This window comes from Thalassotalea sp. SU-HH00458 (assembly GCF_040362795.1).
Lineage (GTDB): Bacteria > Pseudomonadota > Gammaproteobacteria > Enterobacterales > Alteromonadaceae > Thalassotalea_H > Thalassotalea_H castellviae.
On record NZ_BAABWW010000004.1, the window covers coordinates 1 to 57,671 of the forward strand.

Annotated in this window: 53 protein-coding genes (1 of these 53 running past the window's edge); 26 read left to right on the forward strand and 27 right to left on the reverse strand. The window is 36.9% G+C overall.

The genetic code is table 11. The features are described 5' to 3' along the window. Positions 1-361: 361 nt before the first annotated feature. Entirely contained in the window at positions 362-808 is a 447-nt protein-coding gene (locus ABXH06_RS07010; protein WP_311583855.1) for an RNA recognition motif domain-containing protein, read from the forward strand. 96 nt (positions 809-904) lie between these two features. Here ABXH06_RS07010 and ABXH06_RS07015 read toward each other — a convergent pair whose 3' ends face one another. Further along, positions 905-2,152 (reverse strand): DUF5610 domain-containing protein, encoded by a 1,248-nt coding sequence (locus tag ABXH06_RS07015; RefSeq protein ID WP_353517765.1) that lies wholly within the window; start codon positions 2,150-2,152, stop codon positions 905-907. 158 nt (positions 2,153-2,310) lie between these two features. On the opposite strand from ABXH06_RS07015, the gene trmA reads away from it, so the two are divergent. Then, positions 2,311-3,405, forward strand: a complete 1,095-nt coding sequence (gene trmA / locus ABXH06_RS07020; RefSeq protein WP_311583859.1) for a tRNA (uridine(54)-C5)-methyltransferase TrmA — start codon at positions 2,311-2,313, stop codon at positions 3,403-3,405. A gap of 39 nt (positions 3,406-3,444) precedes the next feature. Here the strand turns inward: trmA and fabR are convergent, their stop codons facing one another. After that, a complete protein-coding gene (gene fabR / locus ABXH06_RS07025) occupies positions 3,445-4,068 on the reverse strand; it encodes an HTH-type transcriptional repressor FabR (RefSeq protein ID WP_303449966.1) in 624 nt (207 codons plus the stop codon). Positions 4,069-4,269: 201 nt separating this feature from the next. Here fabR and ABXH06_RS07030 point away from each other — a divergent pair, with 201 nt between their 5' ends. The 3 genes from ABXH06_RS07030 to ABXH06_RS07040 all read left to right on the forward strand — a co-directional run bounded on the left by ABXH06_RS07030 (position 4,270) and on the right by ABXH06_RS07040 (position 7,465). Further along, positions 4,270-5,388 carry a fatty acid desaturase gene (locus ABXH06_RS07030; RefSeq protein ID WP_311583863.1) on the forward strand — a complete coding sequence of 373 codons (1,119 nt, stop codon included), beginning with the start codon at positions 4,270-4,272 and terminating at the stop codon, positions 5,386-5,388. A 74-nt stretch (positions 5,389-5,462) separates the two neighbouring features. Then, positions 5,463-6,899, forward strand: coding sequence for a Si-specific NAD(P)(+) transhydrogenase (gene sthA / locus ABXH06_RS07035; protein WP_353517766.1), 1,437 nt, complete (start codon positions 5,463-5,465; stop codon positions 6,897-6,899). A gap of 44 nt (positions 6,900-6,943) precedes the next feature. Next, positions 6,944-7,465 (forward strand): SixA phosphatase family protein, encoded by a 522-nt coding sequence (locus ABXH06_RS07040; protein WP_311583867.1) that lies wholly within the window; start codon positions 6,944-6,946, stop codon positions 7,463-7,465. 58 nt (positions 7,466-7,523) lie between these two features. On the opposite strand, the gene ABXH06_RS07045 is transcribed toward ABXH06_RS07040, so the two are convergent. The 3 genes from ABXH06_RS07045 to fic all read right to left on the reverse strand — a co-directional run bounded on the left by ABXH06_RS07045 (position 7,524) and on the right by fic (position 10,699). Continuing rightward, positions 7,524-7,946, reverse strand: coding sequence for a hypothetical protein (locus ABXH06_RS07045; protein ID WP_353517767.1), 423 nt, complete (start codon positions 7,944-7,946; stop codon positions 7,524-7,526). A gap of 145 nt (positions 7,947-8,091) precedes the next feature. Beyond that, positions 8,092-9,159 (reverse strand): uroporphyrinogen decarboxylase, encoded by a 1,068-nt coding sequence (gene hemE / locus ABXH06_RS07050; protein ID WP_353517768.1) that lies wholly within the window; start codon positions 9,157-9,159, stop codon positions 8,092-8,094. 433 nt (positions 9,160-9,592) lie between these two features. Then, positions 9,593-10,699 (reverse strand): protein adenylyltransferase Fic, encoded by a 1,107-nt coding sequence (gene fic / locus ABXH06_RS07055; RefSeq protein ID WP_353517769.1) that lies wholly within the window; start codon positions 10,697-10,699, stop codon positions 9,593-9,595. Positions 10,700-11,271: 572 nt separating this feature from the next. On the opposite strand from fic, the gene ABXH06_RS07060 reads away from it, so the two are divergent. Then, on the forward strand, positions 11,272-13,329 hold the full coding sequence (locus tag ABXH06_RS07060) for a PKD domain-containing protein (RefSeq protein ID WP_311583875.1): 2,058 nt from the start codon (positions 11,272-11,274) through the stop codon (positions 13,327-13,329). A 611-nt stretch (positions 13,330-13,940) separates the two neighbouring features. Here the strand turns inward: ABXH06_RS07060 and ABXH06_RS07065 are convergent. The 3 genes from ABXH06_RS07065 to mpl all read right to left on the reverse strand — a co-directional run bounded on the left by ABXH06_RS07065 (position 13,941) and on the right by mpl (position 19,438). Then, positions 13,941-17,174 carry an amidohydrolase family protein gene (locus tag ABXH06_RS07065; RefSeq protein ID WP_353517770.1) on the reverse strand — a complete coding sequence of 1,078 codons (3,234 nt, stop codon included), beginning with the start codon at positions 17,172-17,174 and terminating at the stop codon, positions 13,941-13,943. Positions 17,175-17,401: 227 nt separating this feature from the next. Continuing rightward, positions 17,402-18,019, reverse strand: a complete 618-nt coding sequence (locus tag ABXH06_RS07070) for a flavin prenyltransferase UbiX (RefSeq protein ID WP_353517771.1) — start codon at positions 18,017-18,019, stop codon at positions 17,402-17,404. A 9-nt stretch (positions 18,020-18,028) separates the two neighbouring features. Continuing rightward, positions 18,029-19,438 carry a UDP-N-acetylmuramate:L-alanyl-gamma-D-glutamyl-meso-diaminopimelate ligase gene (gene mpl, locus ABXH06_RS07075; RefSeq protein ID WP_353517772.1) on the reverse strand — a complete coding sequence of 470 codons (1,410 nt, stop codon included), beginning with the start codon at positions 19,436-19,438 and terminating at the stop codon, positions 18,029-18,031. Positions 19,439-19,658: 220 nt separating this feature from the next. On the opposite strand from mpl, the gene ABXH06_RS07080 reads away from it, so the two are divergent. The 10 genes from ABXH06_RS07080 (at position 19,659) to ABXH06_RS07125 (ending at position 30,488) form a co-directional block, all read left to right on the forward strand. Next, positions 19,659-20,846, forward strand: coding sequence for a YcbX family protein (locus ABXH06_RS07080; RefSeq protein ID WP_353517773.1), 1,188 nt, complete (start codon positions 19,659-19,661; stop codon positions 20,844-20,846). Positions 20,847-20,883: 37 nt separating this feature from the next. Further along, positions 20,884-21,618, forward strand: a complete 735-nt coding sequence (locus ABXH06_RS07085) for a 5-oxoprolinase subunit PxpA (protein ID WP_311583890.1) — start codon at positions 20,884-20,886, stop codon at positions 21,616-21,618. After that, on the forward strand, positions 21,605-22,336 hold the full coding sequence (gene pxpB, locus ABXH06_RS07090) for a 5-oxoprolinase subunit PxpB (protein ID WP_353517774.1): 732 nt from the start codon (positions 21,605-21,607) through the stop codon (positions 22,334-22,336). Before ABXH06_RS07085 ends, pxpB begins: the two co-directional genes overlap by 14 nt. Then, positions 22,336-23,319: a 5-oxoprolinase subunit C family protein gene (locus ABXH06_RS07095; RefSeq protein WP_353517987.1), complete on the forward strand. Its 984-nt coding sequence runs from the start codon at positions 22,336-22,338 to the stop codon at positions 23,317-23,319. Before pxpB ends, ABXH06_RS07095 begins: the two co-directional genes overlap by 1 nt. A 129-nt stretch (positions 23,320-23,448) precedes the next feature. Next, positions 23,449-24,048 carry an anthranilate synthase component II gene (locus ABXH06_RS07100; protein WP_353517775.1) on the forward strand — a complete coding sequence of 200 codons (600 nt, stop codon included), beginning with the start codon at positions 23,449-23,451 and terminating at the stop codon, positions 24,046-24,048. A 69-nt stretch (positions 24,049-24,117) separates the two neighbouring features. Further along, a complete protein-coding gene (locus ABXH06_RS07105) occupies positions 24,118-25,263 on the forward strand; it encodes an HDOD domain-containing protein (protein ID WP_311583898.1) in 1,146 nt (381 codons plus the stop codon). 377 nt (positions 25,264-25,640) lie between these two features. Beyond that, positions 25,641-26,858: an aspartate aminotransferase family protein gene (locus ABXH06_RS07110; protein WP_353517776.1), complete on the forward strand. Its 1,218-nt coding sequence runs from the start codon at positions 25,641-25,643 to the stop codon at positions 26,856-26,858. A gap of 77 nt (positions 26,859-26,935) precedes the next feature. Then, positions 26,936-27,952 (forward strand): arginine N-succinyltransferase, encoded by a 1,017-nt coding sequence (gene astA / locus ABXH06_RS07115; protein WP_353517777.1) that lies wholly within the window; start codon positions 26,936-26,938, stop codon positions 27,950-27,952. Positions 27,953-28,024: 72 nt separating this feature from the next. Beyond that, on the forward strand, positions 28,025-29,497 hold the full coding sequence (gene astD, locus ABXH06_RS07120; protein ID WP_353517778.1) for a succinylglutamate-semialdehyde dehydrogenase: 1,473 nt from the start codon (positions 28,025-28,027) through the stop codon (positions 29,495-29,497). Positions 29,498-29,687: 190 nt separating this feature from the next. Then, a complete protein-coding gene (locus ABXH06_RS07125) occupies positions 29,688-30,488 on the forward strand; it encodes a DUF1338 domain-containing protein (RefSeq protein WP_353517779.1) in 801 nt (266 codons plus the stop codon). 139 nt (positions 30,489-30,627) lie between these two features. Here the strand turns inward: ABXH06_RS07125 and ABXH06_RS07130 are convergent, their stop codons facing one another. The 6 genes from ABXH06_RS07130 to ABXH06_RS07155 form a co-directional block, all read right to left on the reverse strand. Next, the gene (locus ABXH06_RS07130; protein WP_311583911.1) at positions 30,628-30,960 is read right to left on the reverse strand and encodes a DUF3718 domain-containing protein; all 333 of its coding nucleotides are present in this window, start codon (positions 30,958-30,960) and stop codon (positions 30,628-30,630) included. 300 nt (positions 30,961-31,260) lie between these two features. Continuing rightward, on the reverse strand, positions 31,261-31,815 hold the full coding sequence (locus ABXH06_RS07135; protein WP_353517780.1) for a hypothetical protein: 555 nt from the start codon (positions 31,813-31,815) through the stop codon (positions 31,261-31,263). Positions 31,816-31,879: 64 nt separating this feature from the next. After that, a complete protein-coding gene (locus ABXH06_RS07140; RefSeq protein ID WP_353517781.1) occupies positions 31,880-35,848 on the reverse strand; it encodes a rhombosortase-dependent M36 family metallopeptidase in 3,969 nt (1,322 codons plus the stop codon). Positions 35,849-36,133: 285 nt separating this feature from the next. Then, positions 36,134-36,919, reverse strand: coding sequence for a TIGR04219 family outer membrane beta-barrel protein (locus ABXH06_RS07145; protein WP_353517782.1), 786 nt, complete (start codon positions 36,917-36,919; stop codon positions 36,134-36,136). 5 nt (positions 36,920-36,924) lie between these two features. Further along, a complete protein-coding gene (locus tag ABXH06_RS07150; protein WP_311583915.1) occupies positions 36,925-37,917 on the reverse strand; it encodes a DUF2333 family protein in 993 nt (330 codons plus the stop codon). A 9-nt stretch (positions 37,918-37,926) separates the two neighbouring features. Beyond that, complete coding sequence (locus ABXH06_RS07155) at positions 37,927-38,418, reverse strand: copper chaperone PCu(A)C (RefSeq protein WP_353517783.1); 492 nt, start codon at positions 38,416-38,418, stop codon at positions 37,927-37,929. A gap of 67 nt (positions 38,419-38,485) precedes the next feature. Between ABXH06_RS07155 and ABXH06_RS07160 the strand changes: the two genes are divergently transcribed. Continuing rightward, positions 38,486-39,226, forward strand: coding sequence for an enoyl-CoA hydratase-related protein (locus ABXH06_RS07160; protein ID WP_353517784.1), 741 nt, complete (start codon positions 38,486-38,488; stop codon positions 39,224-39,226). Positions 39,227-39,304: 78 nt separating this feature from the next. Here the strand turns inward: ABXH06_RS07160 and ABXH06_RS07165 are convergent, their stop codons facing one another. The 8 genes from ABXH06_RS07165 to ABXH06_RS07200 form a co-directional block, all read right to left on the reverse strand. Continuing rightward, positions 39,305-40,282 carry a tetratricopeptide repeat protein gene (locus ABXH06_RS07165; protein ID WP_353517785.1) on the reverse strand — a complete coding sequence of 326 codons (978 nt, stop codon included), beginning with the start codon at positions 40,280-40,282 and terminating at the stop codon, positions 39,305-39,307. 37 nt (positions 40,283-40,319) lie between these two features. Then, positions 40,320-40,661 (reverse strand): hypothetical protein, encoded by a 342-nt coding sequence (locus ABXH06_RS07170; RefSeq protein ID WP_311583925.1) that lies wholly within the window; start codon positions 40,659-40,661, stop codon positions 40,320-40,322. Between the two features lie 48 nt (positions 40,662-40,709). Continuing rightward, entirely contained in the window at positions 40,710-40,922 is a 213-nt protein-coding gene (locus ABXH06_RS07175; protein ID WP_311583927.1) for a PspC domain-containing protein, read from the reverse strand. Continuing rightward, complete coding sequence (locus ABXH06_RS07180; protein ID WP_353517786.1) at positions 40,912-41,058, reverse strand: hypothetical protein; 147 nt, start codon at positions 41,056-41,058, stop codon at positions 40,912-40,914. The genes ABXH06_RS07175 and ABXH06_RS07180 overlap by 11 nt, the downstream gene beginning before the upstream one ends. A gap of 18 nt (positions 41,059-41,076) precedes the next feature. Next, positions 41,077-41,739 carry a phage shock protein PspA gene (gene pspA / locus ABXH06_RS07185; RefSeq protein WP_311583930.1) on the reverse strand — a complete coding sequence of 221 codons (663 nt, stop codon included), beginning with the start codon at positions 41,737-41,739 and terminating at the stop codon, positions 41,077-41,079. Between the two features lie 10 nt (positions 41,740-41,749). Next, positions 41,750-42,070, reverse strand: coding sequence for a hypothetical protein (locus ABXH06_RS07190; protein WP_353517787.1), 321 nt, complete (start codon positions 42,068-42,070; stop codon positions 41,750-41,752). Positions 42,071-42,941: 871 nt separating this feature from the next. After that, a complete protein-coding gene (dusA, locus tag ABXH06_RS07195) occupies positions 42,942-43,913 on the reverse strand; it encodes a tRNA dihydrouridine(20/20a) synthase DusA (protein WP_311583934.1) in 972 nt (323 codons plus the stop codon). A gap of 126 nt (positions 43,914-44,039) precedes the next feature. After that, positions 44,040-44,510 (reverse strand): MarR family winged helix-turn-helix transcriptional regulator, encoded by a 471-nt coding sequence (locus tag ABXH06_RS07200; protein ID WP_311583936.1) that lies wholly within the window; start codon positions 44,508-44,510, stop codon positions 44,040-44,042. 180 nt (positions 44,511-44,690) lie between these two features. Between ABXH06_RS07200 and ABXH06_RS07205 the strand changes: the two genes are divergently transcribed. The 3 genes from ABXH06_RS07205 to ABXH06_RS07215 are packed head-to-tail and all read left to right on the forward strand — an operon-like array spanning position 44,691 to position 46,369. Then, complete coding sequence (locus ABXH06_RS07205) at positions 44,691-45,335, forward strand: class I SAM-dependent methyltransferase (protein WP_353517788.1); 645 nt, start codon at positions 44,691-44,693, stop codon at positions 45,333-45,335. Between the two features lie 15 nt (positions 45,336-45,350). After that, entirely contained in the window at positions 45,351-45,755 is a 405-nt protein-coding gene (locus ABXH06_RS07210) for a hypothetical protein (protein WP_311583940.1), read from the forward strand. Between the two features lie 59 nt (positions 45,756-45,814). Beyond that, entirely contained in the window at positions 45,815-46,369 is a 555-nt protein-coding gene (locus ABXH06_RS07215) for a GNAT family N-acetyltransferase (protein WP_353517789.1), read from the forward strand. Positions 46,370-46,406: 37 nt separating this feature from the next. On the opposite strand, the gene ABXH06_RS07220 is transcribed toward ABXH06_RS07215, so the two are convergent. Continuing rightward, entirely contained in the window at positions 46,407-47,288 is an 882-nt protein-coding gene (locus ABXH06_RS07220) for an alpha/beta fold hydrolase (RefSeq protein ID WP_353517790.1), read from the reverse strand. A 220-nt stretch (positions 47,289-47,508) separates the two neighbouring features. Between ABXH06_RS07220 and ABXH06_RS07225 the strand changes: the two genes are divergently transcribed. From ABXH06_RS07225 to ABXH06_RS07250, 6 genes are all read left to right on the forward strand, one after another. Next, positions 47,509-48,999 carry a hypothetical protein gene (locus ABXH06_RS07225; protein WP_353517791.1) on the forward strand — a complete coding sequence of 497 codons (1,491 nt, stop codon included), beginning with the start codon at positions 47,509-47,511 and terminating at the stop codon, positions 48,997-48,999. A 78-nt stretch (positions 49,000-49,077) separates the two neighbouring features. Next, positions 49,078-49,512: a zinc uptake transcriptional repressor Zur gene (zur, locus tag ABXH06_RS07230; protein WP_311583948.1), complete on the forward strand. Its 435-nt coding sequence runs from the start codon at positions 49,078-49,080 to the stop codon at positions 49,510-49,512. 128 nt (positions 49,513-49,640) lie between these two features. Beyond that, complete coding sequence (locus tag ABXH06_RS07235) at positions 49,641-51,989, forward strand: M1 family metallopeptidase (protein WP_353517792.1); 2,349 nt, start codon at positions 49,641-49,643, stop codon at positions 51,987-51,989. Between the two features lie 2 nt (positions 51,990-51,991). Then, positions 51,992-52,489: a DUF6702 family protein gene (locus ABXH06_RS07240; protein ID WP_353517793.1), complete on the forward strand. Its 498-nt coding sequence runs from the start codon at positions 51,992-51,994 to the stop codon at positions 52,487-52,489. Between the two features lie 80 nt (positions 52,490-52,569). Next, positions 52,570-53,034 (forward strand): chemotaxis protein CheX, encoded by a 465-nt coding sequence (locus ABXH06_RS07245; RefSeq protein WP_311583955.1) that lies wholly within the window; start codon positions 52,570-52,572, stop codon positions 53,032-53,034. Between the two features lie 86 nt (positions 53,035-53,120). Beyond that, complete coding sequence (locus ABXH06_RS07250) at positions 53,121-53,540, forward strand: secondary thiamine-phosphate synthase enzyme YjbQ (protein ID WP_311583957.1); 420 nt, start codon at positions 53,121-53,123, stop codon at positions 53,538-53,540. An 8-nt stretch (positions 53,541-53,548) separates the two neighbouring features. Here ABXH06_RS07250 and alr read toward each other — a convergent pair whose 3' ends face one another. The 4 genes from alr to ABXH06_RS07270 form a co-directional block, all read right to left on the reverse strand. Further along, entirely contained in the window at positions 53,549-54,643 is a 1,095-nt protein-coding gene (alr, locus tag ABXH06_RS07255; RefSeq protein ID WP_353517794.1) for an alanine racemase, read from the reverse strand. Positions 54,644-54,649: 6 nt separating this feature from the next. After that, on the reverse strand, positions 54,650-56,071 hold the full coding sequence (gene dnaB, locus ABXH06_RS07260) for a replicative DNA helicase (RefSeq protein WP_311583961.1): 1,422 nt from the start codon (positions 56,069-56,071) through the stop codon (positions 54,650-54,652). 188 nt (positions 56,072-56,259) lie between these two features. Beyond that, the gene (locus ABXH06_RS07265) at positions 56,260-57,207 is read right to left on the reverse strand and encodes a DUF4097 family beta strand repeat-containing protein (RefSeq protein WP_311583963.1); all 948 of its coding nucleotides are present in this window, start codon (positions 57,205-57,207) and stop codon (positions 56,260-56,262) included. 11 nt (positions 57,208-57,218) lie between these two features. After that, a protein-coding gene (locus ABXH06_RS07270) for a hypothetical protein (protein WP_353517795.1) crosses the window boundary here: on the reverse strand, positions 57,219-57,671 show its 3' portion. 57 nt of this gene lie beyond the right edge of the window; 453 of the gene's 510 nt are visible here — the last part of the coding sequence; its start codon lies beyond the right edge, outside the window; the stop codon is at positions 57,219-57,221.

Genomic DNA, 57,671 nt, shown 5'->3' on the forward strand with positions numbered 1-57,671 from the left:
ATTATCTCAAACCTGCAAGTCTTTTTTTCGATCTTTTGTTTGTTCGATTAAAAATAAAACAATTCTAAGTGGCGGGCATAAATATTCAGCAATGAATGGTTATATATTAGCTACTTGTACCTATACTTTGTAGATATGATTAAAAGCCAAGTGATGCATAAAATAATATTTTCCAAAAATAAAACAAAATCAGACGTTTGTTAATAGAGAATTTAATTGAATGAAGAGAGTAATAATACTTTTTAAAAGTAGTAGGTTGATACTATTGAATAAAAATTACACTTATTCTTGCACATTATTCAAAGCTGGGTAACATGTAACGGCAATTTATATTTTAAAAATAATAATTAGGTAAACTTTTATGAACTCTCCGAAACTTTTAAACGTTATTATCGCGTTGATTTTTGCTATTGTTGCTTATTTTATCGCTGATAATTTATTAAACACTTCTCTATCCATCGCAATTTTCGTCTTTATAACAGCAATTATCACTTCTTTATTTGGCTCTCAAAGCAGTTTAGCTGAAGAAGATGATGGTGAAGTCAGTACACTTTATGTAGGTAATTTACCTTATCGAGCAAACGAAGGTGCAGTAAGAGCATTGTTTTCAGAATATGGTAATGTCCATTCGGTACGCTTAATGAAAGATAAACACACAGGTAAAAGACGTGGTTTTGGTTTTGTTGAGATGTCAGCCTGTGATGCAGATAATGCTGTGAGCCAATTAAACGACTCTGAATTTCAACAACGTACGTTAAAAGTGCGTGAAGCAAAAGAACGTCCAGAGAAATCAGATAACAATGAATAAGATGAAATATTAATTTTCAATTATAAAAGCCGCATAATTTGCGGCTTTTTGTTAGCTGACGGTCCAATACTTAAAGTTAATTCTTGCCGCTTATATTTATGAAGGCTCTTTTATAAAAGGAGTTGTTACTTTTTCTAACTGTTGTAGATTTTCTTTATAACTTTCTAAATGAGAAAACTCAGCTTCGAATACTTTTTCAAACAGTGTGAAAAATTGTCCATTTTGATTTTCTAGAAGCCTATCTGTTTGATCTTGTAATACTTGCAGTTGCTTCACGAAATCAATCAATGGTCTCAATGTTTTCTCCTGACTTGGCAGCACTTTTTGATCGGCATTTGCCACTTCGCTATAAGCTTGACTCACTTTTGTCGTTTTACTCTGATATAACTCCATGGAAAATTCAGCGATTTGACCAGTATCAAAGCCTAAATTCATAGCGTGATCGAACGCTTTTTCGATATCACCTTTAAAAAAGTCTTTCTGCAACATATTGACATCTTTAATTAATGAAGCAATTGCTTGTTGTTCATCGTCACTAATATCTCCTTCAATCGTGTAGCTAAAATGCGTAGTTCGATAGCTAGAACTTGAAGATTCAAATCTTTCCACTTGATCTTTGTCATTCGTATACCTGTCATTTTTTTCTGCATGTTGAATATCACTAAATGCAATGCTAACTTTGTCGCCATCTAGTGTGGTGATAACTAGATCACTTGTTCTTTTTGATGATGCGTAAAGCTCTGTATTCAAGGACGTTACTATATTTTCAGAGTCTAACTTTGAAACCTCAGAATCTTCAGATTTTTCAGCTTGGTTATTAGTTGGAAAATAGGATTGTTCTAACTCATCAATTCCCTGAAAAATTAATCCTCGGCTTTTTTCAATGCCATTTGTAAGCTCATCATCAAGCACACCTAATTCATCTAATTCGCCAAGCGCTTGTTCAAAACCTCTTGTCACCCCAGTTCGTGCTTGGTTAAACATAGCTTCTAACTCATCGTTTGAACTTCCTTCTTCTTTTGCTAAACGAATTCTTCCACCAATAAAGTTCAAAACGTTTTCCGCGACTTTTTCAAAATCAAACAAGGAAGTGTTATTTTCTTCTATTTCATCAATTTCTTCCGATGTGATTATCTCTCGGCTGCTAGATGAAAACTGCATAGATATCGAGTGTTGAACAACCTTCATCCCTAATGGACCATTACCTGTCAACGCCACATTATCTAATATCTCTTGTCGATACGATTCTAATGGATGAGCCCTATGATGTTCATGAGCTTTAGTTGTATGATTTCTTTGAGGTATTTGTGCATCAGCTATATTATCTACTTTATTCATCATCATAATCTCAAAAAATAGGTGTGTAACGTTATCGGCAAAATTGCAAAAAACTTAATGAAAGTTGCTCACTTGCTATATTTATACTAGACAAAATTTTGATGAACGCTAAACTCTGCGCTCTTTATTCAGTGCGCCATTAATAACAAACCTAAGGTAATTTCATGTTTAGTCATATAGATCCAATCAATTACGATAAGCAATTGCTTGAAAAGCAAGAAAATATGACAGCTTTATTTCGTGATTTTAACTTTTCTGGCTTTGATATATTTACTTCAGAGCCGATGAATTATCGCCAAAGAGCGGAATTTAGAGTATGGCATGATGGTGATGATTTGTATTACATCATGTTTGATCAAGCAACGAAGAAAAAATTTAAAGTAGAATATTTCCCTGTTGCTTGTACCTTAATTAATGAACTAATGTCAGCCTTATTAACGATGGTTCGCGATAAACCAATGTTAAGAGAACGCCTTTTTCAAGTAGACTTTCTTGCGACATTAAGCGGTGAAGCAGTTATTAGTTTACTTTATCATAAACAATTAAGTGATGAATGGCAGCAACAAGCACTCTGGCTGAAAGCACAATTAGCAAAAATTTGTCCGATAAATATTATCGGTAGAGCGAAAAAACAAAAAATCATTCTCGAGCAAGATTTTGTTACCGAAAAATTGACTGTTGCTGGTCAAGAATTGATCTACCAGCAAGTTGAAAATAGCTTTACCCAACCTAACGCTAAAGTAAATGAAAAGATGTTAACGTGGGCGCAAGATGCAACGAGAGATAAAGGTGGTGATTTAGTTGAGTTATATTGTGGTAACGGTAATTTTAGTATTGCCCTTGCAGCAAATTTTGATCGAGTCATTGGTACAGAAATCTCCAAAACGTCAGTCAAGTCAGCACAAATTAATATCGCTCAAAATAACATTTCAAATATTGATATTGTTAGAATGTCGAGTGAAGAGTTTAGCCAAGCGATGAATGGCGAAAGAAAGTTTCGTCGCCTAGAAGGCTTTGATTTAACGAGCTATAACTACGACAGTGTCTTGGTAGATCCGCCAAGGGCTGGCTTAGACCCTGATAGTATTGAGTTAGTCAGTCGATTCAAGCACGTGGTTTATATTTCATGTAATCCTGAAACTTTAAAGGATAATTTAACGGAATTAGTTAAAACCCATAAAATAGAAAAAATGGCCTTGTTTGATCAGTTTCCGTACACCCATCATATAGAAACAGGGGTGATTTTAACAAAACGCTAAACCAGCATAGTTAATAATGACTTGAGGACAACCACTGACTTAAGGTTTTGGAGTTTCTATGCGCTGCGCAAGCTCCATCGCACCTCGCGCAATAAAACGTAACTGTTGAATAGTGCGATAAGCGAGTTGTTCTCTGTCTTTTTTATCAGCATCTAACGCATCTGAGCCAGCACTAAAAACAATAGTAACAGCCGCATTTGCTTGTAATGCCGCAACTTCAGCATCTAATTTATTAGCCTGTTGTAAATAATCACAAAGCTCTAGCGTAAAATAGCTAATTTCTCTGTTTACCGCAGCACGAAAAGCCGGCGATGTCCCTGAGCGTTCGCGTAAAAGTAAACGAAAAATATTGCCGTTACTTTCAATAAACTCCATAAAAATTCGGACAGAAATTTGAATGACAGAACCACCTTTTTCAATGCGTTGGCGTGCTTGACGCATTAACTGACGAAGCGTTAACCCTGCTTCATCAACTAAAGTAAGACCTAACTCATCCATATCTGAAAAATGACGATAAAATGATGTTGGCGCTAACCCCGCTTCTTTCGCGACTTCTCGTAAACTCAAACTTGAAAAACTCCGATCAGCACTTAACTGGCCTAATGCAGCATCAATTAATTGTCGACGTGTTTTTTCTTTTTGTTGCGCTCGAATTCCGCTCATTTTTCTACCTTAGCTTATTACTACCTTTAATATGATACTGAAATTAAAGTGTATTACTAGCACTTAAAAGCAACTTCAAACTGATGAATTATTCAAACTTAGTTAAAGAGTCGAATTAATACTTGACTCATCTGGTATGACAACTAAAATAGCGTACACGTGTACACTGAAAGTTTTATTTAGAGATTACCCGGAAGATTCATGAAAAAACCTAAACTTATTTGGTTGAATGTCGCTGTTTTCGTCATCACCTTTTTATTTGCAGCAATAGCTGTGCCTTATAGAGCAATTACCCACGGTTTTGATAGTGCAGAAATCATCATGGCATTGTTGTGTTTTATTTATTGTGGCATGTCAATTACTGCCGGGTATCATCGCTTATGGTCTCATAAAACTTATCAAGCACATTGGTCATTACGCATCATCTACGCTTTAGGTGGAGCTTTTGCATTACAAAACAGTATATTACATTGGTCATCTGATCATCGAGTACACCACAAACATGTCGATAATAATGATGTCGATCCTTATTCCGCTAAGAGAGGATTTTGGTACTCTCACATTGGTTGGATGCTAAGAGAATACCAAGCACATCGATATACCAATTATGAGAATGTGCGGGATTTACAAAAAGATCCCATTGTTATGTGGCAACATAAACATTATTTGTTATTAACGATTTCCCTTAACTTTGGTATTCCACTGTTGTTTGGCTTATGGCATGGCGATGTGATCAGCAGTCTACTATTGGTTGGATTTTTACGATTGGTATTAAGCCATCACACGACTTTTTTCATCAATTCCCTTGCTCATATTTGGGGTAAGCAAACCTACACAGAAAAAAACACCGCGCGTGATAACGGGTTTTTAGCATTTCTTACTTTTGGCGAGGGGTATCATAATTTTCATCATATCTTTGAAAATGATTATCGTAACGGCATTCGCTGGTGGCAATTTGACCCGACAAAATGGCTGATTAAAAGCTGTGAATATCTTGGTTTAACCTATAAATTACGGAAAAGTCCTGAAGATAAAATAGAGAAAGCACGATTATCTATGATACTTAAACGTAGCCAACAAAAGCTGAGTGAGCACCCTGACGCGGAACAACTACTTGAACGTTTACAGCATGAGTACGATGCCTTAATTAATAAACTAAATGCTTACTACGATATCAAAAAAACCTTAATTGCAAACAAGCGAGATAAACTCATCGCAGACGTAGAACGCTCAGAACTTGTTGCGCAATATAAAGAATTAAAACAGCGATTAATTGATCAGCAACAAAGTTGGCAATTTTTTATCGAAAAACTCGCTTAAAAAACAATTTATTAGTTACCTAATCCCCATTTCCTGCTAAAATTTTTATATCCGTAGGAACTGGGGTTACAGTCTTGACTAAGCAAACATCTTCAACAAGCAAAAAAAGTAAAAAACAATCATTCGATTTTGATGCAATCATCATAGGTACCGGCCCTGGTGGCGAAGGTACTTCAATGGAACTTTCAAAAAGAAATAAGAAAGTCGCTATTATTGAACGATATAAAGATGTTGGCGGGGGTTGTACACATTGGGGCACCATCCCTTCAAAGGCATTACGTCAAAGTGTAAGACGATTAATAGAATACAACTCAAATCCATTATTTCGCCAACATGAAAAAGCCAAACACTTAACTTTTCCTGATATTTTGCAACATGCTGCAGCAGTGATCAGAAAACAAGTGCAATTGCGCAGTGGTTTCTATGATAGAAATAGAGTGGAACACATTGTCGGTGAAGCGTCATTTGTAGATAAAAACACCTTACAAATTTTAAAAAGTGATGGTTCTGTTGAACAAATAACAGCGGCACAAATTGTTATCGCCACTGGTTCTCGTCCTTATCGACCTGATGACATTAACTTTAAGCATTCCCGCGTATATGACTCAGATACAATTTTATCATTAACCCATGACCCACGTTCTATCATCATTTATGGTGCAGGTGTTATAGGTAGTGAATATGCATCAATATTTAGAGGCTTAGGCGTTAAAGTAGATTTAATTAATACGCGTGATCGTCTACTTTCCTTCCTTGATGATGAAATGTCTGACTCATTAAGTTATCACTTATGGAACAATGGTGTGGTAATTCGCCACGGTGAACAAATTAAGCGTGTTGAAGAAACAGAAGAAGCTGTTGTTGTTCATTTAGAGTCAGGTAAAAAAATGCGGGCAGATTGTATGTTATTTGCCAATGGTCGCACAGGTAATACTGCTGACTTAAAAGTCGAAAATGCGGGATTAAAAGCTGATGGTAGAGGTCAGCTTAGAGTGAACGACCACTACCAAACAGACGTTGAAAATATTTATGCTGTGGGCGATGTTATTGGTTACCCAAGCTTAGCAAGTGCGGCCTACGATCAAGGTCGTTTAGCGGCTGATGCAATGATAGATCAACAAAGTACAGCTAAATTAATTGCTGATATTCCAACGGGTATTTACACCATTCCAGAAATTAGTTCTGTCGGTAAAACAGAACAAGAATTAACAGAAGCCAAAATACCTTATGAAGTTGGTCGTGCTCAGTTTAAACACCTTGCACGAGCGCAAATTGCCAATAGTTTAGTTGGTTCATTAAAAATTCTATTTCATCGTGAAACAAAAGAAATTTTAGGGATTCATTGTTTTGGTGAAAATGCAGCAGAAATTATTCACATTGGCCAAGCAATCATGCAACAAAAAGGTGGCGGTAATACTATTGAATACTTTGTGAATACCACCTTCAATTATCCAACCATGGCTGAAGCCTTTAGGGTAGCCGCATTAAATGGACTTAATCGTTTATTTTAACAAAACGATAAGTGATTAGAATTGGTAAATATTAGGGAAAACTCATGAAATTTTTTACTTTTACACTAGTAACCTTGATGAGTTTTCTAATATTTACTACTCCTGTCGTCGCTAATGACACTAATAGTGAACAACAATTTACTGTGTATTTAGTCAGACATGCGGAAAAAGTATTGACGCAGAAAAATCCTCCTTTAACGCCATGTGGAGTTAAGCGAGCAGAACAACTGTCAGTTATGCTTGAACAAGCAAAGATAAAAACGATCTACAGCACAAAATTCGTCAGAACAGAACAAACTGCAGCTCCACTAGCGAAAAAGCTGAATATTCAAGTACAAAGTTATTCTCCACGCGATTTAAAGGCTTTTGCAAGTAAGATCAAACAAGCAAAAAACAATACTGTGATCGTAGGGCATAGCAATACTACGCCTCAATTAACTGCGCTGATTGCCAATACTTTAGTGAAAGAGATAACTGAACAAGAATATCAAATGTTATATCAAGTACAATTTACGGGAGATAATGCTCAATTAACGCTTTTAAAACAACCACTCAGTTGTCAATAAACTGAATGTAAATGAATAATTCCCATCCATAACCTGTTATTTTATCAAACCAATACGTTTACTGGGTAACGGGTACTTTGACACGCCCTGCTTTTATTAATTTAATGTTAGTAATTTTATATGGCTTACCCCATTGTTGTATTGTCATCATATTTTCTACCTTCTCCCCCTGAATGCTCACAACTGCCCCATCTTGTTTAAAAGCATTGTCTAAATTTAGCGGTAAAAGTTTATCGCCACTATGGGTGATCAATCCGTAAAAACCTCCCTCAAAATTCAAATACTTAATTTTTGCCTGCTGCCATTTCATTGCATCATCCTTCACACCAGAAACTTTCTTATCATGTGTTACTGCATTTTTGTCTGTGACAACTGTGGTGGTATTTTCAAGAGACTTTTCTGTTGATTGCTTTTCTGCTGCTTGATTACACCCCATTAAAGTGAATGCTAATAAAGCTAAACTTGCGGTTATTTTCATCATACTATCTTCCTTTCTACTACGGCTTATTACTGCATATATTTATCGCAATTAAATGCTGATTGCTGACATAAGTGTACACGTCATTTAACTGGCTCACATAAAAAAAGGAGCCTATAGCTCCTTTAATATATCTACGTTAGATTTTTTACTTATGGTACTGCTTACTTTGTTCGCGCACTGCTTTGATAAAATGTCCGGCATGCTCAGGGTTTACATCAGGGTGAATACCGTGACCTAAGTTAAAAACATGGCCTGTACCGCCTTCTCCGAAGCCCTTAAGGATAGTTGCAACTTCTTCTTCAATACGCGCTTTAGGTGCATACAACATGGAAGGGTCCATATTGCCTTGTAAAGCAACTTTATCACCAATGCGCGCTTTCGCGTTCGCAATATCAATTGTCCAATCAAGGCCAACCCCATCACAACCAGTTGCCGCGATGCTTTCTAACCACATGCCACCATTTTTGGTAAACAAAGTTACTGGAACTTTTCTGCCATCGTTTTCACGCGTTAAGCCATCAACAATCTTAGCCATATATTGCAATGAGAAGTCTTTATAGTCACGTGGTGATAAAACTCCACCCCAAGTATCAAATACCATGACGGACTGAGCACCTGCAGCAATTTGAGCGTTCAAGTAAGAAATAACCGAGTCCGCTAATTTATCTAAAAGCAAATGGAGCGTTTGAGGCTCTGCAAACATCATTTTTTTAATCTTGGTAAATGCTTTAGAACTACCACCTTCAACCATATAAGTTGCTAATGTCCACGGACTACCTGAGAAACCAATTAATGGCACTCGCCCTTTTAGTTCTTTACGAATAGAACGAACAGCATTCATTACATATTGCAACTCGCCTTCTGGATCTGGATGACCAATTTTTTCTACGTCAGCTTTACACGTTATAGGACGCTCAAACTTTGGCCCTTCACCCGTTTCAAAATATAAACTTAATCCCATGGCGTCTGGAATCGTTAAAATATCACTGAATAAAATTGCTGCATCTAACTCAAAACGGCGAAGAGGTTGAATGGTAACTTCGGTGGCAAGTTCAGTATTACGGCATAGCGCCATAAAATCGCCAGCATCTTTACGTACTTCTTTATATTCAGGTAAATAACGACCTGCTTGTCGCATCATCCATACAGGAGTGTAATCTACAGGCTGACGCATTAACGCGCGTAAATAAGTATCGTTTTTTAATTCAGTCATGAATAGTTTCCATTAAATCAAGTGCGCGCATTCTACCATTGTGAATTTTTTTGATCTATGTTCTAAATCAAAACATCCAAAATAACGCGTTAACAAATAGAATTTTACTAAATAACTTCTTTACCAATCATGAACTTAGTTTTAACAAAAATATAACGTTTGTTTTTTAACCAGAAATACGAATGAACTCGTGGTATAAATGCTCTAATAAAGTTGTTGCAAGGGTAAAATCTGTTTGCTATAAATTGTCCCGCGCTAACGGAAAAGAATAATAATAAAAAGATAAAACTAAGAAGAAGCTAGTAAAACTAGACCATACAGCGAGCATTTCAAGCCTTACTTTTGTAAGGCTTTTTTATTGCCTAAAATAATATGGATGCATTGAATATTTAATCTTTGAGTGCTTTGAACTTAACCTAAACATGCTTTAAATTTACAAATAGCTTTCAAAGTCATTAGTTTCACAGGTCATTAGCTGAACAAGTTTAGGATGAATAAATAACTTTTCTTTACCCTCTTTAATTTCAGTTAAAACGCCAATATCACAAAGTTGTTTAAGATAAACCGACGCGGTTTGTCTTTTCGCAATGCCACTATCAACTAAATTACTAATGCGACAATAAGGTTGCTCAAAAATAACTTTAACCAATTCATAAGTATAAATTTTAGGTAACTGTTCACGGATATACTTAGTTGTATGCTCAATCAGTTCACGCACAGCGGCAATCTTATCTGTTGTCCATTTTGCTGTTTCTTCAACAGCTTTAAGTATATAAAGTATCCACGGTTGCCAATCACCATTTTGAGTAACACCACGTAATAATTGATAATAATCAGCTTTGTTTTGCACAATATAATGACTTAAACACAGGATAGGTAACGTTAATAAATTTTGATCTATTAAGTATAAAATATTAAGTACACGTCCTGTTCTACCGTTACCATCAATAAAAGGATGAATAGCTTCAAATTGATAATGACTGATAGCCATTTTTACAAGCGGATCAATATCGTCCTCTGTATGAAGAAATACCTCCCAATTAGCCAGTAATTCCCTTATCACTTGTTCGCCTACTGGCGGTGTATAAATTATTTCACCCGTTGCTTGATTACTTAACGTTGTACCAGGCACTTTTCTAATATCCATTTGTGCTGATTTTATTGTGCTACATATTTCAACTGCTGTATTAGTGCAAAGTGGGCGTTGCTTTAATTGCTTATAACCTTGATATAAAGCAGTTCTATAACGTAACGCTTCTTTAGTTGCTTGATCAGCATGGCTGTCTTCTTGTGCATACTGAAATAATTTATCTGATGTAGTGACAATGTTTTCAATTTCAGAACTGTCTTTCGCTTCAAGCAAGGGTAATAAATTAATCAATAAACCTTGATTAGGAAGTAAATCACCCGCCTGTTTAAGTTCAGCTAACGCAGCACGAGCAGGAATACACGCTTTCAAAATAGCTATGTTTTCTGTCACATCTACACTTAGTGGTAGTGTGGGCATTTCATTAAATGGAAGATCCGCTCGCCAAGTCATATTTATGTTTTCCGTTTTTATCGACACGAATTAAGCATATGTCTATACCATCAACATGTAAAGGCAACATGTTTATAAAAGTTAAAAAAGTCGACACGTTTTGATAGGAATTAGTTTAATGTCGATGGGATAAACATAAAAAATTTAATTAAAACGAGGGTGTATTCATCATGAAAGTTAAGGGACTTGTATGCAACGGCAAAGCGTTTATAACCCGACTTTTCACGTGGCAAATAGAAAGAGCTGCTGCTTAAGCTTAAGGCTAAAGCCCTAAATATACCTACAGCCCTATTTAACTAGGTTTATATATTTTTCAAACAGCAGAACGAGGCTTTAGCCTCATATTAGCCTTAAGGCTTACCTTCCTAAATACAATTTCAATAAAATAATGCTTTAGTTAAACAATCACTGATTGTGAAAAAATGGTTTTACTTGGAGTTCTGTAAATAACTGTACCAAGTAAATGTACTTATGTTTTATTCACACTTAATTAACAATGGGTTATGATAAGAAGAATAAAGAGAGGGGAAGCTCTTACTCAATTAAAAATAAATATAAATGGATTTTAAACTATGTCTAAGTTTCACCTATACTTAATCACTGTATTTTTAAGTGCATTACTTTCGGCTTGCGGTGGTGGAGGTTCAGGCTCTGCAAACACCACGAAACCAATTCAAAACATATCTCCTGTAGCAGATGCAGGAATAGCTCAAACTATTGATGAATTAGTTGAAGTATCATTAATTGGTTCGGGGACTGATGTGGATGGAAACATAGTAAGTTACAGCTGGTCACAAACAGCAGGAACAGTTGTAGAATTAACAAATTCTGATAGATCAACAGCTACCTTCGTTGCTCCTGATATCACATCCGATGAAATATTAACTTTCCAGCTTACTGTTACTGATAATGATGGGGGGACAGCAAATGATACTGTAGATATCAGCATTACTAGAGTCAACCAGTTACCCGTAGCAGATGCAGGAGTAGATCAAACCATTGATGAATTAGTTGAAGTGTCATTAATTGGTTCAGGGACGGATGCGGATGGAAGCATAACAACTTATAGTTGGTCACAAACTGCAGGAACAGTTGTAGAATTAACAAATTCTGATACATCAATAGCTACCTTTGTTGCTCCTGATATCACATCTGATGAAATATTAACTTTCCAGCTTATTGTTACTGATAATGATGGCGTTATAGCAAGTGACGCAGTGGATATCACAGTAATTCACTTAAATCAGCTACCTGTAGCAAATGCTGGAGATAATAAATCTGTTCAAAAAGGGACAATTATTTCATTGAATGGCACTAATTCTCTAGATCCAGAAGGCGAAACGATAACCTATGCTTGGTCTCTTGTCTCTTCAGGGACTAATGTTTCAATACAAAACCCAAGTTCCGAGCAGCCACAAATTACAATACCAATAGTCTTAGCTGATGAAAAATTGTTGTTTCAACTTATAGTGAATGATGGAAATAAAGATAGTCTTCCCGATATTGTAGAAATAACAGTACTTAAAGGTTGTAATGATGGCTATATTAACAGTGCGTGGTTTTGCGGGGATGAAGAAGCAGAACAAGTTCTTCAAGGTAACGCAACTGTACAACTACCATTAGATATCTATCCACTTCCAGCAGAATTTGGACTTCGTTGGCGTATCATTCAAGCATTACGATTACTTGGTTATGAAAAGCACGGCATTAATACTGGAGAGACGGTTGATTCAACAAAATTACGTGAAATTGATGAAAAATTAGCTGCTATTGAACCTGTTATAGCAACCAAATCAGATAAACTACCAAATTATATGGATATATCAGGACCTAACTTTGCTGACAACCTTTCTCAAACTTTTGCTGCCCACTTATTTTCATCGATTTTTGACTTAATTAACTCTGGAATCACTCAATATCAAAAGCATACTAATGAGTGCTTAATTGCCAACTTAGTACCTCAAATGTGTGGCGCTTTAATTGACATGGGAGTGTCTTCAGGGTCTTGCAAGAACAATCCAGTCTTTCTAGATGAAATAATAATACAAACACCAGAGTTGTTTAGCTTTGACTCTCAAAAGCGCTCTGCTATTAGAGCGGATGAACATCCATATGATGAAACTGTTTCTAGCACTTTTTCCTATGTGAGTGTATTAATACATGAAATGGTGCATGATCTAGATGCTAGATCTGGAGATAGCGAATATATGCATCCTATCTATGATCGAAAAGAAGTTTGCTCAGATAAACTAATTGATTATATGAATAGCTCAATAAATCCTTTTGTTTTTGCTTCTGAAGATTATGGAAATCAAGATGTTAAGGACTTTGTTAGCAGATATGCATCTGGTTTAGGTAATGCAAATAATAGTTATAGATCTTGGGAAGATGTTGCAGAATCTATAACATCTTACATTTTACTGCCTGAATATTTTAGAGACAGAATGCAGCATAGTGAGTTATTGCAAAATAAATACAACTGGGTGCGTGATGTTGTGTTCAATGGAATTGAGTTTACTAACCCTTATCTTAATAGTACTGATTACAAAGTATCTGGTACAACCTCAGAGTTTTATACTGAAAATGAACTTAGTCGTTTTAGTATTACTGATATAAAAGTGCTAAATTGATTGTGACAAAATATTCTCTAGTAGTTACAGCTTTTATGTTTGATGCCCGACCTGTTGATTTTGTTTAAGCTATGGAAATAGAACACTACTAAAATTATATTTTGCATTGATGTATAATACGCTGTTACTCGTTTTAACTTCTGATAACAGCTTATTAGAAAGTAAAACTATGTATGCATACACAAACCAAGCAGCCCCAGTGCATCCCCAGAAAATAAAATTAACTTTAAGTATTTATATAACAAAGACTTAGTATATATTTGAGTATTTCTTTTGTAAGGCTTTTTTATTGCCTGAACCATCAAAAATTGACAATTTTTTATCATTGCTTCTTAATAGTAATAGCTACCAATAATTAAAAATAAATTATTTATTTTTATTTTAAATTAATTTGAACTAATTCAGAAAACCCTGCTCTTACTATACAGAAGTGTTATCTCCCATAGTATTTCATGTTTTTATAATGCATTTGTTTGAATTCAAGCAAATGCTTTTTTTTTGCCTAAAATTTAAGAAAATATCTCCCATAAAAAAACTCGTACTCTTTTCCAAAAATTTTGGCTCAGAATACGAGTTTTTTATGTATTGCAGTAAATAACTAAGGTTAAATATTACTGTTCAAAGTAAAATTTATGACGCTTATTATCATAGTTACCTTCTTCGTTCATGGTTTCGCTGTTATATAAACGACCATTTACCATGGTATATATTACGCGATCCGATAAACGAATATCTTGGGTAATGTCACCATCAACAACAATCATATCCGCTAATTTACCCACTTTAAGTGAACCAATTTGGCTATCTAACCCTAAAGTTCTTGCGGGGTTAATTGTGGCAGTGCCTAGTGCTTGAAGAGGTGTCATGCCACCTTGTGCCATCATCCACATTTCCCAGTGCATGGCTAAGCCTTCACGTTGTCCGTGACCACCTGAATTTACGATGGATCCTAAATTTTGCAGCTCAGTAGCAACCGTAGCAACGTTAATATGATTATAGTGATGATGTGGTGCTTTAGGACGACGCATAGAACGCGGATCTAAAATTTCACTCGGCACATATTGACTTAATCGCGGATGTTTCCACACGTCAGTGGTGTCATACCAATAGTTTTCACCGGCAATACCACCAAAAGCAACGCCCATAGTTGGCGTATAAGCCATGTCAGATTGCGACCATAGTTGCTTAACATCATCATATATTACGGCCGTCGGAATAGAATGTTCTAACGTTGTATGGCCATCAATCAGCATAGTTAAGTCATGTTGCAATAACGAACCACCTTCTGGCACCACCATCATTTCTGCTTCACGTGCCGCTTGAATAAACTGCTGACGTTGGTTTCTGCGTGGTTGGTTATAACTTTTAACGGAGAAGGCACCTACTTTCTTTAAACGCTCAACATGAAATTTCGCGTCATCAAGTTTATCAACATGCGCGGTATAACCTGCAACCGTTGCACCATATAAAATAGTACCGGTTGAAAATAACCGTGGCGCAACAATTTGACCGGTTTTTTGCATTTCACTTGCCGCAAAAAATTCAGTGGTGTCATTGGATGGATCATGAATTGTTGTTACACCTAAGGCTAAACCTGCATAGTTTTCCCAGTTTTGCTCTGGGATAATTTCACTGCTGCCTTGTGGACCATGTGCATGGGCATCGATAATACCTGGCATAATAGATTTTCCGGTAATATCTACCACCTTGGCATCACTAGGTATTTCCACGCTACCGTTCGCACCAATTGCAGAGATTTTATTTCCGTTCACGACTACAACACCATTATCAATTACATTTTCACCTTCCATAGTGATCACTTTACCACCAACAAAGGCGACAACACCTGCAGGCTTATCTGCTTTTTTCTTAAATCCTAAGTGAGTAACCAATGGCTCGGACTGTTTATTTTCAGAATCAGCTTGTCCGTTAAATTCAAATAAGCCATTGACAGAAGCTTGATATAAATCGGCCCCTAAACTCCAATACAATTGATCAGAATCACCATTCCAATTAATACCTTCGCCGGCTCTAACGGATAATTGTTCTACAGGTAAGTTATTTGCACCCGGTCCTGTATCTATAACATCTCCACGTTCTACAAAAGGTGTAACAAAGACTTTAAATCGCTCTGCAAACGCTAAATGTTTGCCATCTGGAGATACTTGATATTCTGTCGCGAATTTACCTTGATATAACGCCTGTGTTTTCTTATCCGCTAAATTGACTTTAACTAACTGTGTTTTTTTACCTTGTTGGATCAAGTAAATATGCTCGTTATTTGCACCAAAGTGAGGTTTAACCCCAGATTCAGTAATTAAACGAGCTTTGCCGCCTTTCGTGGCAACGGTATAAATACCCGCATTTAAACCCCATTTAGGATCTAAAATAGCGCCGCCCGAAACTTTACGATACACCACGGTTTTACCATCTGGCGAGAAACTTGGTTCAATGTATTTGCCTGGTTCATCCGTGATCACTTTCCCTTTACCACCACGTGTTGATACCACGCGGATTGCACCTAATTTATTATCATCCCAAGTAGCAAACACTACTTTTCTACCATCTCGTGAGAAGCTTGGATTTAATTCAAAATGAGCTTTCTGTCTCGTTAACCGTTTTGCTTTTCCTGTTGTTTTACCTTTAGCAATGCTCTGTATATAAATATGACCTAAGGATTCAAAAACCACTTTTCTACCGTCGGGAGACACCTCAACATCGCGCAACATTTTTATATCAACATTGTCTTGGTCAATATCTTGCTGGAAACGTAAGTTGGTTTGGATTTTCTTTGTCGTTTTAACATGAAATGGGATCACTGAGCTTTTACCCGTTTCTATATCCAATTTATTGATATGGCCGCCAGCCCAAAACACCATCCCCTCGCTTTCAGGTAACCACGCCATGTTTGGATAGACACCATGAATTGCCCAAGTTTCTTGCATATCACGGTCTAATCCGGTGAAAATTTTACGCTCTTCACCACTTTTTAAATCATATAAATATAAATTTGACTGAAAATCATCACGGCTAACATAAGCAAGATATTTACCGTCAGGTGATGGTACAGGTCGAATCGCACCACCTTTACCTGAAACAATAACGTCAATTTCACCCGTCGCTAACTCAAGACGTTTAATTTTATAAATGCCTTTTTCAGAATCTTTACTGTAATGAAAAGTTTTTCCTGGCGTTGCGTCTTGTGAAAAATACACATATTTTCCATCATGAGAAAACGCAGGCTCACCTAAATCTTTTTGTTCATTTGGACGTTTAGTTAACATCACGCCACTACCGCCCGTTTTATGATACAGCCATACTTCGCCCGCACCTAATGAGCGTGAACCGGTATAGTGTTTGCGGCCAACTAGGTAATTACCATCAGGTGACCATGCAGGACTATTTAATAAGCGAAAGGTTTCTGAGCTCACCGCTTTTCCTTCACTACCATCGGCTTTCATGATCCATAAATTATCGCCGCCATCTTCGTCAGACGTAAAAGCAATATGCTTTCCATCAGGGCTAAAACGAGGTTGCATTTGCCACGCAATATCGGTCATTAATGCTTTAGCTTCACCACCGGCAATAGGTAAAGTATAAATATCACCTAATAAATCAAACACGATATTTTTCCCATCAGGACTCACATCGACGTTCATCCATGTGCCCTGAGTCACATCAATATTGGCTGTTTTAAAAATGCCTTGCGGATCATTAACAGACCATTTTTCAGGTTTACTTCCTTCATCATAGAAAGCAGAGCTAGACGCTGAGAATGCTAAAGCAACAGAAAGTGCTAACGTTTTAAGTTGTCTTATTTTTTTTGTATTAAAAGTATGAGGCATGCTTGTTGTACCTATTGTTTTAAGGGCTTATTGTTCAATAAATGATTTAAAATGAATAATTGTATACAATTTTTAAATAAGATAATAAAGCACACTTTAACTACAGAATAAAGTGTGTTTCGACAAATAACTTTTATTCAGGGATAGATGGAAGATTATTTACAGAATGACAATATAACGCTGGTAAGTTTTATCCGTAAACCTCCACTTAAAAAAGCGTATTTATATTATTTTTGATAACCCCAACGCGGCATAATTTTTTGCTCTATGTTCAGGTGATCTAATAATCTGCCAACCATAAAATCAATTAAATCATTGATGGATTCAGGGTTATGATAAAATCCCGGCGCGGCAGGCATAATAGTGACGCCCATTTGCGATAAACTCAGCATGTTTTGTAAATGGATGGTCGAAAAAGGCGTTTCTCGCGGAACTAAAATTAACTGTCCTCTTTCTTTAATCACTACATCGGCTGCTCGTTCAATTAAATTATCGCTCATTCCTTGGCTTATCGCGGCAAGTGTTCCAGTTGAACAAGGACACACCACCATTTTTTTCGGAGCTGCCGAACCCGAAGCAACCGGAGAAAACCATTGCTCCTTACCAAAAAACGTAATTTGGCCCTCTTTGGCATTAAATTTTTCGGTTAATACTTTTCCTGCTGCATCAGGTGAACTTGGTAATTTCAAACCAACTTCGGTATCAAATACCACTCGTGCTGCGCTGGAGCAAAGAATATATAGTTGATGATCAGCAGCGACTAAACATTCGATAAGTCGTAACGCATATAAAGAGCCTGAGGCGCCAGTGATCGCAATAGTTATTTTTTCGTTAAAATCACTCATGCTTATTTCCTACTTTCTCTTCGTTAAACCAGCTAACAATTTGTCGTGAATGCCACCAAAGCCACCATTACTCATTACTACAATAGTATCACCTTCTTGAGAATCACTAATGATTTGCTCGATAAACTCATTCAAATTGTCGTTGACATAACAAGGTTGCTGACAATCGGCAATTAATGCCCCAACTGACCATTGTACTTTATCACCTTGAAAAACATAAACAGCATCGGCTTCATTTAATGACGCTGCTAAAGTATCTTTATGAACACCAGACTTCATAGTGTTTGACCTAGGCTCTAACACAGCAATTATTCGATGTGTATGTTTTGTACTTGCGCTACTTTGCTCGCCATTTTTTACAGCAACGTTTGCTCGCAAACCCGCTAATGTTTTGCTAATAGCCGTTGGGTGATGGGCAAAGTCATCGAATACTCGAATACCATTCACCTCGCCCCTAAGCTCTAAGCGACGTTTGGTATTAACAAATTCAGCAAGTGCATCAATGGCAACATGAGCAGGAACTCCAGCATGTCGTGCAGCGGCGATAGCCATTAAGCCGTTATCAACATTAAAGTCGCCAATTAACGACCATTTTACTGTGCCTTGTAATTCACCTTTAAAGCGAACATTATATTCACTGCCATCGGCAATTAATTTTTCAGCATGCCAACCTTGGGCTAAGTGCTCTTGATCGGTACTCACTTCTACTGGTGTCCAGCAACCTTGCGTTAAGGTCTCAGCAATTGCATGCTCACTTTGTGGGTGAATAACTAATCCATTACTTGGCACCATTCTTATTAAATGATGGAATTGGCGTTGAATATCACTCAAGTCATTAAAAATATCAGCGTGATCAAACTCCATATTATTGATCACTAAAGTACGTGGTCGATAATGAACGAATTTAGAACGCTTATCGAAAAATGCCGTGTCATATTCATCCGCTTCAATGACAAAGAACGGCGCATCCCCTAAACGTGCTGAACAATCAAAGTTTTGTGGAACGCCGCCTATTAAAAAGCCCGGCTTCATGTGCGCATACTCTAATATCCAAGTAAGCATTGAACTGGTGGTTGTTTTACCATGAGTACCCGAAACCGCTAACACCCAGCGATCTTTTAAAACGTTTTCAAGCAACCATTGTGGACCAGAAATATAAGGAATATTTCGATCTAACACATGTTCAACCATCACATTGCCGCGCGCCATGGCATTACCAATTATGACTAAGTCAGGCTCATCATCTAAATGTTCAACTAAATAACCTTGTTTTAATTCAATGCCTAATTGTTCTAGCTGTGTACTCATCGGTGGATAAACATTCGCGTCACAACCAGAAACACGATGCCCTAATTGTTTTGCAATGGCGGCTATTCCGCCCATAAATGTGCCACAAATACCTAAAATATGAAGATGCATAACTTTCCTAAAACGCTTTTATCACTCAATTTATTGGTACAATATCTAAGGATGTACCTTTATCTCGCTAATATACCCAAATCACGTTGAAAAAACACAATTGTTACCATAAGTTAATCATTTAAAAGTGCTAAAATAATAATTTGTATCGATTGATGGCTATTTTTTAACGATTCATTTTGCTAGTTTGTTCATTCAACGCTTTACTGTAAGGAAATTTGTGACTTCTCCTATTGTACAATCACTTCATATTTATCCGATAAAATCTGCTGCAGGAATTGCGTTATCAAAAAGTTGGGTTGATGACTTTGGCCTTAGTTTTGATCGACGTTTTGTGCTCACTGATCTTAACGGACAATTTATTACGGCACGTACTCAACCTACCCTTTGTTTAATCCAATGTTATTTAACTCCTGAGGGCTTGATATTAACGGCCCCTAATATGCCGCAGCTGGAAATTATTTTTAAAAACTTTAGTGAACAATATCACTCTATTACGGTATGGAAAGATGATATCAATGCTTTATATTGTCATCAAAGCTATGACAAATGGTTTAGCCAATATTTGAACTTACCCTGCCAATTGCATTTTTTCGCCGATAAATCATCACGTAAAGTTAAAAATAGTGACAATCAAGTAGGCTTTGCGGACGGTTACCCACTACTTTTGATTTCACAAGCCTCCTTACTTGATTTAAATAGCCGGTTAACCGCGCGATATGATGAACATGCCGGTGTCACCATGGCACAATTTAGACCTAATATTGTTGTTAACGACACGCAAGCTTTTGCCGAAGATGGTTGGCAACGCATTCGTATTGGTGACGTTGAATTTGAGATAGTTAAACCATGTAGTCGTTGTGTTTTTACGACGATAGACCAAGACAAGGCTGAAAAGCATCCAAATCAAGAGCCATTATCAACCCTAAAATCCTATCGTCAAGTTGAAAAAGGTGATGTGATGTTTGGGCAAAATATCATTCCTTTGAATAAAGGCCATATAAAGCAAGGCGATACCGTTACAATAGTAAGTTACCAATCACCGCTTCATTTTGTTTCTGAGCAGAAAGGAAGTAAAAAAGTCATGAAAGAAGAGAATACAACAGTGAATGAAGCGGCTATTTCAGAAAGTATTATCCCTAAAAAAGTAAATATAAATTTTGATTCATGGAATAAAAAGCATAAAGGCAATACCCTTGAGCCTATTTTAGATCAAGGTGAAGCCGCAGGCTTAATACTACCGTATTCCTGTCGAGGTGGCATGTGTGGGCGTTGCAAAATAAAATTAAACTCAGGCAATGTAAAACAACTCGCTGATGATGGCTTAACCGATGACGAAAAAGCGCAAGGTTATGTGCTAGCTTGTAGCAGTATTCCGCAATCTGATCTAGTTGTTAGCTCAAGCTGATTCAACAACGTAAGCAGAAAATAAAAGTGACCTCTTCATGTTAAAGTTAAATTGTGATTTAGGTGAATTAACCGAGACCGAAAATAATGACGCGTTAATCATGCCCATGATTGACCAAGCTAATATAGCCTGCGGTGGCCATGCTGGAGATCAACAAAGTATGATCAATACGGTAAAACTGGCCAAAAAAAATCATGTAATGATTGGCGCTCACCCGAGCTACCCTGATAAAGCTAACTTTGGTCGTTTGTCTATGGTCATTGAAGCATCCGAATTACAAACAAGTTTATTAGAGCAAATCAATACCCTAAGTGAGATATGTAACCTGCAGCAAAGTCAATTAAGTTATGTAAAACCACATGGTGCTTTATATAATGATATGATGAAAGAGTTATCTATTTTTGAAACCGTCTGCAAAACCCTCTCACAATTAGAAGTAAAACTCCCCTTAATGATCCAAGCTTTACCCGATACGGGACAATATCAAACAATTGCCAATCAATATGGCATAACAATGTTATTCGAAGCGTTTGCCGATAGAGCATACCAAAGCAATGGCTTATTAGTGCCTCGCTCACAAACTGGCGCAGTATTGCATCAATCAGACAAAGTAATTGCTCAAATATCACAATTGATCAAACATCAACAATTAACCAGTATTGACGGCAATAAACTTACTTTACATGTCGATAGTTTATGCGTTCATGGTGACAATGATGCGGCACTTGCATTGATTCGTGCCCTAAGAAAGTTGCTCAATGAACAAGGTTAATATTGATCCGAGTAGTGAAAATAGTGTGTTGATCACTTGGCCGGAAAAAATTTGTCCAATTCAACATAAGCAGATCTTAAAAACGTTAGCGCAAATAAATGGCGAATTAAACAGCGCTAGCACCCCTTTCATTACGGAATCGATTGTTAGCTACAACTCAATCATGCTTTATTACTGCTTTAATAAAATCAGTTTTCATCAACTAAAAAAGCGCATTTATGATTGTGTCGAGCTCGTATTAAATACCGACATAGCACGGCAAGAAGCGTCAGTGACTATCGAAATACCGGTTTATTATGGTGAAGAAGCTGGTTGGGATTTATCCAACGTCGCGAAACAGTGCCAGCTTTCCACAAATGAAGTAATTAAATTGCACAGTCAGCAAATATACCGTTCATACGCGCTGGGGTTCACGCCAGGTTTTTGCTATTTAGGCACATTAAATAAACAACTCGTTTTACCCAGAAAAGCAACACCTAGATTAACAGTCCCGAAAGGTGCCGTAGCAATTGCCGAACAACAAACAGCCGTTTATCCTAATTCAAGTCCCGGAGGCTGGCATATTATTGGTCAAACACCTGTCGAACTTTATCAACAAAACCAAGAGACTTTTACTCCCTTAATTAACGTTGGCCAGCAAATTAAGTTTATTGAAATTGATAAAACAACCTACCTTGAGTTAGCAGGACAACCTCCTTTTATAGAGGACAAGCATTGATGCCATCTTTAACCATCAGTCGATTAACAGGCTACGCCACCTTTCAAGATTTAGGGAGAAATACAGCCCAACACCTTGGCTTTAGTGGCAGTGGTGCAGCAGATGAATATAGCTATTTATTAGCGAATCAGCTTATTGGTAATGCAGGCATTGAACAAACGTCGACAAATAAAAATAACACTCCTGCCGCCATTGAAGTGACATTAGGCCAGTTGTCACTAGTGGCCAATGCAAGTTGTCAATTAGTGATTACCGGAGCAGATTGCCAAGCGCAGGTAAGACTAAAACATGGCGAGCAGCTCGCTATTAAAAATAATCAGGTGTTTACTTTATCGCAAGGTGATGAATTACATATAGGCTCTCCGAAAACACAAGTTTATAGCTACCTCGCCGTTAAAGGAGGCTTTTTAGCCAAAAATTGGCTTAATAGTGCTTCGCAAACTGTAAATGAGAATGCCTTGGGCTTTACTGAAGCAAAATTAACAGCCGGTAGCGAACTATCATTTCGGGCTAATGAAACTCCCTTGGCTGAAAAAGTCACACAAAAAAATCACCTTAATCATAATTTTCATCGTTCAGAACAACTTATTTTGCGTTTTTTACCAAGTCAACTTTGGCAACATTTAAAGATGAGTGTTAAACAACAATTTCTTGCACAAGATTATTTCATTACCCCCCAAAGTAATCGTATGGGTTATCGTTTAACTGGTGATGCGCTTACCTTAGAGAAGGTTACAAACACGCTGTCTAAACCTACCAATTTTGGCACAATACAATTACCACCTGATGGCCAACCAATCGTCTTAATGAAAGAACGACAAACCATTGGTGGCTATCCAACCTTAGGCACAGTGATACAAACCGATTTATTTCGATTAAGTCAAAAACGACCGGGTGAACAAATCAAATTTATTCCTGCCACTTTAGCGCAAGCACAAGCTCAATTACTTGCTTTTAGCTTAAAATTTCAAGTGCCAAAATAACGTGAATTAAAAATTCAGTCATATGAATAAATTACAGTAATCATCGTAAAATAAAATAAAACGTGAATTGTTGATAATCAACGATTAGAATAGCCGCGTTTTCCACAGCATTCTTCGATAGGTTCTTTTGTGTTATTAATGATCGACAATTATGATTCGTTCACATTTAATTTAGTGCATTATTTTCGAGCGCTCGGACAACAGGTTGAAGTTCACCGTAATGATAAAATAACCCTTGAAGAAATTGAAAAATTATCGCCTAAATTAATCGTCATATCTCCAGGTCCTGGGGACCCAGATCAAGCTGGCATTTCATTGCAAATCATTCAAAAATTTGCCGGTGTCATTCCTATTTTAGGGGTGTGTTTAGGTCATCAGTGTATTGCTCAACATTTTGGCGCTAAGATAAAAAAAGCTCGAAAAGTTATGCATGGTAAAATCAGCCAAATCGTTCATAATGGGCGAGGTTTATTTACAGGGTTAGATAACCCTTTAACCGTAACACGTTATCATTCTTTAATAGTCGATCATCAAGATTTTCCAAATGAGTTAACCATTACTGCTTGGACTGAAACTAAAAATAAAGAAATGGACGAAATTATGGCGATAGAGCACCAAACACTTGCCATTGCGAGTGTTCAGTTTCATCCCGAGTCCGTATTAACCGAGCAAGGTAGTCAGCTATTGAAAAATTTTATTCAACGTTATTCTGATGTAATATCAAGATAATTAATGAAAAATTTAATTTTGCCGATACTTTCTATGACTATAAATTTAATTAACCACCTTTAAGAACCAATGCATATATTTGACGATAACGACAATGTTTCACCAATTTACCACCGAGCAATTAGCTTAACATTAGGCAAAGAGTTTGCTGAGCATAAAGGTAACCCGACTTCCCTTATCGCAAAACAAAACAGTGAACAGGAGAATCGTCGTCGCAAATTATTGGATGTTGAAGAACAGGCAAACGAAGCTCGTATTATTGAAGAACATGGAAAGTCTCATTTTAAAACGCAAATGATGGCGAAATTTTATGGGCAAGTAACCGCTAAAGTAAATAATGAATTTGATAATAAAGAAAATCTCTACGCCAATATTCTTCATATCGAAGATGCAGCTCCTGACATTATGGAGATATTATCGGTTAGAGCGGCTTCGATAAAACGTATTTCTCCTTTAGTAAAGTCACTTCCTTGGTTAGCCGATGAGTTAATAGCTTTAGTCAACAAGCCACAATATCGCAAACGTGCCGATGTACAAGTAAGCGACCCGAATTTGGCTTTAACTTATGTGGGCCTTGAGAATTTAAAACTGGTGATGCCAACTTTTATGTTAAAACATTGGCTTCCAACCAGTACCGCGCCTTTTGCTTTAATGAAAAGAAAGTTATGGAATGATGCTTTATCTGTCGCATTAGCCTCGCAAAAATTGGCTGAGGAATATGATATTGACCCCTTTACGGCATTTTCTGCTGGTATGTTAAGTAACATAGGTTTATTAGCGGTTACCCGTTGCTTTTTACAAACCTATAACGAGTTATATAAACAAGAACTTAAAGCAGCCTATGATGCTCGTGATAAACGTTTACATGATGTGTTAGTTGATTTTGAAGTATCACCTGAGTTACTACTGGAACAATTAATTAGTCGGAACAGCAAAATCGCCGCAGATTTAGTCGAACTCATGCGTTTCGATCGTTTAGCTATTACCGAACCTTTATTTGATATAGCTTATACCGCAGACTTTGACAAAATGTCGCCCGTTGCACAAGTCGTCGTTAAAGCTAAAGCCTATGTTGCGTTTAGAAGTTTAGCGAAAGAAGGGTTAATAGAAAACGAAGAGTCTAAGATCCTACTTAATGCTGCTAATGTCACATCCAAAGAAGTTACTTTGCTAAAGAAAGCGGATATTGATCACATTAAACTCAGCTTTAAGTAGATATTAAGCCGATATTTACAATTTTTTTTTGAGTATTTATGAATTTAATAAATATTGCTTTTATTGTTCAAGCAAGCTGTTTTCCTACGTGATTGATTAAATTAATCGCAATTCCTGATAAATTATAGTTATGCACTATAATTGAATAAAACCCTCCAACCCCTTATTTTACAAGGGCTTTAAGCGAATCCAAACAAGACAAGTCTAATTTTATCTGTCATAATGCGCTGCAATTAATCAACTATAATGATATTGCTTTCTTCATGGTTCACCATGAAGTCAACATTACCATTAAAAATACAGATAAACGGCCAACAACTATAGAAAATCCCGTTTGAAATTACCCGAGATAACATTCTCAATATTAGGAGTAAACAATGAGCAACCAAAATACTGTAAACCGTGAACTATTTGATGAAGTAATGGTACCAAACTATTCACCGTCGGCAGTGATTCCTGTACGCGGATTAGGTTCACGTGTTTGGGATCAGGAAGGTCGTGAATATATTGATTTTGCTGGTGGTATTGCAGTTAACTGTTTAGGCCATTGTCATCCGGCTTTAGTTGGTGCCTTAAAAGAACAAGCGGACAAAATTTGGCATTTATCAAACGTAATGACCAACGAACCAGCACTACGTTTAGCAAAAAACATTACAGATAACACTTTTGCCGATAAAGTGTATTTTGCTAACTCAGGCGCTGAATCGAACGAAGCCGCTTTAAAGCTTGCTCGTCGCTGGGCACTTGATGTTCATGGAGCAGATAAAACCCAAATCATCGCTTTTAAACAAGGTTTTCACGGTCGTACATTCTTTACCGTTACTGTTGGTGGTCAAGCGGCTTATTCAGATGGTTTTGGTCCTAAACCTGGTGATGTATATCATGCAGAATACAATAATTTAGAAAGTGTTAAAGCGCTTATTTCAGATAAAACTTGTGCTGTAGTCATGGAACCACTACAAGGCGAAGGTGGTATTGTTTCTCCTACTGATGAGTTTGTAAAAGGTGTACGTGAACTATGTAATGAACACAATGCCTTATTGGTATTTGATGAAGTACAAACAGGTGTTGGCCGTACCGGCGATTTATATGCCTATATGGGATTAGGTGTAACTCCGGATATTTTAACCACTGCTAAAGCGTTAGGCGGCGGTTTCCCTATCGGTGCAATGATCACAACGACTGAAATAGCTAAACACTTAAAAATTGGTACTCATGGCAGCACATACGGTGGTAACCCATTAGCATGTGCGGTTGCAGAAGCGGCATTTAATACCGTTAACGATCCACAAGTCTTAAATGGCGTAAAAGCAAAAGCAAAACTTTACGTGGATGGCTTAAATGCAATTAACGAGAAGCACAATATTTTTAGCGAAATTCGTGGTAAAGGTTTATTAGTTGGCGCGGTATTAAATGAAAAATATCAAGGTCGAGCGAAAGACTTTTTAAATGCTGCTATGTCTGAAGGATTAATGACATTAGTTGCTGGTGCAAGCATTGTTCGCTTTGCTCCATCTCTAGTGATCCCAAATGAAGACATCACTGAAGGTTTAGCTCGATTTGAGAAAGCCGTTGCAAACATTGTTAACGCTTAGTTTTCAATAAGTAGTATTCCTGTAACGCTCAAGACACATAATGCTTGAGCGTCATTTATCATCATTGAGATTTATTTATGGTTATTATACGCCCTATTCAGCTTAGCGATTACGATGCTTTACACCGTATTGCAATAGAATCAGGACACGGTTTTACATCACTACCGGTCAATGAAGAATTATTAACACAACGCATAAATCGTGCTGAAGAATCTTTCAATAAAGACGTAAAAGCCCCCGGAAACGAAGGGTATTTGTTCGTCATGGAAGATACTGAAACCGGTGAGGTAGTCGGCACTAGTGGTATTGAAGCTGCGGTAGGGTTAGATGATGCATTTTACCATTATCACTTAGGTAAAGTTGTGCATAGCTCGCGCGAGTTAAATATCTACAACACCGTCGAAACGCTATCGTTATGTAATGACTATACCGGTGCCTCTGAAATTTGCACTTTATATTTATCTCAGAGCCATCGTAAGAATAATAATGGTCGATTCTTATCTCGAATGCGATTTTTATTTATTGCAGAACATTTAGAGCGTTTTTCACAAACGGTGATTGCAGAAATGCGTGGTGTATCGGACGAAAATGGCCGTTCACCTTTTTGGAATTGGCTTGAAGAGCATTTTTTCTCCATGGATTTTCCAACAGCAGATTACTTAACCGGCATAGGAAAAAAAGTGTTTATCGCAGAGCTCATGCCTAAACACCCTATTTACGTCAACTTACTTAGTAAAGACGCGCAACAAGTGATCAATAAAGTGCATGAAAAAACAGTGCCTGCATTACGATTATTAGAAGCGGAAGGTTTTTGTCGTCGTGGCTACGTAGATATTTTTGACGGTGGCCCCACGGTTGAAGCACAAGTAAATTCTATCAAGTCAGTAAATGAAAGTCATAAATGTCAGGTACTTATTGGCGAAATTACCTCTGATGATAATTACATTATTTGTAACACGAATGTTGCTAATTTCAGGGCAGTTCAAGCACCTTTATTATTGAGAGAAACAGCAAACCAAGCAGTAATAAGCTTAGCAACAGCAAATGCGCTTAATGTCACCGAAGGTGATTGGATACGCTTAATACAAAATTAAATAATTAACTCTTTTATTTATCAATATAAACATAGATTTATACAAATATTTGAGAGTGATGAGGAAAAGAATATGACGCACCCAATACAATTTATTAATAACGAATGGCTCACTGGCCAAGGCGATGATGTTTCATCAGTAAACCCAGCAAAAAATGAGGTTATTTGGCAAGGAAAAAGCGCGACGGCGGAACAAGTTGATGCCGCCATAAAAAGCGCTCGTAGCGCATTCGAAACTTGGTCACAAACTACCGTTGAAAACAGAATTGCATTAACTGAAAAATTTGCTGAGTTATTAGCTGAAAACAAGGAAAGTTTAGCTAAAACCATCGCGTTAGAAACCGGTAAACCTTTATGGGAAACCCGCACTGAAGTGGGTGCGATGGTAGGTAAAATTGCTATTTCAATTAAGGCATATAATGAAAGAACTGGGACAGTTGAAAACCCTATGCCAGGCGCAAAAGCTTTTATTCGTCATAAACCGCATGGTGTAGTGGCTGTTTTTGGTCCTTACAATTTTCCGGGTCACTTACCTAATGGCCATATCGTGCCTGCGTTAATTGCAGGTAATACGATTGTATTTAAGCCAAGCGAATTAACGCCTTTAGTTGCAGAAGAAACGTTAAAGCTGTGGCAAAAAGCAGGTTTACCCGCTGGTGTTATTAATATGGTGCAAGGTGAAGTAACTACAGGTAAAGCACTTGCCAATCATCAACAAATTGACGGCCTATTTTTTACTGGTAGTTCAACCACAGGTAAATTTTTGCACGAACAATTTGGTGGCCAGCCAGGTAAAATTCTTGCGCTAGAAATGGGCGGCAACAATCCATTAATAGTAAAAGGTGTTGCTGATATTGATACGGTTGTGCACGACATTATTCAATCGGCGTTTATTACCACCGGTCAACGTTGCACTTGCGCACGTCGTTTATTCATCGAAGAAGGTGCTCAAGGCGACGCGATCTTAGCGAAACTTGTTGCTTCAACTCAGGCAATAAAAATCGGTTACTTTGACGATGAAGAACAACCATTTATTGGTTCGATGATTTCAGAAAAAGCAGCATTAGGTTTAGTCGATGCTCAAAATCAGTTAGTAGAACTTGGTGGTAAAGCTTTATTATCGCTTGAGCATAAAGAAGCAGGCACAGGTTTTGTTTCTCCAGGTATTATCGATGTCACCAATATTACTGATATGCCTGATGAAGAGCACTTTGGCCCCTTATTAAAAGTGTATCGTTACAGTGATTTTGACCGAGCCATCGATGAAGGTAACAATACATCATTTGGTTTATCGGCTGGCTTATTAGCCGATAATGAAGCTGATTATCAGCATTTCTTTAAACGCATCAGAGCTGGTATTGTTAACTGGAACAAACCAATTACAGGTGCTAGCAGTGCAGCACCGTTTGGTGGTATTGGCGATAGCGGTAACCATAGAGCTAGCGCTTATTACGCTGCAGATTATTGTGCATACCCTGTAGCTTCCGTTGAAGCTGACAAAATGGTTATGCCTGCCACGTTATCACCCGGTTTAACCATCAAATAATATGTATAGCGTGCAAACACTAGAAGTAGCTGGCGTTAAACCCAGCTTCTTTAAAAATATAGATCAAATATAACCATTGCCTGCAATGGTTAGTCCTCGTTGTTTCTCATTCAGTAAATAGCTCACACTCATCATTGCTTGGTAAAAATTATATTCAAAATTTTTTATTATTTCGTCGTAGGAACAATCAATGAAAACTCAAGTAATCGAACTTTTTAAAAATATTTGGCAAAACTATCTTGAAGTGACGCCATCCGCTGAAAAAATCCATCAAATACTTGGCACTGGTAGCGACTTGATCAATGATCATGTTGCTTATCGTACCTTTAATATTGAAAAAGTTGGCATTGCAAAGCTATCTCAGCATTTAATCGCATTAGGTTATAAAGAATGTGGTGAATACCATTTCGAAGCGAAAAAACTTTACGCAAAGCATTTTGAACATAGCGATAAAACATTACCTAAAGTATTTATCAGCGAATTATTAGTAGAAGAATTTTCTCCAAGCGTTCAAAAAATTATCCATAACTTAGTCGACTCTCTTGATGAGTCGGTGATAGCAGATCCGAGTTTCTTATATTCAGGTAAGCAATGGCCATTAAGTTTTGTTGACTATCAAACTTTGCTTGCCGAAAGTGAATATGCTGCATGGCTTGCTGCTTGGGGTTATCGTGCCAACCACTTTACGGTTAGCATTAATCATTTAGCCAATTATGAACACCTTGAAGATATCAACATTACGTTAAAAGCAGCAGGTTTCACCTTAAACAGCACTGGCGGTGAAATAAAGGGGAATAGTGAAGTTAAGCTAGAGCAATCTTCAACAATTGCTGATAAAGCCGTCGTTGAGTTTTCAGATGAAACAGTTGCTATACCTTCATGCTTTTATGAATTTGCCAAGCGATATCCTGCACAAAATGGCGAGCTATATACAGGGTTTGTTGCGGCTTCTGCTGATAAAATCTTTGAAAGCACCAATGCTGCTGCTTAATTTGACTGCTCAAAGATAGATAGACTTCCCGTTAACGGTAAAAACAATATTTACGGTTAACGGGCTATTGTCAAACTTAAGTATTTACCAAGTAAAGCATGTCTCTCACTCGCTAATCTTTCACAGTGAGCATAACTCACTATTCTTTTATGGTGTTTTTAGCTAAATCCGTAATCGAAACATCATGAGAGGCTCTGTCTAAAACTTTCAGCATATTTTGTGCATTTTTACCATGTTGTTCAACAAACGCTAAAATATTTTCACCATTACAATTGATATGCTGAGCGATAAATTGCATAGACTTACCTGACGCTTTTATCTGATTAACCATTGCCGCCCTATTACCAGATGCGGCGACCATACAAAGTTCTGTCGCAATCGAATTATCGCCTGCAGATAAATCAGTCGCATGAGTTGTCATCGATAAACCTGCGGTTATCATCGTAGCTAAAACCATTTTTTTAATATTCATAATTACTCTCCTAAAATTAAACCTGAAAACGCTATTAATATCTTCTGTTTCTATTATTAATAGTGGCGGTAATTCTTGGGAAAGTTGTATTTAAGAACGCGATGAATGTAATAAAAAATGTCAATATTTGACGGCACCTTTACGTCACGACAGGTAATAATTTCCGTTAATTAATTGTATTTATAACTAAATTTTTCATTAACTATACAAGTAACTTAACAACATAATTATTTACACTCGCACATCGCAGGAAACACTTTTATCAAATTTTTTCATCGTTATATTGCGGATAAGCCTTGTTTAACTTTCCGCTCTAGGAGGGTACCTACTGTAATCTATTGAAAGTTCTACTTGCTCTATTTCAGGGGCGTTTTGCAATGATTGATAAAAACGATACAAATCTTCAGAATCATCCGGTGTTAACTGAAAGGTATTTTCTGCGATTTCAGTGATTGAACTTATTTTGTATGCTGCCGTTAATTGGTTGATATCAAATGTTGATGTGACAACTACTATGTTTCCTTTGACTATTCCTACCTGCTGAATTGATGGACTATAAACTTTTGTGCCTTTTGCGAGCACGGCGCTATGCACTATTAATTTTTCACCATTGATCAATAAAGATTTTTTTTGGTTTTTATCGACTAGCTTTTTATCAATGCTAAGGTTTTTACTCTTCAAACTCACTTTATCTCTGACTACGTTTTCACCACTCGATTTTTCTTCTGGTGTACTAAGCGTCTGTGCTTCTTTTATTGATTCTTTACTAGTTTCCTTACTATCCTCAGCTTGATTATTACACGCAACTAGCAGGTAAAGTGAAGCAGCTAATAAAGCCGTTAATTTTATATTCATACTTTTCTCCAAAAAATAAAAAGGCTGGTTAAATTAACCAGCCTTGATAAAAATTAGCAATTATTTATTTACGACGACGTAACATTGCTAATGGTAGTAACAATAAGCTTAACCAACCTGTTGAACCACCACCTGTGTTACCCGTTACAGGACCAGCATCAACAACTGTAGTGTCTTTAACATTTACAGTTACCGTTTCACTAACACTGTCAGTTCCATCATTAATAGTCGCAGTAAACTCTAATGATTGGTCACCTGTAACTTCAGGAGCCGTAAATGACATATCCGCCATATCAGCACCTGTCATAGTTACTTCGATACCACCGGTTTGTGTCCAGCTATAAGTCAATGCATCACCATTAGGATCGCTACCTTCAACAGATAAGTTAACTGCACCGCCTTCATTTACCGCAATAGTATCGCTGATACTGACTAAATTAGGAGCACGGTTATCACAAGCATAAGTATCACCTGCAACCACAGAAGAGAAAATACTATTTTGTGTATTTGTGAAGGTCATATCATCGATATACCAACCCGCAGCAAAACCAGAAAAGCTTTCAGGAACAAAAGCGCCATCTGTTGATTGACGGAATCTAAACTGCACTTGGTTACCATTTAATGTTTCACCAAAGCTAAGTGTTTCCCAACCATAGTTAATGCCTGAGAAAACATCACGATCAGCTAATGCTGAAGTTGTGTAATCTAATAAGGTATTGGTATAACCATCACCTAAAAATTCACCGCCCATCTCAGTAACATCTACCCAGTCACCACCGTTTACACTAACTTCAACAGCAGCACCGTCCCAATCAGCTTCTAGGTTGTATAGATGCCACCATTGAATGGTAAATTCACCGTCAAAGCCAACATTAATAGTACGTGTTTGATAAGCAACATCAGATTCAAATGTATGTGCAGATGAGGCAATCATGCCATCAGTTTTTCCTGCATCCCACCAGTCTACACCAAAGGTTCCTTTCGCTAAGTCACCACCAACCATTACTACTTCCGTGAAGTCATGTAATGTGGCTAATGTATTTAATGAGTTAACTTGAGTTGAATTAGTGAATTCATTTTCTTCAAAATCGATGTTTACAATCATTCCCAAATCGTAATCATTGGCTTGAGCTCCATCTTCAAGATCAGGGAAAGTCACTTTCAATTCTAAATCATCGCCAGTACCAGCATCATTTAAAGTAAACTCAATTGGTGCACTTGTTGATGATTCAAACATTGCAACATCGCCAAAGGTAACTACGCCGTCATTAGCAAACGTCACATCATGACCGCTCACAACTTCGATAACACCTGTAACACCTGTTAGGGCTTTACTACCTGTATTACGCACGGTAAATGAAGCAGTGCCAGTTTCACCTTTATCTAAAATACCATCTAATGAACAGTAACCTGTCATCATACCTTCATAGTCAAGGTCTAGTGTATGAGAAGTAACGTTGAAAACAGCTAAATCGGTTTCAAATGACTCAACGACACCGCTATTATCAGTTGATGAACGATCTGGAGAAATAGCTCCAACACCCATACCACGTTTGGCAAATGCTGCTAGAATTAATTTGTAATCTTCTACGTCATTTGCATAGGCTGCAGCCAAGATTGCATCACGCGCTTCAGTATAAGTCGGCGCCATTGGCGTCATCTTGTACCCTGCGACCAAGTAATCCTTCATGATATTTTTAGCTTCAACAAAAGTATGACTTTCCGCATTAGCTAAAGCAACAAAAGCATCCCAAAGAGTCGCAGCCCATACTTCACCTGCAGCATGTGGAGACGCTACATTTGTGCCTGGTAAACCAACATCAGCACCCATGCCAGATTCAATGTGTCTAAATGACAATGGATTGATTTCCATGTTTGTCGAATAAGGAGCACGGCGAATACCTGAAGTAAATGGTGCAACATAAGAAGTCGATGAATATGCGCCATCGTAATTCTCATTGCCTAATACCGCTGTATCTTTTTCTTCAGATAATAATAGTAATGCGTGGAAATCACCCCACCCTTCACCCATCGCACGGCCTTGGAAATTACTTAAACCTGAACTGTTACCTACTAAACGGTTACTAATATAGTGGCCCCATTCGTGTGCAACAATACCGTTATCCCATGTACTTGCTTTAAATGTACGTGTTAGGTCATTTTTAAACATTGTCAGAGAAACAGTTTCATTAGCATCAAGTAACTCATAAAAAGCAGCACCTTCACTAAAGTTAATGCCCATACTTGGAATGGTCACTGTATCGTCAGCGCCACCCATAGGTGCCGGCGTGCCATCATCATTGTTGTTAGCAATTAATACGGCAATAGCACCTGCGTCTTGCGCATGTTTAACTTTAACCGTGAAATTACATGCACCGCGGTCGATAATTGCAATTTTACCCGCAACATCAGCACCATTTACGGTTTCTTCACAACCATCTCTTATTGGATCTGTTCCATCTTCAATACGAACAAGGTCGCCAGAAACTTCAAAGACATCAGGGCCAAAGCTTGAAAATTGCAGTACATCTAACATTAACTCAGGATGTGAAGAAACAGTAATGCCAAAATCAACGCCATTAACTGCTTGCGTAGTTTCCCATAAATACATTTGCATGCGTGGTGAGCTACCATCAGCAGGCGTACTCATATTGGCATTATCAAAACCTGAGTTATCTTGAACTTCAGCTCTTAACGCATCACCTTCTTCACCGCCACGACCATAGTTATCATTTTGCGCATTACCAGAAGCTTCATCGAAACCATGATCATAATAATCATTATGCAAGTAGTTGTTTAAATAGAATAAATTTACAATCGCTGCTTTTCTATTATTCAGTGAATATTCAGCTTGCTCTTCATCGTAGCTGTAATCGAAAGTAAAATCACTTGTGGTTTCAGCGGTATAGTCACCATTGGTTAAACCATCAGGTGCTATTGCATCAACATAAGCTGAAACGTTATTACCTTGTGTTGTTGTTGCATCATCGGCTAACCAAGCATCACCTGTACTAATAGGACCAGTGCTTAAACTTACCATTGGTGCCATTAAGTACTCTGCACTTAAATAAGCATTGTATTCAGCGCCTTCAGCTTGTGGAATGTTATTGCCGTGAGGGCTATCCCAAGGTCTACCTGAATCATCTGCATAAACACGATAATTAAATTTCTCTGCATGACTGGTTAAGTTTTTCTTAAATAATATTTCGCCAGTTTTTGCAGAAACAATATAACTAAAATAGTCGGCGTCAACAGTATCTATATTGCCAGTTTTCAGTTCTACATAATGTGCAGGAATTAAACTACCTTTGTGTTCAAAAAATACTTTTTTTGCTCTAGGTGAACCAATTAGTTGCTTTCCGTTTGATAAATTAGCAGCAGAAAATTTATCATAACGCCCTTCAGAACCTTGCTTCACTAGCTCGACAGATTTTGTATCGCCACCCATTTCAGCAAAAGCGGCACTGACTGCATTAGATGAATCACCAAATGCACTTGGTAAGTCTTTAATAATTGAAGAAATACGCTGACTTGAACTATTTGCTAAGTACCCTGAAGAAGCAACTAAATTAAATTGCGGATCCATCATGATATTGAATTCACGATTAAAGACTTCAATACCTGCTACTTCTTGCTTGTACTTCGCAATTTTAGCCCCACGACCAATGTCATGTTGATTAGCAAGAACCGTTTGCACTACTGCATTTTTTACTGATGATTGGCCTACTAATTTATTAAGATAAAAGTCTGCTGCCACTGCTAATTGTTGTTCTGCAGCAATGGCGCCTAAATCAGGTTTAGTTTGGTTTACATTTGCCCATTGAAAAGTTGTTTTACCTAATTGCGCGTCATATTGGTTTTGCATGCCACTGATCGTAGCAACATTTGAATGCTTTGCTTGTTTTTGAGTCAATACATTATCAAAAGATTTATAAGTTGGTGCATTGAGAGTATCAGCAGCAATTGCATTCAGTGCTACAGAACTAATAGCTGCACTAACAAAAGTAGCAACTACCGATTTATTAAAATTCATATAAGTCCCTATTATCATTTTTAGATTTGAATTAAATTTATTATTAGACGAAATATTGCTCAATATATTTTGAGCATTACTTAAATATACACATTTCAATAAAGAAAAGACAAGGGTAATCGGATAATAATTTTACACAGCATTAACAACTGTCACGATTTGTTAACGGTGTATATTATTTAAGTATGATTGACTTAATTTAACAAATAAATAGTAATAAAAAAGGCATGTTATTTAGCCATGCCTTCATATAAAAATAATCAAAAACTAGGTGCACTAAAACCTTTAAAAATGCACTACAGCACCAACAAAAGCGCCTTTAAATTCAAGATCTGAATATAAATTACTTAAATCTTCGAGGGCTAACTTAACGGAGCGGTAGCCTAAAGTAATATTTACATCTACCGCTAGGTTGTCGACTAATTCATAACTTAAGCCAGCTTGATAATCATAAAGCGTATGATCATCAATCGATAAGAAATTTCCTTCGGCAAAAACATTTAATCCTGTAAAGGGTAAACCTACTATCGTTGAAGCGTAAAGCATCGGAACAATTTCATCTGTTGATAATCGACCAGTGACTGTTGAATAATCAGGAGTTTCACCTTCTGCTGCAGTATTTGCAGTTGCTGAAACGGTAACGTCTCCATTAAAGTCGCGACCCGTGAACCCGATATCAAATGAAAAAAGTCCATTATCAAAAAGTTCATAATACAAAGTGTAATCTACATAGCTGACATTAAAACCGGCATCAGCAACCGTGCCTTCAGCAAAAGTATTATTATCAAAGGTTATTTCTCTATCTAATGTGGTGACCCCTTGAGTTTCTAAAGATGTTTTCGCTATTTTGGCGTTGGGAATGAAAGGAATTGGGTGTTCAACAGCAATAAAATAACTACCTTGCTGTTCATCTGATAAATTAAAATTCACTTGGTTATTACTTTCACCAAATATGCCTGTAGCTTGGTTATCCCAAACTTGACCACCTATATACAAACCAGCGAGAGTATCGGCTTGTGTTGTACTGCTCAATAAAGTTAATACACTGGCGGTTAATAAAGCTTTTTTCATTATTTTTACCCTTGACTCAATAAGTCATTTAAATCGATTAATGCGGCATTTGCGCGTGAAATATAATTAGCCATCACTAAAGAATGATTCGCAAGTACGCCAAAACCACTTCCATTCAAGACCATAGGGCTCCAAATAGCTTCTTGGCTAGCTTCAAGTTCTCTAATAATCTGCTGTACACTAACTTTGGCATTTTTCTTGGCTAATACGTCATTGAAATCTATTTCGATAGCGCGTAAAAAGTGTAACAATGCCCAACAGGCTCCACGAGCTTCATAAAACTCATTATCTATTTTCCACCAACTTGTTTTGAGTTGTAAGTTGTTAGACGAATACGTTGATTGTTGGGCTACATTATCACCGGCTAAATCAACATTTAACTGCTCTCGACCAACACTTGCACTTAACCTTTGCGAATAACTGCCTAAACGCTTAGTAACTTCTTGTAACCAATCTCTTAAGTTATCCGCCCGCGCATAAAATTGTGCAGATTGACTGTTCACATCAGTTAATGCATTACGATAATCGTATAACGCATTAATCGCTTTTTGATACTCACTCTCAGCACTTGGCATTGCCCAACTTGTATGATCGATATTGAATTGCGGTTGAGCAATTTTTAAATGTGTATTTTCAAGTGATTGTGATTGTGAACGGCTAAACTCTTGACGCATTACCAGCGCCATATCGCGTACCATTTCTAGAACACCAAACTCCCAAGATGGAATATTATCGAGAAACACTGAAGGTGGTAACGCATCATTTGCTAAATAACCACCAGGTTTGTTTAATAAGGTCTCACTAACTAAAATTAGTGCGGTTGTGGTTGTATAACCGACAACAGGTGTGACATTTTCCGCTGTCGCAGCTTTAGTGACTTCACTGTGAATATCAAATTCATCAGGCTCAAATCCCCAATAAACACCTAACAAATACAGCGCTAAGAAAATACCGAGAACGACAGAACTAACAGACTTCATGGTAAAAATTGACTTCATAATATGCTCCTAATGATGGTGATGATGAGCGGATTCTTTTTGCTTTTTACGTTTAATACTTTGTACCGGCAATAAAATGTTTACTGTTTTTTTATCAGAAAATTGCAACGTTAATTCAACATTTTCATCCACTTTTAATGGCTCTGCTAAATTAAAAATCATTAAGTGGTAACCAGAAGGCTGCAATACAACACTGTCATTCGCAGCTATGGTTAACGATTCACGCTGTTGCATTCGCATCATTTCATCATTCATAACATGTTCATGAATTTCAATGCGATCACTTACTTTACTGGTTGCACCAATCAATACTATATCTTGCTTAGATGTATTTTTTATTTCCATATAGGCAGAGGAGACCGTAGTGCCAGGGATAGTTGCTCGAATATAACCATGCTCAACAACAACTGTTTCAGCAAATGCTTGAATATTTACGATTAATCCTGCTAATAAAGCAAGCAAAGGCACACTTTGTTTAATTTGATCAGTTAATTTTTTCATTAGGTGCTATACATCCCTATTTATCCATATTATTGTTACCTTGGTATTGTAACTAAGCTAATAACAAATGGATAACTTAATTCTCTCAGAAATAGAAAATAATGTTTTAACAATCACTCTAAATCGTTTTGATAAAAAAAATGCTTTAAATACAGCGATGTATCAAACATTATGTGAAACCTTTAATCACGCGCAAACAAATGACTCGATACATTGTGTGTTAATACAAGGCAACGAACACTGCTTTTGTGCTGGTAATGACCTTGCCGACTTTCTTCAACATGCCGACAGCCAAGAAGAGTTAGCCGCCTTTGCTTTTGTTAAAACGCTGGCTAACTTTACCAAGCCAATTGTGGCGGCGGTTGCCGGTCCAGCTGTTGGTATTGGTACAACCATGTTATTACATTGCGATATGATATTTTCAACAGCAGACGCAAAATTTAAATTACCGTTTTCACAATTGGGTTTATGCCCAGAAGCCGCATCGAGTGTTTTATTACCACTTCGCATTGGCCACAATAGAGCCTTTGAATTATTAGTTTTAGGTGATTTGTTTACTGGTCAGCAAGCATATAATTACGGCATTGTTAATGCTATTTGCCTAGCTGATGAACTTTTATTAACAGCTAAGAAATCCGCTAACTACATTGCTAGCTTACCCGCAGATGCAACACAAACAAGCAGAGCATTAATGAAACAGGCAACACAAAGCCAGGTTTTATCTGCTATTGAAAAAGAAGGCGCTGAATTTGCTAGGTTAGTGAAAACAGATACTTGTAAAAAAATTCTTGCGTCATTTTTCAATTAACTGTTTTCTACAAATAAGCCTTCATTCATTAACGTTTAAAAATAGAAGCAATCTCTTGAAGCTTCTATTTTTAATTTTCTAGCTCGTTAATTTTTTCAGTTGTTTTTTCAATTTTTTAACCTTGCTTTTCAAATCATCATCTTCACTTGTGTTGATCCTAGACAATGAATCTTTTGCCTTCGAAAAGTTTTTGTTATGAAGATAAAGCTGCGCTAATCGGTATTCTATCCAAGGTTTATATTCTTTATCTGACAAAGGCAATGCTTGCGATAGTGCGCTAATACCTAACTCAATTTCCTCACCAGACTCCGCAGAAGTTTTACCTTGTTGATAAAGTGCTCGACTCTTAACTTTATTATTTGGCGCATACTTTATCGCCAACTTTAAATCTTCACGTGCCTTATCCCAGGCTTTATCCTTCATAAATGAAGTGGCTCGAGTAAAATATAATGATGCGCTTTCAGGAAACTCCTCTAGCCCTTGTTGTAACGTTTGCATAGCTAGTGTTGCTTTTTCTGTTTGCCAATAAACATTAGCCAATTTTTCTATACCACGCTCAGCATCAATGTTTTTTAACTGTTTCGCATACATTAGTGCTTTATCTTTATCTCCACCAGCAATACTCGGCGCCGCCAAATGAAAGCCGATTAGCGTATCAAGTGCACCAGTATGCTCAGGTTGCAAAGCAATTGTTTTTTCCATTGCCTCAAGGAAATCTTCTGCATAACCAAGTTTTGAAAAAATACTCGCTTTTTGCGCCATAATCACAGCACTTAACCCTAAGTAATAATTCACTTCTACATTTTCAGTTTGGTCATCACGTAACGCTTCAAAATGCTCAAATGCCTCTTCGCTATCACCTTTATCTAACAAGATACGACCAGCCAACACTTGCCCTTGTAAACTTACTTTTTCATCCTTTGAAAGCTGTGTAAATACTTGTTCGGCCGTCACAACATCTCCGTCTTCTAGAGCGTCATTAACAACGGATAAATTAGCATAACTGGCAAAACTTAATGTTACCGCAAAACTAAAGGCTATTATTTTTCTATTCATTTTACTTCCTGTATTTATTATTATTTAAGGTGATGCTTTACTGATATTGCACTGATTTTTTATCCCTAGCAATTAACCATATTACCCCAGCAATTAAGAAAATCGGCCAGAATACGCCTATCATTAACATTGCAAAACCACCGACAATTAACATGGCGATAAAGATTAATGAGCCAAAAACACTTAACACAATAGCTAAGGCAATTAATACTAATATCATTACCACTATTGCTGAGATACTGATAGCCTTTAAAGGTTCAATTAACTCATCTCCCATATAGACATCAATATCCAACATTTCGATAAAACTAGTACCTAAAACATAGGTTAAAAATAGGGTCGCGAATATTGCTAAAATTAACGATTTAAAAAATGACATACTCGCTCCTTAATGAACATAGTAAAGTAATGATAAATTTATTTAATGTTACTTACGTGTTGGCAACAGCATAGCTGCAACGATATAGGCAACACCAGTCACAACCGGAAACGAAAATAACGCGACAATGGCTGCAATTCTTACTCCTAATCGCGGTAATTCATAATGCTTAGCTATACCACCACACACACCTGATACTTTTTTATGGATTACATCTTTTGTTAACGTTTTATGTACTGAATAATGACGTTCATAACTCATGATCAACTTCCTCATCTTTTGTGGTAAACCATGCCGTTGCATGCTTATAAATTGAGGTAACTCCAGCAGTGATAAACATAATAATTGCTGGAGCTATACACATGGCGATAACAACAAACCAAGTAAAGGTTGCCATGTTAAACCTCCATGGTTATTAGCCATTTACAACTTGTTTCTTCATTTCAGCAAGTTCTTTATCAATGGCTTCATCAGCTTCTAGTGCATTAATTTGGCTAGTTAAATCTTGATTACTTGTCATGTCATATGCTTCAACTTGCGCTTCAACTTCATCAATTTTTTGTTGATAACGTTCAAACTTATTGATCGCATCTTCTATGTTATAAACCGCGGCTTTTTCTCTTACTTTTAAGCGAACTTGTGCCGATTGTTGACGTAGTAGATAAGCGTCTTGACGACGTTTCGCTTCAGCGAGTTTATTTTGTAAATTTTGGCCATCGTTTTGTACTGATGCTAAAAATTCTTCTAACTCGGTCAACTCTGACATTAATGCATCTAACTGCGTTTGACATTTATGTTTCTCAACTAAAGCTGATTTAGCAAGATCTTCACGTTCTTTAGCAAGCGCTGTTTGGGCCTTGTCTTGCCAGTTCGCAATATTTTTTTCAATACTTTTGATTTGACGTGATAACGTTTTCTTTTCAGCAATATGTTTTGCTGCAGTAGATCGAACTTCTACTAGTGTTTCTTCCATTTCCTGAATGATCAATTTGATCATTTTTTCAGGATCTTCTGCCTTATCTAACATACTATTTAAATTAGCATTTATGATATCTGTAAAACGTGAAAACATACCCATAATAAAACCCCTACTCTTCTTCTGTTGTGGTGTTAACGATACTTGATGTATTAGTTAACTGATTTTTGCTTACTAATTGTTTATTCGTAATTTGCCCTGTTGAAATATCACGATTAATGATTGGTAAAGCGTTTAAAACTATATTATTTAATTCAACGTTAATGGTGTGTTGTAACTGCTCAGTTAAACGCTCACTTACTTGCTGACTTTGTTTAACAATGACATGCTTTAATGAATCTTCAATACGGCTATTATTTGCAGATGCACTGGCAGTTGTTCCTATTCCTAGAACGATTGTTGCAATGACAAATACGCGGTTAATGGTTTTCATCAAATTCTCCTTTTATGCTCAGTTCAGTTGAAAACAAATTAAATTTTACGACTACAATGTCTATATCAACCTTTGTGCCAATAGACACAATTACTTAAATTACAGTAACTTATATTAAAAACTAACAATCTGAGCAACGTAAGACATAATATGTCGCACTAATATTTAGTTTAATAAACCTATTGATTGGTTAAATTAACCACTTGATAAAATTAACTGATAAGTTGACTGATAAATTGATTATCAAAGCTAAAAATTCATTTTGAAATAGCCAATATCTCGATAGGATTACAAAAAGAAACATTGAAAGCTTGATGATTTATTAAATAGGAATGGAACGGTAAGAAGTTAAACTTTCGAGCAGAAGTGCTAATAAAAGAAGTAACCGTAACAGTATTCATTAAATAAGTAGATGGTTATTTAGCTTTAATACTTTAGTGGATGACTTTAGTGGATGGTTTAAAAGCGTTACGTTGATAAAGAAACCCGTGTTATTTTTTAAACGAGCTTCCTTCAAACATGCTGACAAGCATAGAACAAGCTAATATTGTGATAGCCGGTAACATCATTAAAGTAGATACAGTTATTAAGTTAATCATTAGCACTTCCCTTTCATAGTTAATAATAAAGACGCACTAAGTAGTACAAAGGTTGTGCCAAGGAATAAAAAAAATAGTAACTACCTGAAAAGTATATGAATTTAATTTTTACAAAATAAAAACGTTTAAAATATTTCCACATGCTAATGCGTAAATTGGTGTATTACACCATTATGTAGTGAAATTTTTATGATATTGCTAAATAAGGGACTGACAACATTCCCGAAATCGGGAAAGAATATCCCGAAATCAAGACAATTGATGAAAAATAATTAAAAAGATCCACCACCTACTTTTGCAAAAGCCTCTTTTAATATTTGGCTATTTGCGCCTTCTCTTCCTGAGTTTTCACTTAAAAAACGACGAAATTGTTTCGCGCCGGGTAAACCATTACACATCCCCAACATATGACGAACCACATGCCAAGAACGACCACCTGTGGCAACATATTCATCAATGTATTCACACATTTCATCGATAATTTCTTGGCGAGTTTTAATGGCGGTATTATCTCCCCATATTTGCTGATCAGCTTCGGTTAACATATATGGGTTTTGATAAATTTCGCGACCTATCATGACACCATCAATGTGTTGTAAATGTTCACGACTTTCTTCATACGTTTTTATGCCGCCATTAATTGAAATTTCTAATTCAGGAAAATCCTGTTTAATTTGATAAACACGTCCGTAATCTAAAGGAGGTACTTCTCTATTTTGTTTTGGACTTAAACCACTTAACCATGCTTTTCGCGCATGAATGATAAAGTGCTCACAACCGGCAGGTTTTACGGTATCAATAAATTGATGTAAAAATTCGTAACTATCTTGATCGTCAACCCCAATACGAGATTTAACGGTAATAGGAATATTAACTGCATTTTTCATACTACTCACACAGTCAGCGACTAAACTGGGATCAGCCATTAAACATGCGCCAAACATCCCATTTTGTACACGATCAGACGGGCAACCAACATTAATGTTAATTTCATCATACCCTTTCTGCTCGGCGAGTTTAGCGCACTCCGTCATCGCATTTACATCACTGCCACCAAGCTGTAATACCACGGGATGCTCAGGCTCATTAAACGCTAAATAGTCCCACTTACCAAAAAGTATTGCTCCGGTAGTAACCATTTCGGTATATAACACCGTACGTTTAGACATAACGCGATAAAAATAGCGACAATGACGGTCAGTCCAATCGAGCATCGGGGCAACAGAGAGTTTATGTGAAATCATATAATTAAAATAAATATATTTAAAACTGGTTCAGACGTTAGTTAGCACAACTGAAATTTTGTGCTAACTATACGGAATTATAAGAGGTAAAACAAAATTAATTACTCTTAGAGATAGGTTTGATTTCTAATCATTTTCGTTAGAATATGTCGCACAGATTTTAGCTAATGATTTAGCAAAATTATCATATTCTTCATCTTCCAGTAGACTTTTAAAAGATTTTTCTAAACTCTTATAAACAGAACTTTGAATGCTCAAAAACAACTTTCGACCTTTTTCAGTTAACAATATATGCTGTGCTCTTGCATCATATTGACATGTTGCACGATATATCAACTTTCGCTTTTCGAGTTTATTGACCATTAAACTTGCAGATGATTTTTGTACCTGCATTTCAGCAGCTAGTGCTGATAAATGTGTACTATCATCATGTTTATCACTTGTGGGATCAATTTCTGCATTCTCAGCAATATGAACACATAACAAGTATTCAAACTCACTGTAACTTAAACTACTTTCTTTATTCTCAAACGCTTGAACATCCCATCTTCTAGAGATTAATCTTTGAAATTTTATTAGTGAATTTTCCAAATCCATAGTTAAACAAATACCACTTAGTTAGCTTACCTAACAAAATAACATTTCTTATGTAAAAGTACTATCTATTAATTATTAGATGAAATTCATGTGTATAAGGCCATACACAAAAATATAGTTTGACAAACTAACTACATTACTCATAATAGTTAGGAAACCTAACAATGAGTAATAACAAATATGAGTGATAATAAATATGAGCTTCTTGATAGTGCATGGTGTGACAAACTTACCGAAGATTATGTTGAACAATGGGGAGAACTCTTACTTCATCAAAAGACTCCTGAATTCTGTAATTTATTACCTTCTGAAATTGTTTTAGATATTGGCTGCGGTAGCGGAGCTTCTGTTAGAGCGATTGCCAGTAATCTGACAACGGGTCATGTTATTGGGATCGATCCAACTCCTAAAATGCTTGAGATCGCCTCTAATCTCACGGTAAAGGACAAGCATAATAAACAGGTCACATTTTTACATGCTGGAGCCGAAAAAATCCCCGTTGAAAGTGAAAGTTGTGACTTAGTGCTTGCGGTAAATACTCTGCATCATTGGATAAATGTTAACGATGGTCTCGATGAAGTACTAAGAATACTAAAGCCCGCGGGTCGATTCGTTTCTGTTGATGACCTTTGGGAAGAATCTATTGAATTTAACCAAGATCAAGCTGGCAGTAGTGAACATATTTCTTGCAATCATGAACTAAAAACAAGAGATGGCATTGTGAATTTACTTAAGAGTAAAGGTTTCTCAAATATTTCTAACGAGGAGCACCGTGAGCCAGATGCCACTGCATCAATAATCACAGGATATAAAGCAAAATACTAACTGAAGGAGATTAATATGAACATTACACTCGCGCTTATGGGACTTTCGATATATATCTTGTTCTGGGAAAAGTTACCTGATTGGGGAAACTGGTTTAACTGGATTATTGAAAGATTACCTAGACCACTAGCTTACTTATACGAAGCATGGCAATGCCCCTACTGCTTTGGTTTTTGGATTGCTTTAGCCCTTCATGGGATAACTGGATTACAGACAATCCCAGCATTAGAATCTATGCCTAGCTATATCGGTATTGGTGGTACGGCCATCGCGTGGATATTAGATGCATTAGTTACAGCAACTTTAATCATGTTCGGCCAACTTTGCTTAAATGCTATTGCAGTACCGGCAATTAAAGGATATCAAATGACAATGGAGTTTAAACAATCTTTTAAAGAAGATTCAATCGATTCACTTTAAGTAGGAAGTGCACCTGAACTAAAAAATATTTGGAAGATTCTTAACAGAGGAGATTTACAATGGATGATAACCTACCATTATACCAAAGGTGCACTTTTAATACTGAACGACTACAAATTAACAGTGTTAAATCCCAAAAATTTGATGAAGACAGTAAACGACTATTCACACTTAAAGTATTAACGTTGTTAACACCTTCGGTGACTAAATCTCTCCCCAGTGAATGGCAGAAAATTACAAACTATGAAGAAGCAAGTCATTGGTGGCAACAATGTCTAGCAGAAAGCACTTTTCTATCTATAAAACTGAAATCAAACAATGAGATTATCGGCTTTGTTTTTCTTTATGAAGATGAAGTAAAACAAATGCAAGTAGACTTACATATTGGCTACCTATTAGGCGAACCATATTGGGCTAAAGGATATGGAAGTGAATTGATTAACGGATTAGTTAAATGGGCGTATTCAGATACGGACATCCATTCGCTAATTGGAGGTGTTGAAGTTAGTAATATTGGGTCAATTAAAGTAATGAAGAAAAATGGATTTAGTCGTTCAAAGCTAGAAAGCTCTGATAAAAACGTAATATTTTTAGAGCATGTCATTAAAAAATGAAATACTACAACCTTGTTTGAAGACCCGTCATAACTTTTTAAGGATTAAGTAAATAATGTAATAAGCTTTCAAAGCTTTGCGTGCCTGGATGAATCCAGTCAAAATGTCCTGTGCCTGCTGAAATTTCAAACGGTAAACCAGAATTAACGGCTTGAGTCGTATCAACGATGGGATCGGTGTCACCGATAAACAAAAAAACTTCATCTGCTAATCGACTCAATTGTGGATTTGCTAGTGCATATTGTTGGGGAATATCCGCTGGCAAACCATTCATAAAACTAGTGGCTGCAGAGTTACAGCTCCCCTCTTCATTAGCGTAAGATACCAAATCGGTGATCGCGGCTAATCCAACTGTATTAAATTCACTTTCAAGGTTCGAGCTTGCCAGTAGTGCTAGGTGTCCGCCTGCTGAATGACCAAGTACCACAAATTTTCTGTTGCTATGATAGTTTTCACTCGTAGAAAAAATAAAATGTAGAGCCAACTCAATATCTTGATACGTGCCAGGCCAACCGCCGCCCTGATCCCCTGTTGCCCGGTATTCAACAGACCAGAGATGAAAACCATTTAACGCCATTGCTGTTGCAATAGGGTAGCTTTGTTCAATGCGATACGCATTAGACCAACAGCCACCGTGAATGAAAATTAAGGCAGGTAACTCTTCTTCCTTCTCACTTGCTTCAGCGGGCCAATATTCAACATATTGTTGTGCTTTCTCTCCATAGAATAAGGTTTCTGTCGAAGGTTGATATGCAAGCGAGGTAATATCTGAAAATGACACTGGCTGTGCTACCTTTACATAAAAACTAGCGTGCGAATAACCAGCTTCCGGTTGTTCTGACTCGGTTTCAGAGGTGGAAGTACTGCTGCCACAACTAGACAAAAAGAACAGTAGAATGAAAGAACATAAAAGTTTCATATGAATAAATATATCAGGTGGTGTATCAATGAGAATAACGGCCTTAAGCCATTAAGTCTAACAACTACGTGTATAACAATAATAATTTAGAATAGTAATGCTGTTATCGTTTACTATTTACAACGCAATAATTCGAACTTCAATCATATAATTATTGATAAAAGGATATTTTTTAAGCTATTTTACTAACTAAAGAAGTTTTCAAAGGACAAGGACTATTTTGAAGTTAATTGCCGTTTTTTTCACTTTATTTTGCTGTTTTGCTTACGCTGATAACATTAAAGTAGGCGCTGATGCATGGGCTGATGTAACTGAAACTGACGGTAGCGGTATATATTTTAAATTATTAAACGAAATTTATGGCGCTGAAAATATTGAAGTTAACATTGAAAGCTTCCATCGTAGTTTAAAGTCATTTGAGGATAAAAAAATCGACTTATTACTAGGCGTTTTCAGAGAGGATGTTAAACATGCCATCATTCCTAACTGGTATATCAATACTGACGATCCTATTCTAGTTTTTTACCGCAAAGATAGCCCTAATAAACCTAACATTCATAATTTATCTGATTTTTCAAATTCATGGGTGAGAGGCTATCATTTTGAGCGATTTATAAACGATCGTTCTGATACATATAAAGTTAATTCTGCAGATGAAGGGTTTATTTTATTAGCAAATAACCGGATAGACACTTTTATCGACTACCTTGAAAATGTACCAACAGCACTTAGCGATAAATTTGAATATTTTGAATTACTCCCCCCGAGACGCTTATATATAGCTTTTCAAAAAAACCAACGCGGGCAAAAGTTAGCAAATATTTTTGACAAAAATATGTCTTTGTTACGCAAATCGGGCAAATTAAAAACACTATATGCCGAGTTATACGAAAAATCTGCGCTTGATACCTTTGAAGAAAATAAAGAAAAAATGGTGATTTTAACAGATGAGATCAGTTTACTCAGAGGGAATAAACAACAAGTGCTCCCAGTCAATCAAACGTTAAACAACAATCTCAATTTATTATTTGATCAACTCGACGGTTACGATTTTGAATTTAAGTTAGTAGACGATTATGCCGACATTACTGAAAATATTGGCCAAGACAACCTTTGCTATTCTGATATGTTAAAAACCTCAGAGCGGGCAAAACATTATCTGTTTAGTCAACCATTTGCATTATATTTAGGTTTACAGATTTATTCGAAAACCCCTTTGCCTACTAATGAATATAATCAAGTTAACCTTTTAGCGCTGTTAAACACACATCAAGATAAAAAAATTGGACTTGTTTCAGGTAGAAGCTTAGGTGAAAAAATCGATCAACAGTTATCCCAGCTTTCTGAAAAGCAAATTATAAGCACTCCAACAAAATTAAATAGAACGCTTGCGATATTCAACCATGATCGTTTCGACTACTTAATAGAGTATCCTCAATATATTGATTTACTTTGGCCGAATATAAGTCAGACAAAATTGTATTCTTATCCACTTGAAGGTGGAAGACTTTATTCTGTTGGCCATATGATGTGCCCTAAAACCGACACTAATCAGACATTTCTTAACCACTTTAATCAAAATGTTCAAACACTCGTTAACAGCGGCGCACTCTATAATGTTTTAACAAACGAAGTAAGTGACGATAAACAAATGGAATTTACGCGATATTTTCATCAAGTATTTAAACCTAAAACCATAGTCTTAGAGTGATTTTTGCTTTTGTAGCGTGAAACTATATTGATAATATTGACTATGATAGACTACAGAAAACCGATAAGAATTAGTAAAATGAACGCAGATAACCTACTAGAAAAAGCGAAAAACTACTGTCTTAAACGCGGCGTGAGATTTACCACGACGAGAGAACAAGTATTTAAATTACTGTCTAATCATACCAATGCCATCGGTGCATACGATTTACTCGATGAGTTAAAAATTACCGATCCTGCAGCTAAACCTGCCACCATTTACAGAGCATTAGATTTTTTAAGTCAGCAAGGTTTTGTCCATAAAATTGAATCAATTAATGCTTTTGTTATGTGTCATCATTTTGGTGATTGTAACCATCCTGTACAATTGTTGATTTGTGATGACTGTGGTCATGTTGAAGAAATTCAATCAAATGATTTTGATAACGCTTTAAAAGAAATGGCGACGAAAAAAGGGTTTACTATCAGCCATCAAATCATAGAAGCTCACGGTGCTTGTCAGTCCTGTCAATAATTCAAAACAATTAATCTTATTTATTCTACCACTCGTCGCAGTGATCATTCATTTGCTCTAAACTCGATTAAGTAATCGTGGTATAAAGAAATATTATACAATATAAACCGCCATAAAATTGGAAAGATATGAAAATCTCAATAAAATCAGCTTTATTATGCTTTGCTGTTACCTGTGCCGGTAACGTATTTGCTAAAAGCACTATTAGCGATGATAAATTTCGTCAATTAGAAGAAAACTTACCAACACCAAATACTTACCGTACCGCTTCTGGTGCGCCTGGCCATCAATATTGGCAACAGCAAGTTAATTATAAAATTGATATTGCCATCGATGATAAAACGCAAAGATTGACAGGGTCTGAAAGCATTGAGTACACCAATAACTCACCTGATACATTACGATATATTTGGATACAGTTAGATCAAAATCGTCTTAAAAGAAACTCAAATACCAACTTATCACGCACAGCACCTAATAAAAAAATTACTTATAAAGGCATGCGAAACGTAGTCAAGTCAGACGCTTTTGACGGAGGCTATAATATTACTCAAGTGACTGCTTCAAATGGTAAGCCGATGAAGCACACAATCAACAATACAATGATGCGTGTCGACTTATCAAAACCTCTTAAACAAGGAGATTCGGTAGAAGTTAACATCAATTGGGATTATCAATTACACGAACAAAAAGTACTAGGTGGCCGTTCAGGTTATGAATACTTTGAAAAAGACGATAACTACCTTTATGAAGTTGCTCAATGGTTTCCTCGTGCTGCAGCATATTACGATGCAATGGGCTGGCAAAATAAACAATTTTTAGGCAATGGTGAATTTGCCCTTGAGTTTGGTGATTACGATGTTGAAATTACGGTTCCTGCCGATCACATAGTTGCTGCAACAGGTGTTTTACAAAATGCCAATAAGGTCTTAACCAAAACACAACGTAACCGTTTAAAGAAAGCTAAAACAGCGAATAAGCCTGTATTGGTTGTAACTCCAGATGAGGCGTTGGAAAACGAGAAATCTCGCTCGAATAAAACTAAAACATGGCATTTTAAAGCGAAAAATGTACGTGACTTTGCTTTTGCTTCAAGCCGAAAATTTATTTGGGATGCTCAAGGTTATAAAGCCGGAGGCACTGATACTATGGCAATGTCATTTTACCCGAATGAAGGTAATCCATTATGGGGACGTTACTCTACAGAATCAGTTATTCACACGATGGAACAATACAGCAAATACACTTTTGATTATCCATACCCAGTATCAATTTCTGTACATGGTCCAATTGGCGGTATGGAATACCCGATGATCACCTTTAATGGCTATCGTCCAACATTAGATGAAAAAACAGGTGAAAAAACCTATTCACGACGTACAAAATACGGATTGATTGGCGTTATCATTCATGAGGTAGGTCATAACTATTTTCCTATGATCGTTAACTCAGATGAACGCCAATGGACATGGATGGATGAAGGTCTAAATACATTCCTACAGTTTTTGGCAGAACAAGCTTGGGAAGAAAACTATCCATCTCGTCGCGGTCATGCTGCAAATATTACAAGCTACATGAAAAGTGACAACCAAGTACCGATCATGACGAACTCTGAGTCAATTTTACAGTTTGGTAATAATGCATACGGTAAGCCAGCAACTGCACTTAATATTTTACGTGAAACTATTATGGGCCGTGAGCTTTTCGACTTTGCATTCAAAGAATATGCACAGCGTTGGAAATTTAAACGCCCTACTCCTGCAGACTTCTTCCGTACAATGGAAGATGCATCAGCGATAGATCTAGACTGGTTCTGGCGAGGTTGGTTTTACACAACGGATCATGTTGATATAGCACTTGGCGATATTCACTTATATCGTCCAAACAGTCAAAACCCTGATGTTGAAGAAGCTTGGGAACGTGCTTTAGAAAATGAAAAACCAACTTTTATTTCTGATTTACGCAATAAAGGTCACAAACTGCGTGTAACAAACAGACCTGAGTTGTTAGACTTTTACAACGAACATGACCAGTTTACTGCAACTAATGCTAAGCGAAACAGCTACAATAGTAGCCAGAAAAAACTTAAAGATTGGGAAAAAGAGCTTCTAGTTGACGAACGTAACTTCTACATTGTTGACTTCAAAAATAAAGGTGGGTTAGTGATGCCGATTATTTTAGATATTACTTATGATGATGGTGAAGTTGAACATGTCCGAATTCCTGCTGAAATTTGGCGTAAAAACACGGATAAAGTATCTAAACTGTTTATCCGCGATAAAGAAATTACCTCAATAGCACTTGATCCTAATTGGGAAACAGCGGATGTAAATGTCAATAACAATTACTGGCCTGCTCGTCCTATCAAGTCTCGTTTTGAACTCTACAAGCGTAAACAAAAAGATATGATGCGCGATTTTAACGTTGAGTTAAAAGCTGACGAAAACGAAGATGACGTTAAAAAAGAAGATAAATAATAATGTACATTAACACATTAAAAACATTCTTTTTTTTATTGCTGATTGGGTATGGGGCGATGACCTCTGCCCATAAATATTTTTTTGGATTAACAGAAATTTCTGTTAATCCAAAAAATCAAACAATAGAAATTATTCACCAATTTACCGCTCACGATCTTGAGAATGCGATTGCGGAACAAAAACAAGAGCACTTTTCTCCTGAGCATCCAAAGTACGATTTATACATTAAAGAGTATTTCGATAATCACTTTCAGCTTGATTTCCATCAAAAGAAAATTGAATTGAATTGGGTAGGATTAGAACTGATGAAAGGTAAGGTTATTATTTACCAAGAAGCACAGTTTAAAAATAAATTGGCCGGATTAGTGGTAAAAAATGATTTACTCGTCGATACTTACACCAAACAAGTAAATATTGTGAATTATCAAGACTCTGGATTAAAAGGTAGTTTCACTTTTACAGAATCGAATAACGTTGCTATTATCGAAAAACATTAATTAGTATTCATTGATTTACATTTTGTGATTTAGCGTGCAAAATCAGGATACTAGTATAAGAAAAGGCTTTGAGAATCTTCATGAATGTAGAGTTTATTAACCCGTTTTTATCTTCAATGCTTAATGTCATGTCAACTATGGCACAAATGGAATTAACACCTGAAAAGCCAAAATTGAAGAAAGATGAAGTGGCTATGGGTGATGTTTCAGGCCTTATAGGCATGGTTAGCGAACAAACGAAAGGTTCGTTATCCATTACTTTCGATGGCCCTTTAGCAATTGCAACCATGAAAGGAATGGTCGGCGAAGGCCCTGATGAAGTAAACGATGAAATTACTGATTTAGTTGGCGAAATAACCAATATGGTTACCGGTGGCGCGAAAAGAATGCTGAGTGAAAAAGGCATTGAATTTGATATGGCGACTCCTATGGTCGTGTCAGGATCAAACCACACGATTAAGCATAAAGCTGATGGACCTATCGTAATCATTCCATTAAATTCTCCTCATGGAAAAGCTTATATTGAATTTAGTTTTGATAAATAGCGGTATCTGATATTCAAAAAAAGCCTCTTAGTGAGGCTTTTTTATTGTCTATATGTATACAGTTATAAAATAGAAAAAGGTTTAAAATGTGGTTACAAAAAGAAATTAACTTAACAGCTCCCTGCCGAGGATTTCATTTAATTACAGATAAAATTTCTTCTAATATACCGGAAATAAAAACTATAAATATTGGGTTATTACACTTATTTATTAAACATTCATCCGCATCACTGACCATTAACGAAAATGCCGACCCTACCGTACGTAGTGATATGGAAACTCATTTTAATCACTTTGTTCCTGAAAATGCATCGTATTACCAGCATACCTATGAAGGACCTGATGATATGCCTGCACATATCAAATCAAGTACCTTAGGCTGCCAGTTATCGATTCCTATCAGCCAAGGAAAATTAAATTTAGGTATATGGCAAGGTATTTACTTAGGGGAGCATAGAAATCATCCAAGCAGGCGAACCATAGTAGCCACCATCAATGGAGAGTGATCAAAATATTACTTCACTGTAACTTGAACACGACGACTAATATTACATAACAATTCATAAGGAATGGTCGTTGCACACTTAGCAACGTTTTCTACGGGTAGGCCTTTACCCCACAGTGTTGCAATATCACCGATACAATCTTGCGCATTTTTACCTAAATCCACGGTGATCATATCCATGGATACTCGGCCAATTAAAGGGACAATACGGTCATTAACTAAAACGGGTGTACCATTTTGAGCATGTCTCGGATAACCATCGCCATAACCAATAGCAATCACGCCAATCGTAGTATCACGGGGGGCTTGCCAGGTTCCCCCATAACCTACCGCCTCTCCTTTCGCGATGTTTCTTATCGCGATAAGACTAGATTGTAGTGTCATCACCGGTTTTAAATTAGGTTGATTCGCTGATAATTGTTCTGAAATCGGCGATACACCATAAAGCATTAATCCTGGTCGGATCCATTGAAAATGACTTTCTGGCCATAAACAAATACCAGCAGAATTAGCCAAACTTTTACTCTTATTCAACCCCTCAGTCACTTGATTAAATAAGGCGATTTGATTGGGTGTTGCTTGACTCTCAGCATTGTCTGCACAACTAAGGTGGCTCATCAAAATTATATCTGGATCCACGTTCTTACTCTGATTTAACTGCCCATAAAAAGTTCTGAACTCTTCAGGAGCGATACCTAAACGATGCATTCCAGTATCTATTTTCAACCAAACTTTAATCGGTTTCGCTAACGTTGCAGAGCATAATAATGAAAGTTGTTCTTGGTTATGAATAATGGTTTGCAGTTCGTATTCAGCAATAACATCAAGATCCTTGTGAACAAAAAAACCTTCAAGTAATACAATTGGTTTTGTGATGCCTGCTTCTCTTAATGCTAGCGCTTCATCTAAGCGAGCAACACCGAATGCGTCGGCTTGATTAGTTGACTCTGACAATGCATTGGCAATACGAGCCAAACCATGACCATAGGCGTTCGCTTTTAAAACAGCTAAAACTTTACCTTGTGGAGATTGTTTTTTGATGTAACAAAAATTACTGATTAATGCCGGTAAATCAATAATTGCCGTTGCCGTTCGTAGTGTCATTCGCGTTTAATCTTCGTCTAGTACGTGGGTTCCAGCATAATTATCAAAACGAGAAAATTGGCCTTGGAATGTCAACGGTACTCTTCCTATTGGACCATTACGTTGTTTACCTATGATGATTTCTGCCATACCTTTAAACTCAGAATCGTCGTGATAGACCTCATCACGATATATAAACATGATTAAATCGGCATCTTGCTCTATTGAACCTGACTCACGTAAATCTGAGTTAATTGGACGTTTGTCAGAACGTTGCTCTAGACCACGGTTTAGCTGTGAAAGTGCAATAACAGGTACTTGTAATTCTTTGGCAAGCGCTTTAAGTGAACGAGAAATTTCCGCAATCTCTAAAGTTCGATTATCTGAAAACTGGGGAGCTCTCATTAATTGTAAATAATCGATCATGATCATACTAATGCCACCATGATCTCGGTGAATTCTTCGGCATCGAGAACGGACTTCGGTAGGAGTTAAACCCGCGGCATCATCAATGTACATTTTGCCTTTATCAATCAAAAGACCCATTGTTGATGAAAGCCTTGCCCAATCTTCATCACCTAATTGGCCGGTACGAATTTTTGTTTGATCTATCCGTCCTAATGAGGCAAGCATTCTCATCATAATTTGCTCCGACGGCATCTCTAAACTAAAAATAACCGCAGGATATTCTTCTGTCATTGCTGCATATTCGGCTAAGTTCATCGCAAACGTGGTTTTACCCATAGAAGGACGAGCGGCAACGATAATTAAATCAGACTTTTGAAACCCTGCTGTCATTTTATCAAGATCAGCAAAACCACTCGAAACGCCAGTCACACCGCTTGAAGGAGTCGCACAAAGTTTTTCTATGCGATCTACCGTTTTTTCAAGCACAGAATTAAGGTTTTCAGGTCCTTCAGATTTATTGGCTCTTTGCTCAGCAATAGCAAACACTTTTGTCTCAGCTAAATCGAGTAACTCAGCACTACTACGTCCTTGTGTATCAAAACCCGCTTCAGCAATTTCATTCGCAACACTGATCATTTCACGCGTTACTGCACGTTCTCGAACAATATCAGCATAGGCCGTAATATTGGCAGCACTCGGCGTGTTTTTCATCATTTCAGCAAGATAAACAAAACCACCTGCATCTTCTAATTTTTGATCATTTTCTAAGGCTTCAGACAAAGTGATTAAATCAACTGGCTCACCCAATTCAATTAACGCGCCAATCGTTTCATAGACAATCCGATGAGATCGGCTATAAAAATCTTGAGCAACCACCTTTTCGCCAACGCGATCCCACGCTTCATTATCAAGTAATAATCCCCCTAAAACAGATTGTTCTGCTTCAAGAGAATGAGGAGGCACTTTTAACTCTTCGACTTGTGCATCATGAGTAAAGCTTTTTTTATCTTTTGAAAAATTGAAGGGCTTACGGTCGGCCATTTTAATACCTGTTTACCAAATCAAACTAACGGATACACCGCAATATTCTAAGGATTATGAAAGTCCTTATTATGTATTAGTAATGAAGGTTAAGTAAAGCTGGTTTGATGAATATTGCTAAAAGGTGCAACATTCAGACTAGTCACTAAATGGCTAGTCTGAGTGTTAAAATACATTCTATTTACAGACTATTTTTTATAAACTTTAAGGCGCCCGCTTACAGTACTGGCCTTTACGGATGCTTTGCCATTTCCGGTCGCAAAATAAAGTTTAGAACTAGGTCCATACTTAGCGTGTTTTGCTTTATCTTGGGTAATTTTATTAACAAGATCGCCGCCAGCGTTCGATTTCATTCTAAAACTTGCCTGTACATCATTAGTAAAACCTAAATTAATATCTCCACTAACGCTCGACATTTTTATTAAGCCGTTGGTATTTAATGATAATTCGCCATCTACATCACCACTTACTGTTGAAATAACTAACTCATCAACGTCACCCATCATTATGTCAATTTCACCAGAAACGGTATTCACAAAAACTTCATTCGCTTGGGTGCGTGTTTTTAAATGACCGCTTACGGCTTTCAAACTGATGCGCCCTTTAGAAGCTTTGTCGTAAATATCACCACTAACTGATGAAAGATCAATTTTTCCAGATAAGTTTTCGCTCGTTATATCTCCGCTCACTGAGGTTATTTCGATAAGCTCTGACAAGGAATTCACTTGAATATTCCCGCTAACAGATTTTACCTCGGTACTTTTTGTTAACCCTTCCACAATGACATCAGTTGAGACACCTTGAAAATCCAAACGTAAGTGTTTCGGGACGTGAATGGTTAAGTTTGAACCTTGTTCATGCCAACTGCTTTTCATATGATGAGGCATCACGGTTTTCACTTTGATAAAAGCACCGTCTTTTTCAAAAATGAATCGTTCCGCTTTATCATCAATTTCACCCGTGACCGCAACGGTACTTTTATCCCATGCAAGAATTTTTACTTTGCCTCTTAGATTTTCAACACTGATATTCGTTGCCCCATCGACCGACAAGCTTTTATCAATGCTTTCCCCAGCAACGCTTGGTAACGATAATGCGGTTAACGCGATAACACACAAGTTAATAATAATTCGCATAATTCTTCCTACTAAATAGTTTGCCATTGAGGACTGTAAAGCTGATTAAGCAGCTCTAACTCTTGTTTTTGAGTCCAACGTAGTAAATTTAATAATTCGCTATTGTTGGGATCATTTTCTAATGCTTTAGAAATTGCTGCTCTTGCAGATGATAACTCTAAAAGCTGCTGCTGCATTTCTGGAGATAATTGTGTTAATTCTGGTTGACCAAAACTTGTTAACATCAAAGTTTTTTGCTGCTCGAAGTTTTTTTGCATCACACTGGCTAAATCAAGGTTCTCGTGTGATGTTGTCATTTGTGGACTAAACGAAAACCAAGTTAACAGTACAGCAGCAACTACAGAAGCTGCCCACGCTAAATGCACCCTTTTAGTTTTTTGCGGGTATGTTTCATTTGGTAATCGAGGCGACACCGCTATAGCTTTTTCAATGCCCTGCCACAGATCACGTTTAGGTGACATTTC

Excerpts from the sequence above, each read along its gene's own strand:
- ABXH06_RS07250 (WP_311583957.1), top strand. The coding sequence starts at position 53,121 with ATGTGGTTACAAAAAGAAATTAACTTAACAGCTCCCTGCCGAGGATTT.
- hemE (WP_353517768.1), bottom strand. The coding sequence starts at position 9,159 with ATGACTGAATTAAAAAACGATACTTATTTACGCGCGTTAATGCGTCAG.
- ABXH06_RS07060 (WP_311583875.1), top strand. The coding sequence starts at position 11,272 with ATGTCTAAGTTTCACCTATACTTAATCACTGTATTTTTAAGTGCATTA.
- ABXH06_RS07155 (WP_353517783.1), bottom strand. The coding sequence starts at position 38,418 with ATGAAAAAATTAACTGATCAAATTAAACAAAGTGTGCCTTTGCTTGCT.
- ABXH06_RS07070 (WP_353517771.1), bottom strand. The coding sequence starts at position 18,019 with ATGAGTGATTTTAACGAAAAAATAACTATTGCGATCACTGGCGCCTCA.
- fabR (WP_303449966.1), bottom strand. The coding sequence starts at position 4,068 with ATGAGCGGAATTCGAGCGCAACAAAAAGAAAAAACACGTCGACAATTA.
- ABXH06_RS07145 (WP_353517782.1), bottom strand. The coding sequence starts at position 36,919 with ATGAAAAAAGCTTTATTAACCGCCAGTGTATTAACTTTATTGAGCAGT.
- ABXH06_RS07160 (WP_353517784.1), top strand. The coding sequence starts at position 38,486 with ATGGATAACTTAATTCTCTCAGAAATAGAAAATAATGTTTTAACAATC.
- ABXH06_RS07265 (WP_311583963.1), bottom strand. The coding sequence starts at position 57,207 with ATGCGAATTATTATTAACTTGTGTGTTATCGCGTTAACCGCATTATCG.
- ABXH06_RS07130 (WP_311583911.1), bottom strand. The coding sequence starts at position 30,960 with ATGAATATTAAAAAAATGGTTTTAGCTACGATGATAACCGCAGGTTTA.
- ABXH06_RS07085 (WP_311583890.1), top strand. The coding sequence starts at position 20,884 with ATGTTAAAGTTAAATTGTGATTTAGGTGAATTAACCGAGACCGAAAAT.
- ABXH06_RS07215 (WP_353517789.1), top strand. The coding sequence starts at position 45,815 with ATGGATGATAACCTACCATTATACCAAAGGTGCACTTTTAATACTGAA.
- mpl (WP_353517772.1), bottom strand. The coding sequence starts at position 19,438 with ATGCATCTTCATATTTTAGGTATTTGTGGCACATTTATGGGCGGAATA.
- dnaB (WP_311583961.1), bottom strand. The coding sequence starts at position 56,071 with ATGGCCGACCGTAAGCCCTTCAATTTTTCAAAAGATAAAAAAAGCTTT.
- ABXH06_RS07105 (WP_311583898.1), top strand. The coding sequence starts at position 24,118 with ATGCATATATTTGACGATAACGACAATGTTTCACCAATTTACCACCGA.
- ABXH06_RS07175 (WP_311583927.1), bottom strand. The coding sequence starts at position 40,922 with ATGAGTTATGAACGTCATTATTCAGTACATAAAACGTTAACAAAAGAT.
- ABXH06_RS07010 (WP_311583855.1), top strand. The coding sequence starts at position 362 with ATGAACTCTCCGAAACTTTTAAACGTTATTATCGCGTTGATTTTTGCT.
- ABXH06_RS07110 (WP_353517776.1), top strand. The coding sequence starts at position 25,641 with ATGAGCAACCAAAATACTGTAAACCGTGAACTATTTGATGAAGTAATG.
- ABXH06_RS07140 (WP_353517781.1), bottom strand. The coding sequence starts at position 35,848 with ATGAATTTTAATAAATCGGTAGTTGCTACTTTTGTTAGTGCAGCTATT.
- ABXH06_RS07165 (WP_353517785.1), bottom strand. The coding sequence starts at position 40,282 with ATGAATAGAAAAATAATAGCCTTTAGTTTTGCGGTAACATTAAGTTTT.
- astD (WP_353517778.1), top strand. The coding sequence starts at position 28,025 with ATGACGCACCCAATACAATTTATTAATAACGAATGGCTCACTGGCCAA.
- ABXH06_RS07210 (WP_311583940.1), top strand. The coding sequence starts at position 45,351 with ATGAACATTACACTCGCGCTTATGGGACTTTCGATATATATCTTGTTC.
- ABXH06_RS07045 (WP_353517767.1), bottom strand. The coding sequence starts at position 7,946 with ATGATGAAAATAACCGCAAGTTTAGCTTTATTAGCATTCACTTTAATG.
- ABXH06_RS07220 (WP_353517790.1), bottom strand. The coding sequence starts at position 47,288 with ATGAAACTTTTATGTTCTTTCATTCTACTGTTCTTTTTGTCTAGTTGT.
- ABXH06_RS07150 (WP_311583915.1), bottom strand. The coding sequence starts at position 37,917 with ATGAAGTCAATTTTTACCATGAAGTCTGTTAGTTCTGTCGTTCTCGGT.
- ABXH06_RS07245 (WP_311583955.1), top strand. The coding sequence starts at position 52,570 with ATGAATGTAGAGTTTATTAACCCGTTTTTATCTTCAATGCTTAATGTC.
- pspA (WP_311583930.1), bottom strand. The coding sequence starts at position 41,739 with ATGGGTATGTTTTCACGTTTTACAGATATCATAAATGCTAATTTAAAT.
- ABXH06_RS07040 (WP_311583867.1), top strand. The coding sequence starts at position 6,944 with ATGAAATTTTTTACTTTTACACTAGTAACCTTGATGAGTTTTCTAATA.
- ABXH06_RS07190 (WP_353517787.1), bottom strand. The coding sequence starts at position 42,070 with ATGAAAACCATTAACCGCGTATTTGTCATTGCAACAATCGTTCTAGGA.
- alr (WP_353517794.1), bottom strand. The coding sequence starts at position 54,643 with ATGACACTACGAACGGCAACGGCAATTATTGATTTACCGGCATTAATC.
- dusA (WP_311583934.1), bottom strand. The coding sequence starts at position 43,913 with ATGATTTCACATAAACTCTCTGTTGCCCCGATGCTCGATTGGACTGAC.
- ABXH06_RS07205 (WP_353517788.1), top strand. The coding sequence starts at position 44,691 with ATGAGTGATAATAAATATGAGCTTCTTGATAGTGCATGGTGTGACAAA.
- ABXH06_RS07030 (WP_311583863.1), top strand. The coding sequence starts at position 4,270 with ATGAAAAAACCTAAACTTATTTGGTTGAATGTCGCTGTTTTCGTCATC.
- pxpB (WP_353517774.1), top strand. The coding sequence starts at position 21,605 with ATGAACAAGGTTAATATTGATCCGAGTAGTGAAAATAGTGTGTTGATC.
- astA (WP_353517777.1), top strand. The coding sequence starts at position 26,936 with ATGGTTATTATACGCCCTATTCAGCTTAGCGATTACGATGCTTTACAC.
- ABXH06_RS07180 (WP_353517786.1), bottom strand. The coding sequence starts at position 41,058 with ATGGCAACCTTTACTTGGTTTGTTGTTATCGCCATGTGTATAGCTCCA.
- ABXH06_RS07095 (WP_353517987.1), top strand. The coding sequence starts at position 22,336 with ATGCCATCTTTAACCATCAGTCGATTAACAGGCTACGCCACCTTTCAA.
- fic (WP_353517769.1), bottom strand. The coding sequence starts at position 10,699 with ATGACTTGGCGAGCGGATCTTCCATTTAATGAAATGCCCACACTACCA.
- trmA (WP_311583859.1), top strand. The coding sequence starts at position 2,311 with ATGTTTAGTCATATAGATCCAATCAATTACGATAAGCAATTGCTTGAA.
- ABXH06_RS07200 (WP_311583936.1), bottom strand. The coding sequence starts at position 44,510 with ATGGATTTGGAAAATTCACTAATAAAATTTCAAAGATTAATCTCTAGA.
- ABXH06_RS07235 (WP_353517792.1), top strand. The coding sequence starts at position 49,641 with ATGAAAATCTCAATAAAATCAGCTTTATTATGCTTTGCTGTTACCTGT.
- ABXH06_RS07135 (WP_353517780.1), bottom strand. The coding sequence starts at position 31,815 with ATGAATATAAAATTAACGGCTTTATTAGCTGCTTCACTTTACCTGCTA.
- ABXH06_RS07065 (WP_353517770.1), bottom strand. The coding sequence starts at position 17,174 with ATGCCTCATACTTTTAATACAAAAAAAATAAGACAACTTAAAACGTTA.
- ABXH06_RS07240 (WP_353517793.1), top strand. The coding sequence starts at position 51,992 with ATGTACATTAACACATTAAAAACATTCTTTTTTTTATTGCTGATTGGG.
- ABXH06_RS07170 (WP_311583925.1), bottom strand. The coding sequence starts at position 40,661 with ATGTCATTTTTTAAATCGTTAATTTTAGCAATATTCGCGACCCTATTT.
- ABXH06_RS07125 (WP_353517779.1), top strand. The coding sequence starts at position 29,688 with ATGAAAACTCAAGTAATCGAACTTTTTAAAAATATTTGGCAAAACTAT.
- ABXH06_RS07015 (WP_353517765.1), bottom strand. The coding sequence starts at position 2,152 with ATGATGATGAATAAAGTAGATAATATAGCTGATGCACAAATACCTCAA.
- zur (WP_311583948.1), top strand. The coding sequence starts at position 49,078 with ATGAACGCAGATAACCTACTAGAAAAAGCGAAAAACTACTGTCTTAAA.